We start from the raw sequence: 57,671 nt of genomic DNA on the forward strand, positions 1-57,671 counted from the left end.
GTCTCCGCCCCATTCGTGGTCCGATTTGCAGACTTATGTGACGATCTTGGAGGATGCTGCGGCGCCGTCCGATCGCCACGCCAAGGTCCAACTGATTAACGACCGTTAATTCGCCAGGCCGCCACGGGTCCCGTGCTCGCATGCTGAATCGCCATTTCTCGATCTATCTCGTGGCCTACATCCTGCCGGCGGCGGTGGGCTTCTTCGCGGTCACGGCCTACACGCGGCTGCTGACCCCTGCCGAATATGGCGTCTATGTCGTCGGCATCAGCGTTGCCGGGATTCTGGGCGCGATCTTCTTCGCCTGGATCAAGCTGTCGGTGTCGCGCTATCAGGCGATGTCGGCAGAGGTGGATTTTCGTGGCACGGCGATCGTTGCGTTCATCCTGACCGTCGCGGCCCTCTGTGCCGCGACCCCGCTGGTGTTCCTGTTCCGCAGCGACGTCAGCGTCGAACTGCTGCTCGTCAGCATGTTCGTCGCGATCATGGCGAATGCTGTCGATGTCGGCCAGGAGTTCGAGCGCGCGAAATTGCGCCCCTACCGGTTCGCGGCGATCTCGATCGTCCGCAGCGTGTCGAGCGTCGGGTTCGGCCTGCTCGGGATCTGGCTCGGCTGGGGCGGCATCGGGCTGCTCGCGGCGTTCGGCCTGGGATCGCTGACCGGCATCATCCTCAATCTCGCGGGTGACCGCACCAGGATCTCGCGCTTTCAGCGCGACCAGTTCATGCAATTGGCGCGCTACGGCCTGCCGCTGACGCTCGCAGGGCTCTCGGTGGCGTTGTACTCGACCTGCGACCGGCTGATCGTCGCCTGGCTGCTCGGCAAGGATGCTGCCGGCATTTTCGGCGTCGCCGCCGATCTGCCGCGCCAGTTCATGGTCATGATCGCCTCGAGCGTCGCTGCGGCGACCGTGCCGCTCGTGTTCCGCTCCCTGTCGGAAAAGAACAACGACACGACGCGGGAGCGCCTGACCGAAAGCCTTGAGCTCCTGCTCGTCGTCGTCGCCCCCGTTGCGATCTGGCTGGCGCTTGCTGCCGATCAGGTCGCGGGCACGCTGGTCGGCGTCGACTTCCGCGCCGGGGTCTCGGCGCTGCTGCCGACGCTGGTGCTCGCCCGCTTCTTCGGCATCGCCAATCAATTCTATGTGCAGATCAGCTTCCAGCTCGCCGAGCGGCCCTTCATGCTGGCGGCGCAGTCCTTCGTCACGCTGATCCTCAGCGTGGCGCTGATGTTTGCGCTGGTGTCCGGCTACGGCCTCTACGGCGCGGCGCTGGCGACGTTCGCGACCGAGGCGATCGGCTTCGTCGTGGCGGTTGTGCTGATGCACCGTGCACATCCCGTGCCGTTCGATTTCAACCGCCTCGCGGGCGTCGCCATCTCGGCCGCGGCGATGGCGGCCGCGATCCTCGTTGCGCGGTCCGCGGTCAGCGGCACCGGTCTCGTCCCGCTCGTCATCGTCAGCCTCGCGGGCGGCATGGCCTATGCGGTGGCGGCGTGGCTACTGAATGTCGCCAACATTCGGGTGCTGTCGTTGCGCGTCCTGCAGCGCTTCAACCGCAGCGCGCTGGGCGTGTAGCTCCGCGCGGCGCTATCCCGCCAGAAATCCACCATCCACTGCGACCACAGTTCCGGTCGCATATTGCGAGGCCGGCATGCAGAGAAATGCGACGGCGCCCGCGATGTCCTCCGGCTGCCCCCAGCGTTTGAACGCGGTGCGGTCGGCGACGCGCTGGTAGTGCGCCCGGTCGGTTCGGCCGGCCGCGTTGATCGCGGTTTCGATGTAGCCTGGCGCGACTGCGTTCACGCGGATGCCATCCTCCGCCCATTTCAGCGCGAGCGCCTTGGTCAGCATCACGACTCCGCCCTTGCTGGCGCAATAGGCCGGAATCCGCGGCAGTGCCAGCGTGGCATTCATCGAGGCGATGTTGACGATCGATCCCTTCGCTTCCGCGAGCAGCGGGCGGAAGGCCATGCAGGTGCGGAACGTGCCGGTGAGATTGACGTCGATGACCTTCATGAAGGTCTCGATCTCGAATTCCTTGTCGCGCGCCAGGATGCCGGCACAATTGACCAGCGCGTCGACACGCTGATGCTGCCGGGCGAACGAGGTGACTGCCGCGTCATCGGTGACGTCGAGCGCGGCGAGCGTGAGGCCGGCGCGCGGCTTGAGCAGGGTACGGGCCAGATCGGCCTCGTTGGCGCCGGTTGCGGTCACGGTTGCGCCGAGATCGCAGAACTGATTGCTGATCGCAGCGCCGATGTCACCGGCGCCCCCGATCACGACGGCATGGAAACCGGGGGCGAGAGAAAAGCTGGAGCTCATGGGAAGGGTCTCACTTCAGGGGTATTGGAGGGGCCGTCGATTCGCGGACGACCAGCGAAAAGTCGATCTCGCGATGCATGATGGTCTGTTCGCCGGCGAGGCTTCGTACCAGATATTCGCCGGCGCGCTGCCAGGTCTCTCCGGTCGGAACGTGGATCGTGGTGAGGCTCGGCCGCAAATGGCGGCTCCAGTCGAGGTCGTCGAAGCCGACCACGGACAGGTCGCGCGGCACTGAAAAGCCGCTGCGTTCGGCCTCGAGCAGCACGCCATAGGCGATGACGTCGTTGCCGCAGACCACAGCCGTCGGGCGGTCCTTCAGGCTCAACAGGTAACGGGCGGCCTCGCGCGCATCATCGAGCGTGTAGGGCACCTCGACATGCCATTGCGGAGGAAACTCAAGGCCGTTCTCGGAAAGCGCGCGACGAAAGCCGGCGACGCGCGCGCCGGCGCGATCGTTGTTGCGTTGAAGTGCGGAGACGATCCCGATGCGGCGGTGGCCGAGCTCGATGACGTGGGCGGCGGCGCGGTGCGCGGCAGCTTCATTGTCCGTTCCGACGCAGGGGTATGGCCGGTCCGGCTGGTAGATGCCGACATTGATGAAGGGGACCGCATTGTCCGCGAGCAATTTGCGCAATCCCTCGTGATGGCAATCGCCGCGAAGCACGAGGCCGTCGACGCCACGGCTGATCAAATTGCGCGCCTGCTGCAGCTCGACGTCCAGATCATAGCCGCTCGTCGTGAGGAACAGCATGTATCCGACCGACGAGAGATATTGCTGGAGCGAGGCGATGCCGCGCGCGAACATCGTGTTGTCGATCGTCGGCACGATGGCGCCGAGTGTCCGCGAACGCCGCGAGGACAGGATGCGTGCCGGCGCGTGCGGGATGTAGCCGAGCGCCTCGATGGCCTGTTCGATACGTGCGCGCAGCGACGGGCTGACCGCATCGGGATTGTTGAGAGCGCGCGAGACCGACGCGGTCGAGACGCCCGCGCGGGCCGCGACGGCGCGGATGCCCTGCTTGACCGACTTGGCGTTCGTCAACCTCATCAATGTAACGTTACATCTTGCGGCGCGGTCCGCTTGAGAGCGGGAATGTCACGAATCTGCCGTAGATTGCTCAGTTTGTCCATCGCTTGACACGGCCGAAGCCGGGCTTAGGATGTAACCGTTTTCAAACGTGCAAAGCACGTCGTGTTCAAAATGGCCCGCCAGCTCAAGGCGGCCAGCCGGGAGGAGAGTTCGATGAAGGCCAGGATGCTTGCAGCGCGTGTCGCGTTGCCGGTTCTCGCAATTGCCGCCGTCAGTGCGCAGGCGCACGCGGCCGACTTCGACTGGAAGAAGTTCCAAGGCAAGACCGTCACCTTTCTCGCCAACAACAACCCGGTGTCGCAGGCGCTGCTGACTTACAAGGCCGATTTCGAGAAGCTGACCGGCATGACCCTGAAGGTCGATGGCTATCAGGAACAGCAGATGCGTCAGCGGCTGGTCACGGTCATGAACGCGAACAGCGACGAGGTCGACGTGTTCATGACGCTGCCCTCGCGCGAGGGCGAACAGTTCGCCGCTGCCGGCTGGTATGCCGATCTCACGGCGATGGCCAAGAACGAAGTCGCCAAGGAATATGATCCGGCCGGCCTGAGCCAGGCGCTGCTCAAGGCTGCGAGCTTCGGCGGCAAGCTGACCAGCATGCCGATGAACATCGAAGGCCCGATCTTCTATTACCGCACCGACATCTTCAAGAAGTGCGGCATCGAGGCGCCGAAGACCATCAAGGACGTCGAGGCTGCCGCCGAGAAGATCAAGACCTGCGACAGTGCGGTGACGCCATTCGTGTCGCGCGGCCTCAAGCCCGCGATCGCCTACACCTTCAGCAACATGCTGCACAATGTCGGCGGCAGCTATATCGCCAGCGGCAAGTCGAACCTCTGCTCGGCCAAGGGCAAGGAAGCGCTCGACACCTACAGCCGGCTGCTGCGCGATTTCGGACCGCCCGGCGTCGTCAACTACAGCTTCCAGCAGATTTCGGCGCTCTACCGCAGTGGCCGCGCCGCGATGGCGTTCGAATCCTCCAACGAATTGCGGACCGTCATGGAGGGTGGCGCGCGCCTGAAGGACACCGGCCTGCTGCCGTTCCCGGCGGGCGAGGCAGGGCAGGTGCCGACCACGATCGGCTGGGGCATGGCCGTGTCCTCGCACAGCAAGCAGCCGGATGCGGCCTGGTACTTCGTGCAGTGGGCAACCAGCCCTGAGGTCCAGAAGAAGATGGCGCTCCAGGGCATCGCGCCGCCGCGGCCGTCCGTCGCCAAGGATCCCGAATATCGCAAGTGGATCGACGAAGAGCCGGTGCGCAAGGAATGGCAGGCCGCGCTCGACGTGCTCGCGACGAAGGGGTCCTCCGAGGTCGGCTATCCCATCATCGCCAATCCGGAATCCCGCGAGTTTATCGGCCAGGCGGTGCAGGATCTGATCCTGAAGCAGAAGAGCGTCGACCAGGCCTGTGCCGATGCCGACAAGGCGCTCGACGCGCTGATCGCGCAGAAATAACGGCCCGTTGCCGGCCGGCTCCACGCCGGCCGGCGTCTCACCCGATCAAGGAAACGGACGCATGTCGGACACGGCTGCGACATTGACGCAGGACCGGCAGAAGCTGGAAATGTCGGCGCTCTCAGCGCCGGCCGTGATCTTCACGGTCGCGATGATCGCGTTTCCGGTGGTCTACACGATCTGGCTCGGCTTCCAGAATTTTTCCTCGACCGGCAAGCAGTCGTTCGCCGGTCTGGCGAACTATTCCAAGCTGGTGTCCGACTATGAGTTCTGGCACGGGCTGTGGGTCACCATCGCACTCTATGTGCTCTCGCTGGTGCTGCAGCTCGTCTTCGGCGTCTGGCTTGCCCTCGTGCTGTTCCACGCCAAGCGTCTGCCGGGCATCGTGCGCTCGCTGTTCATATCGCCCTTCATGATGCCGCCCGTGGTGGCCGGCATGATGTGGCTCGTGATCCTCGATCCGTCGCTGGGCGCGGCCAACTACATCCTGCAGTCGTTCGGCCTGCCGCCGTCGGACTGGCTGGCCTCGCCGACATGGGTGATTCCGACGGTGGCACTGATCGACAGCTGGCAATGGACGCCTTACGTCGCCCTGATCGTGCTGGGCGGCCTGCAATCCCTGCCGCCGAGCGTCTACGAAGCCGCGCAGATCGACGGGGCGTCCCCGTTCAAGACCTTCCAGCGCATCACGCTGCCGCTGCTGTTGCCGACCATCGTCACCGCGGCCATCCTGCGCAGCGTCGACCTGCTGCGGTTCTTCGATATCATCTACATCACGACCCAGGGCGGCCCCGGCAACGCATCGAACACGCTCAACATCTACGGCTTCCGGGTCGGCTTCGAATTCTTCAACATCGGCTATGCCAGCGCTCTGATGCTGACGCTCACGGCGATCGTGTTCGGCGCCGTGCTTGCCTTCAACCGCCTCCGTGGCGCGGTGGCGTGGTGACGCGATGACGGACGCAGCCACCACCGACCGCTGGATACGCTGGCTCAACACGGTGCAACTCGTGCTGGCCGGCGTCATGATCATGGCGCCGACAGTCTGGATGGTGCTGTCCTCGTTCAAGCCGTCCTTCGAGGTGACGGCCTATCCGCCGACGCTGATCTTCACCCCGACGCTCGACAATTATGTCGAGCTGACGAGGACGACGCCGTTCCTGAGCTATGCGCTCAACAGCCTCATCGTCACCGTCGGCTCGACCGCGCTCGGATTGCTGTTCGGGATTCCCGCCGCCTTCGCCGTCTCCTGGACGCGCATTTCCTGGCCGGCGATCCTGACGCTCGCGGCGCGTATGGCACCCGGCACGCTGTTCCTGTTGCCCTGGTACGTCATGTTTCGGCAGGTCGGCATGATCGGCTCCTACACCGCGCTGATCCTCAGCCACGCCGTGATCACGCTGCCGATCGTGATCTGGGTCCTGCTGCCCTCGTTCGACGGCATCCCGCGCAGCGTGTTCGAGGCGGCGCAGGTCGACGGCTGCAGCGTCACGCGCATCCTCTGGCGCATCGCCTTGCCGCTGGTCGCCTCCGGCGTCGCCGTCTCGGCGATCCTCGCCTTCGTCTTCTCGTGGAACTACTTCCTGTTTGCGCTGGTGCTCTCCAATGGCGACACCAAGACGCTGATCGCGGCGGCCTTCAACTTCATCGGCGAAGGCTCGACGCAGTGGGGTGCCCTCATGGCCGCGGCGACGCTGATCGCGTTGCCGCCGCTGGTGCTGGCCGCTCTCGTTCAGCGCTGGCTGGTGTCCGGACTGACGCTCGGCGCGGTGAAAGGCTAGGCATCCGATGAATTCATCACCTCGTCCGAACGCGATCATGCAGGCCGCGGTTTTCCATGGGAATGACCGCATCACCATCGAGCGCGTCGCCATGCCGGATGTCGGGGCTGGCGAGGTTCTGGTGCGCGTCTCGCGCACCGCGCTGTGCGGTTCGGACTTCAAGCTGTGGCACAAGGGCGCCGAGTTCACCGCCGGTCACGAGATCTTCGGCGTCGTCGAGCAGCCCGGCCATCGTCTGCATGGCCGCCGCTGCGCCGTCTACATTCCCCTGCACTGCGGCCACTGCGCCGCCTGCAAGCGCGGTGATACCCAGATGTGCCTGGAAGTGTCGAGCCTGATCGGGTGGAACAGGCCCGGCGGTTACGCTGAATATGTGCCGGTGCCGGAAAACTGTCTGCTGCCGGTCCCTGACGACATCGAGGACAGCCTCGCGCCGCTGCTGCTCGATACTATCGGCACTTCCGGCCATGCAGTGCGCTTCGTCAGCCGTGTAGTGCCGGCGGGTGAGGCCGGTCCGGTGCTCGTGATGGGTGCGGGGCCCGTCGGTCTCGGCGTCGTGCTGGCGCTCCGCGCGCTCGGCTACGACGACATCCATGTCGCCGATCCCAACACGGCGCGCCTCAAGATCGCACAGTCGTTCGGCGCGAAGGCACATCCGGTCGGCGACACATCGAAGCGCTTCGCCCTCATCATGGAATGCTCCGGCGCCCATGCGGCGCGCAACCTCGGGATCGAACTGGTCCTGCCGCGCGGTGCACTGGTGCTGGTCGGCGAGAACGCCGCGCCCTGGACCATCGAGGAAGGCAAGGTGTTCCGCCGCAAGGACTTCTACATGATTCGGACCTTCTATTTCCCGGTCTCGGATTTCGAGCCGAACGTCGAGTTGCTGCGCAAGTACAAGGACGAATATCGCGTCCTGGTCGACGGCGAGTTCGGCCTGTCGGCTCTCCCAGAGAATTTCGCTCGCTTCGCCAAGGGCGAACTGATCAAGCCGGTACTGGCGCTGGATTAAGCGATCATGGCCTCGATCTCGATCCGCAATCTCGTCAAGCGTTACGGCAATCTGACCGTGATCCCCGATCTCAATCTGGAAATCGCCGATCACGAATTCGTCGTGTTCGTCGGCCCGTCCGGGTGCGGCAAGTCGACCCTGCTGAGGATCATCGCGGGGCTCGAGCCGATTACCTCCGGCGATATCTTCATCGGCGACAAGCGCGTCAACGGCGTGCAGGCCGCGCAGCGCGACATCGCGATGGTGTTTCAGGATTACGCGCTCTATCCGCACATGCGGGTCTACGACAACATGTCGTTTGCGCTGGAGTTGCGGGGAACGCCGAAGGCGGAGATCGACGCCCGCGTGAAGCGCGCGGCCGCGCTCCTGCACATCGAGCCCTATCTCGACCGCAAGCCGAAGGAGCTGTCCGGCGGGCAGCGTCAGCGCGTGGCGATGGGCCGTGCGATCGTGCGCAATCCCAAGGCATTCCTGTTCGACGAGCCGCTGTCCAATCTCGATGCGAAGCTGCGAGGGCAGGTGCGCGCCGAGATCAAGGCCCTGTCGCAGGAGCTGAAGACCACCATGGTCTTCGTGACCCACGACCAGATCGAGGCCATGACCATGGCCGACCGCATCGTGGTGCTCCAGAGCGGCACGATCCAGCAATACGACACGCCGGAAACGGTCTACGAGCGGCCGGCCAACCAGTTCGTGGCAGGCTTCATCGGCTCGCCCGCGATGAATTTCTTTCCGGTCGAATGGCGCGAGGAGCGTGCGGTGCTTTCGCAGGGTGGCGCGGCGGTGCCGCTGGATGGCGAGACGGCCGGCCGTCTGCGGAAGGCCGGCAGCGCCGTGCTCGGCATTCGTCCTGAGCATCTCGCCGTTGCCGGCGAGGCGGCCGAAGGCATCGCCGTTAGCGTCAAGCTGGTCGAACCGCTCGGCTCGGATACGCTGATCCACTTCGATCTTGCCGGTGTGTCCGCCATCGCGCGGATCGATCCGTCGCTGCGGCCGAAGGTCGGAGACCGCCTGGTGCTTCGTCCGCAACCGGGCAAGTCGCATCTGTTCGACGCGACCAACGGGCAGGTCCTGCGGTGAGTCGGGCGAGCGACATCAAGGATCTGTCGGCGCTGGCCGACGTGGCGACCGGGGCGAGGCCTGCCCATGTGATCTGCCTTGGACTATCCGCGCTCGACCAGGTCTGGCGCGTCGATCGTCTTTTCGCGGGCGGAAGCGAGAAGATCAGGGCTGCGGGCTACGGCACGCTCGGCGGTGGCATGGCGGCCAACGCCTCGGTCGCGGTGGCGCGGCTCGGTGCGTCGGTCGCGTTCTGGGGGCGGGCGGGGAATGATGCCGCCGGCCACGAGATGAAGTCGGCCTTCGTTGCCGAAGGCGTCGATGTCGAGAATTTCCGGCTGTTTGAGGAGGGCCGCTCATCGGTCTCCGGAATCATCGTCGACAGTTTAGGCGAACGTCAGATCGTCAATTTTCGAGGCGTTTATCCGGACGCTGCGGACTGGCTGCCGCTCGATGCGGTCGCCCGCGCGTCGTCCGTGCTCGCCGATCCGCGCTGGGTGGACGGCGCTGCGGCGCTGTTTCGGCAGGCTCGCGCGCACGGCGTTGCGACGGTGCTCGACGGCGACATGGCCGATGCCGAGGTGTTCGAGCGGCTGTTGCCGCTGACCGACCATGCCGTCTTCTCCGAACCCGCGCTCGCATCCTTTGCCGGCTCCGCCACGGGCGAATCTCTGGCCGCGCTTGCGCGCTTCGGCTGCCGCGTCATCGCCGTCACGCGCGGCGAGGCGGGCGTGAGCTGGTACGAGGACGGTCGGCTGCACCGGCAGGCCGCCTTCGCCGTCGATGTCGTCGATACCACTGGCGCGGGCGACGTCTTCCACGGCGCCTATGCGCTCGCGATCGGCGTCGGGCTCGATGTGCGCGACGCCATGGCGTTTTCGGCCGCGACGGCCGCGATGAAATGCGGCCACGCCGGTGGCCGCAACGGAATTCCCACCATCAACGAGTGTCTTGCATTCATGAGGACGAAGCCATGAGAACGATTGGAAAGAACCGCGGCCTGGCGCGCCTTGCTGACGCGGACGGCCACTTCCGCATGGTCGCGCTGGATCAGCGGCCGCCACTGTTCGACGCCATCGCGAAGGCAAAAGGCATCACGCGCGAGCAGGTCGAATATTCCGACGTCACGGCTGCGAAGCGCCTGCTCGTGGAGAACCTCGCGCCGCATTGCAGCTCGATGCTGTTCGATCCGAACTTCGCGGTCCCTGCGGCGATCGATCTGTTGCCGCCGCGCTGCGGCCTGATCATGACTCTCGAAGAGCATCGCGTCGAGGAAACCGCGGGCGGCCGTAAGTCGCGCGCGATCACCAATTGGAGCGTGGAGAAGATCCGCGCCATGGGCGGCGATGCCGTGAAGGTGCTGGCCTGGTACCGGCCGGACGCCGATGCCGGGGTGAACGAGCACCAGAAGCGCTTCGTGCGCGAGATCGGCGAAGACTGCGCGCGCCACGACATTCCCTACGTTCTCGAACTGCTGGTCTATCCGTTCCTCGGCAGCGCCAACCACACCGCCGACTATGTCGAGTCTCCGGGCAAGCTGCCGGGTCTCGTCATCGACAGCGTGCGCGAATTTGCCAAGCCCGAATACGGCGTCGATCTGCTCAAGCTGGAGAGCCCGCTCGCGGCCAGCGGCCTGCCGATGCGCGACGGCAGCGCCGAGGCGAAGACCGCCCAGAAGGAGTTCGACGCGATCGGCGACATCTGCCGCGAGCGGAGCATCCCTTGGGTGCTGCTGTCGGGCGGCGCCGCGCCGGAGAAGTTCGAGCGGGTGCTCGAATTCGCCTATGCGGCCGGTGCGGGCGGATTCCTCGCGGGCCGCACGATCTGGCTCGATGCCGTGCTGAAGAATTTCCCCGACCGCGCGGCGGTTGCCGAAAGCCTCCGCAAGGACGGTCTTGGCGTGCTGGAGCGGCTCAACGAACTGACCACGGCGAAGGGAACGCCGTGGAAGGCGCGCTTCCCCGTGTTTACTGATATCAGGCAGGAGGGAGACTTCGCGCGCGCCTATTGAGCCGGCGACACTTCCGCATGGCGCGATCCTGATCGCGGAGTCCGCAACATGACGCCTGACAGCTTCACCATCCGCTCGGTCGAAGCGTTCTGCTATCGCTATCCATTGGCGACGCCGGTGGTGACGTCGTTCGGCAGGATGCTCAACCGTCCGGCGGTTTTCATCCGTGCCGTCGACGAGGACGGTGTCGAGGGCTGGGGCGAGGTCTGGTCGAACTTTCCCGCGCCCGGCGCGGAGCATCGCGGCCGGCTCGTCAACGAGGTGCTCGCGCCCGGCCTCGTCGGGCGCAGGTTCGATGGCCCTGCCGCGGCGTTCGAAGCCCTGACGAAAGGCACCGAGGTCCTGGCGCTTCAATGCGGTGAGCCCGGTCCGTTCGCGCAGGCGATCGCCGGCATCGATCTCGCGCTATGGGATCTCGCCGCGCGACGTCGGCGTCTGCCGCTCTGGCGGTGTCTCGGCGGCAACTCCAGCACGATCAAGGTCTATGCCAGTGGCATCAATCCCGGTGGAGCCGCGCAGACGGCCGAGGCCGCACTCGGGCGAGGCTATCGCGCGCTGAAGCTGAAGGTCGGCTTCGACGCCGAAACCGATCTCGCCAATCTCGCCGCACTGCGCGCGATTGCCGGCAAGGACATGCTGGCGGCCGACGCCAATCAGGGCTGGTCCCTCGCGCAGGCGATCGAGATGCTGCCGCGGCTCGGTGAGTTCGGTCTGCGCTGGCTCGAGGAGCCCATCCGGGCCGATCTCCCGCGCGAGGCGTGGCGCCGGCTGCGTGCCGTCGCAGCGATGCCGATCGCAGCGGGTGAGAATATTTCCAGTGTCGAAGGATTCCAGCAGGTCCTGGCCGAGGACGTTCTGGACGTGGTCCAGCCGGACATCGCGAAATGGGGCGGGCTCACCGTCTGTGGCGGACTGGCCCGCGACATTCTGAATTCAGGCAAAACGTTTTGTCCGCATTATCTCGGAGGCGGCATCGGATTGCTTGCCTCTGCGCATCTGCTCGCCGGAGCCGGAGGAGACGGCTGGCTCGAAGTCGACGCCAACGACAATCCACTGCGCGATCTGTTTTGCGGCCCCGTCGCAAGCGTCACCGACGGGATGATCGTCCTGACCGAGGAGCCTGGTCTCGGGGTGACGCCGGATCTTTCCGTGATCGCAGGCTACCGTAGCCTGTAGCAGGTACGGCTGGATCGGCGGACGCCGAGTTCCAATTCACGTCCTATTTCTCATCGCGGAAATTTCTGCAGAAGAGTTAGGCATTCGCGCGGATTTTTTCCTGGCGATCGACGAAGTCATGCTCGCCGAAGGCTTGTCACAGGTGCATCGTTCGCGCAGTATGACCTTGAAATTGCGCTACAATACGCGCATGCATCCATCGACTAAAGTCGAAAGTCAGCGAGGAAACGTCATAATGCGTAAGTTAACTTTGGCCATTGCCGTGATCGCCCCCATGCTGGGTCATGCAGCCTCGGCCGAGGACACCCTGAAGATCGGCTACATCGATCCGCTTTCCGGCGGCGGCGCCAGCGTCGGCGAAGGCGGCCTGAAGACGTTCCAGTATCTGGCCGATGAGCTCAACGCCAAGGGCGGCATTCTCGGTCACAAGGTCGAGATCGTCCCGCTGGACAACAAGACCAATCCGCAAGAGAGCCTGGTGCAGGCCCAGAAGGCGATCGACGCCGGGGTGCACTACATCACGCAGGGCAACGGCTCGTCCGTCGGCGCGGCGCTCTCGGACTTCGTCACCAAGAACAACACGCGCAATCCCGGCAAGGAAGTCCTGTACTTCAACTATGCCGCCGTCGATCCGAGCATGACCAACGAGAAGTGCAGCTATTGGCATTTCCGCTGGGACGCGAGCTCCGACATCAAGATGGAAGCGCTCACGAACTACATGAAGGACACCCCGTCGATCAAAAAGGTGTACCTGATCAACCAGGACTATTCGTTCGGTCAATCGGTGCGCACCGATGCGCGCAAGATGCTGGGCGCGAAGCGGCCTGACATCCAGATCGTCGGCGACGAACTGCATCCGTTGCTGAAGGTCACCGACTTCTCGCCCTACATCGCCAAGATCAAGGCATCGGGCGCCGACAGCGTCGTCACCGGCAACTGGGGCCAGGACATCGCGCTGCTGCTCAAGGCCGCGGCGGACGCCGGCCTGAAGGTCAACTGGTACACCTATTATGCCGGCGGCGCCGGCGGCCCGACCGCGATCAAGCAGACCGGTCTCGACCATCAGGTCTTCCAGATCACCGAAGGCTTCGCGAACTCTGGCAACCAGGCCGCGATGGACTTCGAGAAGGCCTTCCGCGCCAAGGTCAACATGTCGTTGTGGTATCCGCGCGCGGTCAACGAGATGCGCATGTTCAAGGCTGCGGCCGAGAAGGCCAACTCGATCGATCCCGTGAAGGTCGCGGCGGCGCTCGAGGACCTCAAGTTCGAGGTGCTCGACGGCGGCCAGGGCTTCATGCGCAAGGACGACCACCAGTTCTTCCAGCCGATCTACATCTCCTCGTTCGGCAAGCTCGCCGCCAACGAGCCGTTCGACGAGGAGAGCACCGGTTGGGGCTGGCATCTGGTCTCCAAGGTCGACACGCCGCAGGCCATGGTCTCCACGACCTGCAAGATGGCGCGGCCGTAATCACGACGCGCGTCGGCTTCCCGCGAGCCGCCATGGCTTGCGGGAAGACGGCGTCTGGAATGCTCCGATCGGTTGGACGATGTTCACCAGGGCCGCGTGGCCCTGGCCATAGACGAGTGCGCTGTGCTTGAACTCATTGTCATTTCGACCTTGAACGGCGTGCTGTTCGGCATGCTGCTCTTCCTGCTGTCGAGCGGGCTCACCGTCATCTTCAGCATGATGGGCGTCCTCAACTTCGCCCATGCCAGCTTCTACATGCTCGGCGCCTTCTTCGGCTTCCAGCTCACGAAATGGATCGGCTTCTGGCCGGCGCTGGTCCTTGCGCCGCTGCTGGTGGGCTCGATCGGCATGGCGGTGGAACGCTACGGCCTGCGCAACACCCACAAGCACGGCCATGTCGCGGAACTGCTGCTGACGTTCGGCCTGGCGTTTGCGATCGAGGAGATCGTGTCGATGATCTGGGGCAAGAGCCCCGTCGATTATCGCGTGCCGACTCTGCTGGACTTTCCGGCCTTCACCGTGTTCTCGACCAACTATCCCGCCTACAAGATCTTCATGCTGGCCGTGTCGGTCGTGATCTTCGTCGCGCTGCTGGTCGTGCTCAAGCGCACCCGCGTCGGCCTCATCGTTCAGGCGGCGCTGACCCATCCCCACATGGTCGGACATCTCGGCCATAATGTCGGGCGCGTGTTCATGGTCGTGTTCGGTGTCGGCAGCGCGCTCGCAGGGCTTGCCGGGGTCATCGCCGGGCCCGCGCTCGTAACGCAATCGGACATGGCCGCCTCGCTCGGGCCCATCCTGTTCGTCGTCATCGTCTTCGGCGGCCTCGGCTCGCTGCCGGGTGCCTTCATCGCATCGCTGGTCATCGGGCTTGTCCAGACCTTCGCGGTGGCGCTGAACGGTTCGCTCTCCAGCGCTTTCGGCCCGCTCGATCCGTCGGCGGGACCCTCGGTCCTCACGGACATCTGGAACATCACGATCGCGCAGGTCGCGCCGATCGTTCCCTATCTTCTGCTGGTGGTCATTCTGATCGTACGCCCCATGGGCCTGATGGGGACGCGCGAATCATGACGACAGCGACTTCGACATCCAAGGTGGCGGCAAACCCTGCCGGCGGGGGCCTGCGCTTCTATGGCGTCTGGCTGGTCGGCATCATCCTGCTGGTCGTCCTGCCGCTGATCTTCTCGTCGGGCGGCTCGCTGACCTCGTTCAGCCTGATCGGCATCGCGATCGTGTTCGCGCTGTCCTACAACATCCTGCTCGGCCAGACCGGCCTGCTGTCGTTCGGGCATGCCGTCCACTACGGCCTCGGCGGCTTCGCGGCCTGCCACATGATGAATGCGGTGGTCTCGCATGGCTGGCCGATCCCGCTTCCGTTCATTCCGCTGTTCGGCGGGATCGGTGGTCTCCTCTTCGCGATGATCATCGGCTGGGTCATGACGAAGCGCGCCGGCACCGTGTTCGCGATGATCTCGCTCGGCATCGGCGAATTGGTGGCGTCCTCGTCGCTGATCCTGCGCTCGGTGTTCGGCGGCGAAGCCGGCATCACCACGGATCGCACGGCGCTGCCGAAGTTGTTCGGCTGGTCGTTCGGGCCGCAGCTCCAGGTCTATTATCTCATCGCGTTCTGGCTGGTGCTGTCGGCCATCGCGATGTACGCGCTGACGCGGACGCCGCTCGGGCGCATCAGCAACGCGGTTCGCGACAATCCCGAACGCGTGCAGTTCATCGGCTACGATCCCCACGTCGTTCGCTATCTCGCCTTCTGCTTCGCCGGGTTCTTCGCGGGCATCGCCGGAGGTCTCGCCGCGATCAACTTCGAGATCGCCAACTCCGCCTATCTCGGCGCGATCCAGTCCGGCCTCGTGCTGTTCTCCACCTTCATCGGCGGCACCGCCTATTTCTTCGGGCCGATGCTTGGCGCGATCCTGGTGACGTATCTCCAGCTCGGGCTGACCAACGTCACGAGCGTCTGGCAGCTCTATTTCGGCATCATCTTCATCGGCATCGTGATGTTCTCGCCCGGCGGTATCGCCGGCCTCCTGATGATGCACCGGCCGCTGGTCCGTGCCGGCACGCTGTGGACGGTGATCCCGTCCTATCTCGTCGCGATCGTGCCGACCGTGGCGCTGGCCTGCGGTGTGATCCTGACCATCGAGACGGTCGCGCGCTATTCCGGCGGAGACCCCATCAACCTGTTCGGCATTCCGTTCCAGGCGACGTCGCCGTCGACCTGGGTCGCGGCCGCGGTCCTCCTCGTCGGAGGATTCTTCGTCGCGCGACTGACCTGGCGTCGCATCGCGGACGCGTGGGACCGGGCGGCCACGGTCGCCCGTGACCGGGGGTATCTGGCATGAGCGCAGCCATCGAAGTCCGCGCCGTCGAAAAGCGCTTCGGCAATGTCGGCATCATCCGCGACCTCAATCTCAGCGTCGCGAAGGGTGAACGTCATGCCATCATCGGTCCGAACGGCGCCGGCAAGTCCACGACGTTCAACCTGATCAGCGGCCATATCAAGCCGACCTCGGGCGAGGTGAGGCTGAACGGTGATTTGATCTCCGGCCTGCGGCCGTTCGAGATCAACCGGCGCGGCCTGTCGCGTTCGTTCCAGGTGACCAACGTGTTCGCCCGCATGTCGGTCTGGGAGAATGTCCGCTGCGCCGTGCTGTGGGCCACGGGTCATCGCTACGCGTTCTGGAAGAACGTCGACAGCCTGCCCGAGGTGCGGGAGCGGACGGCCCAGATCCTCGACGACATCCATCTCACGCACCGGCGCGACGTTCCGGCGGGTCTGCTGACCTACGCCGAACAGCGCGAGCTCGAGATCGGCATCACAATCGCCAGCGGCGCCACGGTCGTCATGCTCGACGAGCCGACCGCCGGCATGAGCAACGCCGAGACCGAGCGCGCGGTGGCGTTGATCCGGCGTTTGACCGAGGGCAAGACCCTGGTGATCGTCGAGCACGATATGAGCGTGGTGTTCGGTCTCGCCGACCGCATTTCAGTGCTGGTCTACGGCCACATCATCGCCTCGGGCACGCCGGAAGAGATCCGGCGCGATCCGAAGGTCAAGGAAGCCTATCTCGGCGAGGAAGCGCACTGATGCTCGAGGTCAGGGATCTCCACGCCTATTACGGCAAGAGCCACATTCTGCAGGGCGTCGATCTCGATGTCGGCGCCGGCGAGGTCGTGAGCCTGCTCGGCCGCAACGGCGTCGGCCGCTCCACCACGGTCAAGGCGATCATGGGCGAGGTCGTCCCGCAAGGCACGATCCGCTTCAAGGGCAAGGACATCGCCGGCCTGCCGTCCTACAAGATCGCGCGCCTCGGCCTCGGCTATGTGCCCGAGCACCGCGACATCTTCCCGAGCCTGACGGTTCGGCAGAATCTCGTGCTCGGCATCAAGGACACGCGCCGCCCCGGCAAATGGCGGATGCAGGACATGCTCGACATGTTCCCCAACCTCGCCGCACGGGCCGACACGCCGGCGGGGGTCCTCTCCGGTGGCGAGAAGCAGATGCTGACCACCTGCCGCACGCTGATGGGCGATCCCGATCTCATCATGATCGACGAGCCCACCGAGGGCCTTGCCCCACTGATCGTGCAGCAGGTCGGCGATCTCATCGCCCGCATCGCGGAAGCCGGCGTCGCCATTCTCCTGGTCGAGCAGAAATTGTCGATCGCGATGCGCATCTCGAAGCGCGTCTACATCATGGGACACGGCCGCGTCGTGTTCGAGGGTACGCCGGACGAGCTCAAGGCGAATGCCGCCGTGCGGCAGGAATGGCTCGAAGTCTGACGCTTCACATTGTCGTGTGAAGGGCGCAGCCTCGGCCGAATGGCTGCGGAGCGCGCATACGCATCTGAATTCTCCGCTACATCTCTCGCTTCATAATCGCGGTATCGTCCGCTCGACTGCATCGTGGTCGATGCGGCTGACGATAACCAAGAAGAAAGTGGAGGACGCCGACGGTGGCCTGCGAGCCCGGGCGTCGCACCCTGCCTGAAGGAGATGCCGAGCATGCCGGGAAAACAATCGCGACTGGTTCGTGGAGCTGTCGCTCTGTTCGCAGTCCTTGGATCTGCTTCGGCTGCGCTGGCGGGAAACTACGATACGGGCGCAACTGATACGTCCATCAAGCTCGGGCAGACCATGCCGTACTCGGGGCCGGCTTCCGCCTATGCCGCGATCGGCCGTGCCGAGACCGCCTACTTCAAGATGCTCAACGACAAGGGTGGTATCAACGGCCGCAAGGTCGAACTCCTCAGCATGGACGACGCCTATTCGCCGGCGAAGACGGTGGAGCAGGTGCGGCGCCTCGTCGAGAGTGACGAAGTCTTCGCGATGTTCTCGATGCTCGGCACCGGCCCGAACATCGCCGCGCAGAAATATCTCAACGCCAAGAAGATCCCGCAGCTGTTTCCGTCGAGTGGTGCCAGCCGCTGGAACGATCCGCAGCATTTCCCCTGGACCACCGGCTCGCAGCCGACCTACAGGACCGAGGGGAAGATCTACGCCAAGTGGATTCTGGCGAACAAGCCGGACGCCAAGATCGCCGTCATCACGCCGAATGAAGATCCGGGGCGCGACTATCTCGCCGGCTTCAAGGAGGGACTCGGCGAGCACGTCAACCAGATCGTGTCGGAGGCGGTCTACGAGACGTCCGATCCGACCGTCGACTCACAGATCGTCAAGTTCAAGGCTGCCGGCGCAGACGTCGTTTTCAACGAGTGCACGCCGAAATTCGCGGCGCAGGCGATCAAGAAGATCGCCGAGCTCGGCTGGAAGCCGCAGATCATCCTGCCCGCCGTCTCCAATTCCGTCGGATCCGTGCTGGCTCCCGCCGGGCTCGACAATGCCGTCGGCATCGTCACCGGCGCGTTCCTGAAGGACCCCGGCGACCCGCGTTGGGAGAACGACGCCGGCGTCAAGGCCTGGCGCGAATGGATGAAGACCTACAATTCCGGCGCCGATCCCGCCGATATCTTCAACGTCACGGGCTACACCATGGCGCAGATGATGGAGATGGTATTGCAGCGCGCCGGCAACGACCTCACGCGGGCCAATCTGATGAAGCAGGCGCAGTCGTTCAAGGACGTGGAGCTGCCGATGCTGCTCCCTGGCATCAAGCTGAACACCTCGGCCGAGCAGGTCACGCCGATCCGGCAATTGCAGATGGCGCGCTTCAACGGAAAATCCTGGGAGCTGTTCGGCGACGTTCTCGGCGAATAGGATCCACCCATCGTGGCCGGCGGGGAGGGCGGCAGCCTTCTCCTCGTCCTCGCCCATCTCGATCAGCCCTCCAGCCCCGGTGAAGAGACGATGACAGCGACAGGTCCCCTCAGCGGCATCCGCGTTCTCGATCTGACGAGCGTGCTGTTCGGCCCCTATGCCGCGCAGATGCTCGGCGACTGGGGCGCCGATGTCATCAAGGTGGAGCCGCTGACGGGAGATACGTGGCGTTATGCGGGCCTGTTCCGGAACCGTGGCATGAGCGGGCAGTTCATGGCGGTCAACCGCAACAAGCGCAGCCTGGCGCTCGATCTGAAGCACCCGGACGGCAAGGCGGTGCTGGCGAGGTTGATCCCGACGGTCGATGCGCTGGTGACCAATGTCCGGCCGGCCGCGATGGCGCGGCTCGGCTTCGGCTACGACGCCTGCGCGCAGCTCAATCCGAAGCTAATCTACGCCGCCGCCACCGGCTTCGGCCAGGACGGTCCGTGGGCGGCCCGCCCCGCCTTCGACGAGATCATCCAGGCGGCCTCGGGGCTGGCATCCTCGATCGGATCGGACGAGGAGCCGGAGTTCATCCCGAGCCTTGTCGGTGACAAGATCTGCGCCATGGCGATGGTCGGCGCGGTGTCCGCGGCCCTGTTCCGGCGCGAACGGAGCGGGCAGGGCCAGCTGGTCGAAGTGCCCATGCTGGAAACGATCGCAGGCTTCAACAGCATCGAGATGCTGGGCGGACATGCGTTCGATCCGCCGATCGGCCCGACCGGCTACAAGCGGATGAAGGAGCGGCGCCCGGTCCGGACCAAGGACGGCTGGCTGACCATGCTGCCCTATTCCGGGGACAATTGGTGCGCCTTCTTCGAGGCCGTCGGCCGCCCCGAACTGACCGAGGAACTCGCCGTACGCGATCCCGTGCTGCGAGCCCAGAACATCGACAAGATCTACGACCGCATGAGCGAGATCGGACCGACCCGCACCACGGCGGAGTGGGAGGAACTCCTGCTGCGGCTGGACGTGCCGCATACGGCCTTCGCCCGGCTCACCGAGATCACCCAACAGCCGCATCTTGCCGCTGTCGGGTTGTTCGCCGATATCGACCATCCGACCGAAGGGCACATTCGCCAGGCGCGTCCTGCGACGAAGTTCTCCGAGAGCCCCGCGGGCATCCACCGCATGCCGCCTCACCTCGGCGAGCACTCGCGCGAGGTGCTGCGCGAGGCCGGCCTGAGCGATGCGGAGATCGATGCCTTCGTCGAAAGCAAGGCGGTCGGCGTTGGGCCGTAGGGCCGGGCGCGTCGCGTCCAGCCCCTGCGTGCGGCGTCAGCGCTTGCCGGCCGCCGCCGTGATCGTCGGCGCTGCCTCGAAGCTCTGCTGCCAGTAGAGTTCGACCTGCTCGATCAGGGCAGCCGGCAGAGGAACGTAGTTGAGGGTTTCCGCCTGCGGCTTCCCGTTTTCCAGCGACCAGCGGATGAAGTCGATCGCGGTGGCCGCCCTGTCCAGGGATAGCGGCTGCTTGGGCATCAGCACGAATGTCGTGGCGGTGATGGGATAGGCATCCACTCCCGGCGCGTTGGTCAGCACGAGGTGGAAATCCTTCTCCGCCTTCCAGTCCGCGCTCGAGGCCGCCGCCTGGAATGATGCGGCGTCCGGAACGACGAAATTGCCGGCACTGTTCTGCACCACGCCGAAGGAGATCTTGTCGAGCCGTTGCAGCGCGTAGGCATATTCGAGATAGCCGATCGCACCCGGAACGAGGCTGACGAGCGAGGCGACGCCGTCATTGCCCTTTCCGCCGACGCCGAGCGGCCATTCGACGGAGGTGCCAGATCCAACACTCGCTTTCCATTGCGAGCTGACCTTTGACAAATAGTCCGACCAGTTGAACGTCGTTCCCGATCCGTCGATGCGATGAACGACGGTGATCGGTGCGTTCGGCAGCTTCAGATCGGGATTGATCGCCTGAACGGCCGGATCGCTCCAGGATTTGACCTTGCCGAGATAGATGTCCGCGAGCACTTGCCCGGTGAAACGAATCTGCCCCGGCTTGACGCCCGCGATGTTGACGACAGGAACGACTCCCCCGATGACGACGGGGAACTGGATCATGCCGAGTTTATCCAGCTCTTTCGGGTCGAGCGGCATGTCGGTCGCGCCGAAGTCGACGGCGGCCTTCTTGATCAGGCCGACGCCAATGCTCGATCCCACCGGTTGATAGCTGACGATGTTGCCGGTCTTCGCCTTGTAGCCGTCGATCCATCTCGCCATCACTGGCGAGACGAAGGTTGAGCCTGCTCCCTTGGTTTCGCCAGCGAAGCTTTGCGTCGCTGCGACCAGAGCAGAGAGGATGATCGGTAGCCTGAGATGCTTCATCATGCGCGCGAAGGTAGCAGCATGAGGAGGAAGCCTCTGTGGCCTATGTCACAAAAATGTAACGTAAGCCGAGCCTCTCCGATCGGCCGGTGGCCTCATATTCGTCTTGCGAATCGCGGTGTCTGCCTTCCGGCCTTGTGCTCGTCTCATTCGCATTGTTCGGTCGCTCCGGCGGGACGACGACGCGGCCGGCGGTGGAAGCCGCTGGCACGGCTCCGCTCCGCACGTGGAGGGCTGGAACTCCTGCGTTCGCCGGGGCGTAGACATCTTGCCGCAGCGGCTGGCTCGGCCTCGGGGCGGTCCCGATCGCGGGCGACCCTTCCTCCTGCGCGGGCCGTCGTATATGAGAGATTTGCCGCGGGAACTCGCTGAATTTCCTCGGGAACGACACGGACAGCGGCTGCGATTTCTTAATCCAAAGATCGCAATCTGAGATGTGATCGACACAGGCACGGCTGGCATTGAACCGGGGAATGGCATGAAAAACCGATTGACGATGGCGCAATCCACCGTGGCGATGCGGCGTCGGAGATCTCCCGGAAGCGTCGCGCTTGCGACGGCGGCTGCCCTGGTGGCGCTGACCGTGGGAGCTGCGGCCAAGCAGGCGCGCCAGACGGTCGAGGCGGTGGCGCCGCGCGCGGCGGGCGAGCCGATCATGGCGATCGTGTCGATCAAGAGCCAGCAGGTCACCTTCTACGATGCCGACGGCTGGATCCTGCGCGCACCGGTGTCGACCGGCACCACCGGCCGCGAGACGCCGGCGGGTGTCTTCGCCGTGGTCGAGAAGGACAAGGACCATCACTCGACCATGTACGACGATGCCTGGATGCCGAACATGCAGCGCATCACCTGGAACGGCATCGCGCTGCACGGCGGACCGCTGCCGGGCTATGCGGCCTCGCATGGCTGCGTGCGGATGCCCTTCGGCTTTGCCGAGAACCTGTTCGACAAGACCCAGATCGGGATGCGGGTGATCATCTCGCCGCTCGACGCGGCTCCGGTCGATTTCTCTCATCCCTCGCTGTTCGTGCCGAGCAAGGCCGCGATCGCGGCGGTTCCGTCTCGCGCCGACAAGCTTTCCGCCGAGGCCGAGGAGGCCGCCCGCGCCGCCGACGAGGCCAAGAAGGCCGCTTCGGCGGCGGCGAAGGAGGCCGCCTCGCTTCCGGCGTCGCTGCGCAAGCTCGAGCAGCAGAAGAGCAGAGCCGATGCCGAACTCGCGTTTGCCGACAAGAAGCTGGCGGGGGCGAAGACCGACCAGGCCCGGGCACAGGCCGATGAGCTGAAGCAGAAGGCCGCCACCAAGGCTGCGGACGCAGCGACGCAACTCGACGCGGCCAAGGCCGCCGCGCAGCCGAAGCGCGATGCCGTGGCGGCGACCAAGGAGGCCTCCAAGGCGGCGGCGGCGAAGAAGGCCGACGCGGTGAAGGCTTCGACCGACGCCAAGCTCGCGCTCGAGCCCGTCTCGGTCTACATCAGCCGCGCGACGCAGAAGCTCTACGTGCGCCGCAACACGCACAAGCCGGCACCGGACGGCGGCGGCGAGGTGTTCGACACCAGCATCGAGGTTCCCGTCTCGATCCGCAATCCCGACCAACCGCTCGGAACGCACATCTTCACGGCGATGGCGCGGAACGATGCGGGCCTGCGCTGGAGCGTGGTCACGATCGACAATGGCGACGACGCCAAGGACGCGCTCGACCGCATCACCATCCCGCAGGAGATCATCGATCGCATCGGGCCGACCGCATTGCCGCGTTCCTCGATCATCGTCTCGGACGAGCCGCTGAGCGCCGAGACCAACTATCGCACCGAGTTCGTCGCCGTGCTGAGCAACCACCCCCAGGGCGGCTTCATCACGCGCAAGCCGACCGCACCGCCGATGGCCATTGCGAGCGATGACGGCTGGGACAATGGCGGCAACGGCTTCGGCTTCTTCTTCCAGCAGCGCGAACCGACCCCGCAGCCGGTCAATCCGCGCCGGCGCAGCCAGTATCAATATTACCAACCGGCGCAGCCGGTGCAGCGGGGCTTCTGGTAGGGCCGCGCGCCTGCGGAACGCGTCCTGGCCGGGCGCATTCTCCGCGGATTCCCGCTTGGGGTGAGCGAAATATCCGATCTATTTTGGATTGTGCCGGTGAGCCGGCCATTTTCCGCCGGGAGAACCGTGCCTTACGGGCGACTTGGCGGTTGACAGTGCCGGCTTTCTTCGGTGAAAAAACCGAAAAGCGGGGCTCGTCGTGGATATCAAGACATTCAGAATCAAGCCATCGACCGTGCACGACACGTTCGGCGACGAGACGGTGATCGTGAATCTGGATACCGGGAGCTATTACAGCGCTCAGGGCTCCGCGAGCGCCGTGTGGCGCCTCGTCGGCGAGGGCGTTCCGGACCGGACGATCGTCGATCACTACACGGCCGCTCACCCGAGTGACGCATCCGACGTCGCCCGCGCCCTGGCCGATTTCTTCGCGCAGCTCGTCGCGGAGTCGCTCGTCGAAGTCGACGCTTCCGCCGGCGGCGAGCCCGGACCAGCGCCGATCGCCGCCGCGAAGCCCGATCAATCCTTCGTGCCGCCCGTCCTGCAGAAGTACACCGACATGGAAGAGATGCTCCTGCTCGACCCCGTCCACGAGGTCGACGAGCAGGGCTGGCCGACGACCCGAAAGCAGCTCGACTAGCACCTTCGATTGCCATCGAGATATTGATGCCTCCCGGACATTCGAACGCGCAGCGCCCGGCGGACTATTTCGAGGCCACATTTCGAAAATTCCAGGATGTCGCGTCATCCCGCCCGATCGTGTCGCGTGACATCCTTCTCGGGGAGCGGACCGTCAGGCTTCGCGTGAGCGCGGGCGCGATGGCGCAGGCGATCCTGCCCGCATTCGCGCATCTGGTGACCGAGCCGGTCACGGAGCCCGACCTCACCGTGTGCGCGTGGGACAGCGAGAGCACCGGCTCCGCGCCGGTCTCGCCGGGCTGGACCATCCAGGACTATCGGCGCGAAGGCTTCATTTCCGGCTTCAACGACGACCGGTTTCACACCGCCTTGCAGTTCGATCCGTTGATCCTCCGGATGCTGGATATGGAGCGCCGGCACGCGCTGTATTGGACACGGTCGGCCGCCGAAATGCCGCACTGGGAAATCGGTGCGCCGATGCGGCCGCTGCTCCACGAATGGCTCCAGCGCGTGGGCTATGTCGCGGTTCATGGCGGTGCAATAGGGCATCCCGACGGAGGCCTCTTCTTGGCCGGCGCGGGAGGGCGCGGCAAATCCAATGTCGCGCTCAGCTGCCTCCGTTCGGGCCTGCGTTATGCGAGCGACGACTTCTGTTTCCTGTCCGCGGCGCCATGGGTCGTGCACAGCCTCTACAGCACCGGGAAGCTCTCAGGCGGAGACCTCGCGCGGCATCCGCTTCTGGACGGGCTGGCATCGAATCCCGACCGGCTGGATCGTGAGAAGGCGATCTTCTTCCTGCACGACCGCTTCCGCGAACGCCTCGTGCGCTCGATGCCTCTTCGCGGTGTCGTACTGCCGTGGGTCGTCGCGCATGGTCCGTCCGCGATCTCCCGGATATCGCCCGAGGTCGCGCAACGCGAAACGGCGTTGAGCACGATCGAACTGTCGCGCTGGACGGGACAGCATACCCTGGTCAAGGTCCAGGAGATGCTGCGCGACCTGCCGTGCTTCGAACTGCAGATCGGTTCGTCGATCGACGAGATCCCGCCGTTGCTGACCCGGCTGCTCAGCGACCTCCGGGCGTAGCGCCGTCCTTGCGCGCCGCGAGAATGCGCTGCCGGGCGTTGTTCAGAACCGCGCTCCGCCACCAGGTTCCCGCCCAGTGATGAACGACATAGGAGGCGTCTCCGCTCGCGGCCTCGCTCGTGTTCTGAAGGAAATGATCGACCGGATAGAACACGTTCGATGGCAGGACCGTGATGCCGCTCTGCGCGGGATAGGATTCATAGGCTCGCGTCAGGACGAACGGGCCTGTCGCCTCCAGCACATTCGGTTCGTCGCGGGCGGCCTCCATCAGCGGCAGAAGGTGCTCCCAGAATGGATGGTTCGGGATCGCGGCGAAGATGGCGTTGCAAACGATCCGGCTCAGGCCGCGAGATGCGACGGCCGGCTTCTCGACATGCGCCTTTGGCTCGAAGCCGAAAATCAGCTCCCGGCCGGTCAACAGATCGTCGAGCGGGCGTAGGCACTCGCAGTCGAGATCGGCGTAGATTCCGCCATGATGCGCCACCACAAGACATCGCGCCAGGTCGGCCCTGTTCACGGGATGCCGATAGCCATCATAGGTCGGAAGCAGGCGAGGATAGAACTGCTCGACGAAGCGCCTGTTGTCGTCGTCCGTCCAGAAGCGATACTCGTAGTCGGGGTGCTTGTCCCGCCAGGTTTTCTGGTAAGGCAGCCAGCGCTCCGGGACGTTCTCATCCTTCCACGATTGATGAATAATTCGTGGTATCATCGTTGGATTGCTAGCCTCCGGATTTTCTGTGCGCATACTGTACCAATGTAACGGCTTCCTGTTAAGCATGATCGGTGGAGCGGAGGTTCTCTCGTTCCATCTCACCCGGGAATACATTCGGCGCGGGCACGACGTCCTCGTCGTTGCGGCCTGCGAGGCGTCAGATCGCGCGGGTCGCCAGACCTATGCCGGCATCGATATCGTGCGTCTTGAATTCGGCGCGGCTCTCGCAAGACGCGACCTGTCTGCGATCCGTGGGATCAACGACCAGTTGGCCGGCTTGCTGGATGACTTCCGCCCCGATGTCCTGCACCTCAACGATGCCCTCTTGAGCTCGTTCTTCTTTCAGCGCGGCGGTTCGACCGGAGACTTGCCGCGGATACTGACGCTGCATTCGACGATCAGAAGCGACAAGGGAACGCTTCAGGATCGCCTCATCGCGGATGCCGACCGCGTCGTCGCGGTTTCGCAGGCCCAGGCGGACGCGATCGCGGCGGCCGTGCCGGCGGCCTCCGCCAAGCTTTCGGTGATCCGCAATGCGCTGCCGATGCCTTCCATGATGCCGACCGAAGTCCCGAAGGGCTCGGCCAGGCTGCTGTGCCTCGGCCGGTTGCTGTCGGACAAGGGATTCGATGTTGCCATTCGCGCGATGGCGCTGCTGCGATCGAGGGGCGTTGCTGCGACCCTGACGATCGCGGGCGACGGACCGGAGCACGGCAGCCTCGTGTCGCTGGCAACCGAGCTCGGCCTCGCCTCACAGGTCGAGTTCGTCGGCTGGGTGATGCCGGATGACGTGCCCGGGCTCATCGACGGCTCTGCCATCGTCGTGGTGCCGTCGCGCTGGGCCGAGCCGTTCGGGCTGGTCGCATTGCAGGCGGCGCAGATGGCGAGGCCCGCGATCGTGTCCAATGTCGGCGGTCTTCCTGAGATTGTCGAGCACGGCAGATCGGGGCTCGTTGTCGAGGCGGAAGAGGCGGATCAACTCGCCGGCGCGATCATGCAGCTCCTGGGCGATCCCCCTGCCGCGCGGAGTTTCGGCGCGGCCGCGAGGCAGCGGGCATGCGATCGATTTGACTTCTCGCGGCTTGTGAGTGACTACGAAAATGTCCTGCGGGAAGCGACGTTGCTTCGCCGGGGACCGCAATCAGGATAGCGCCGATGCGGAACGACGTGACGGTGATCATTCCCGTCTACAATGGTGCCCTCTATCTGGCCGAATGTGTCGCCAGCGTGCTGGACCAGACGCTGGCGGCCAGCGAGGTCATCATCGTCGATGATGGATCGGAAGACGCGACCCCCGACGTTGCCGCCGCGTTGGGGGGACGCGTCCGCTATCATCGCATTCCGCATGGCGGCCTGCCATATGCCCGCAATGCCGGCATCGCGCTCGTGCAGACGGAGTTGATCGCTTTCGTCGACAGCGACGATCTCTGGCTGCCGCGAAAGCTCGAATTGCAGGTGGCGGCGCTGGCGCAAGCGAAGCCTCCCGCCATCATCTTCGGGCACCTGCAGCAATTCGTCAGTCCCGACCTCGCGCCGGAGGAGGCGGCGTTGCTCAGGGCGAGCGATGCGGCGATACCCGGCTGGCTCGGCTCGACGCTGCTCATGCGCAAGCGTGACTTCGAACTCGCAGGCCGTTTCGACGAGTCGCTCGCGCTGGGCGAATTCATCGAATGGAGTTCACGCGCCAGAGATGCCGGTATCGAGCAGATCATGATTCCCGAGACGGTGTGTCGGCGTCGCCTTCACCGCGCGAACATGAGCCGAGGGATGTCCAGCAAGCAGATGCAGTACGCCCAGATGCTCAAGAAGGTGCTCGACCGCCGCCGCGGATCGACCTGACGGCGCGCCCCGAACTATTCATACTGCGACAAGGCGCGGGCAATGTCGGCGCGCAGCCGGGCCTTGTAGGCGCGCCACCACGTGGACAGGTCCGCCTGGAGACGGTCGAGCGCCGCCGGGCGGGACATGAGATCCCCGGCGAATGCGGCCGCGTCAGCCCAATCGAAGAAGGTCGGAATCGGGTGCGGTCCGAGCAGGCGGTCGTGGTAACCCCTGTGATAGGGTGACTCCGCATAATCCCGGATCAAGGGAATGCAGCCCCATTCGAGCGCATCGTAGAGGCGGTTGCACTCCGGGCTCCAATTGCCTTTCGGATTGGGCACGAACACCGTGTTCTTGTAGATCGCGACCGACGTCGCGTTGAAACGCTGCGTCGAGGCGGCGAATGAGCCTGTCTTCCTGACATAGTGCTGGCCCGGCAAGGTCGTCATCGCGGGCAGCATTTGGGTCGATCGCTCGTGCTTCATGCTCCCCATGAAGGAGAACGAGATCTTCCGGCTGCCGGCATCCGGGAATTGCTCCGACATGTTCCGGAAGCCCGACGCATAGCCCAATGGAATCTGCATCAGCCTCGGATGGCGTTCGTCGAAGATGGCTGATCCGTTTCGGATGATGAGATCGCAGTGCTCGTGAAAGGCCTGGCCGACCTCGATGAACTCGTCGCTCATGTGATAGACGACGAGCGGGCGGGGTAGGCGTCGCAGATACGCGACGAGATCGTCCTGGCTGGTCTGGTTCGGGCTGGAAATGCACGCGATGGAGCGCGGCAGAACGCATGCGAGGCGTGGCGCCCCGGCATAGTCGACAACCTTGGTGTCGACGGGAATATCGGCCGTGATCTCGGCGAACCAGTCGCGCTCGATGCAGGACGTCAGATCGTCAGGGTCGACTTGCCAGATGATATTCCAGGCCATGCGACGGCGACTGTCCTTGATCCGACTTCACGGGGAAGGCGCATGTGCGGGCGCGGCAGGTTGTTTTCGCGTATCCGTTGTCATAGGCTTGACCAGCTCTCCCCCTCGCGCCCTGTTCCTGCGGAATTTATGATCGAGCGCAACATTCTTCAAACCTGGAAATCCAAGGTCTCCCTGCCCGAGAACTTCGATTATTGGAGAGGCACAGTAAAGCGGCTCAATCCGCAGTTCTCCCATTATTTTTGGGACGACGCGGACAACCGGGAATTTGTCAAAAACCATTATCCCTGGTTTCTGGCAACCTACGACGGCTATCCGGCCGAGATCTACCGTGTCGATGCGGTTCGTTACTTCTGGCTGTACCATTTCGGCGGCGTCTATATCGACCTCGACAGCGAGTGCCTTCGTCCGCTCGACGATCTCTGCCGAGCTCATGACGGGGTCGTCCTCGGCCGGATGGGAAACGATCCGGAGTTCGTTCACTCCATCCCCAACGCCGTGATGATGTCGGCGCGCCGGCAGCAGTTCTGGCTCTATGTCATGCACCTCCTGATGGTGCCGACGTCCACGCGCACGAACCCGGAGGACCTGACGGGGCCCATCATCCTGAAGGCGGCCGTCGATGCCTACACCGCGCGCGATCGCGATCCGCGCGTGACCGAAGCGATCGCCACGGTCCAGGCCTTGATGCCGAAGCAGCTTTGGCCCGAGGGCGGAGTGACGTCCGTCCAGATATTGCCTTCCCACTATTTCTATCCGATCGACTGGTCGAATCCGGTTCATCAGGCCTATTTCAGGAAGAGGATCATCACGAACGGTCGCCGGTTGTCTTCGGCGCAGGCCACCCAGCTCTTCCCAGAATCCTACCTGGCGACCTATTGGGCGCACTCCTGGGACTATCCTCAGAGTTGAACGACATTGATGAAATGATTCACGAATGAGCGCTCCTGCAGCAGATGTCCGCTTTGTCATCATCACGAAGAACGGCGCGGGATGGCTGAATCCGATTCTGGATGGCTACCGACGGCTGCACATCGAGCCGTTCGTCATTCTCGATGAGTCCTCGTCCGACGGGACCGAGGACATCCTCAAGCGGCGCAGCATCGGCTATGCGAAAGCACGCGCGGAGCATCCGCGTGTCGAGGCGCTGATCAAGTTCGTGCCGGAACTCGTGCCTTCGAAATGGGTCGTTCGCCTCGACGACGACGAGTTGCCGAACCGGTCGCTCTGCGAATGGGTTCTGGCCGGTGCGCAAACGCTGCCGTACAAGGCTGTCGGCTTCCAGCGCCGGACCATCCGCATCGCACCTTCCGGACGTTGCGAATACTCCCGTCATCCGACCATCGTCTCGCGACTCGGCGTTCTCGACGCGCAGTGGCGCATGTTCCAGCCCGATGCCGTCAGCTACATGTCCGACATCCACACCCCCGGCTTCCGGGTGCCCGCGGGCAGTCCGATCGCGCCGCGACGGGCTTTCATCGCGCATTTCACGTGGCTGGTTCGCGGCCTTGCCGACCGCCGCGAGCAGGTTGCCCGATACGATCTGCAGGCGCCCGATGCGGGCTCGCGGTTTCGGGACGTCTCCCTGTGGGAAGAGAGCGATATCGAGGCGCATCGATTTGCGCCGATGGAGACCGACGAATTCGATGCCGCCGTCGCGGCGCTGCGTCGTTCAGGCGACGACGACCCGGACGCCTGAGAGCAAGATGCCGAGACGGCGCCAATCGGGCGCGCCGCCGGAATGCCGTCCCGGTTGCAGGGGGTTGTCGATTTCGAGTGTGACCAGCAACGTGCTGGTCGGTTCGGGAAGTTCGGGACCGACGCAGAGCATTTCGGTTTGCCCGTCGCGGCCAAACACCAATCGTCGTGTTGCGGTCAGGCGATCGTTGAAGAAGACCGACAAGTTGAACTCGGTGTGCTTGTCCGTCAGCGCGGGAACGAAGGTCAACGACAGCGCCGGCAGCTTTGTGGTGGGGTGGTCCAGGCGTATGCCCAGAATTGCCTGGTAGCCGTCGCTCCATCGTCCGGAGACTTCAGCGATCGACCATCCATGCACGAACATGCCCTCCGTGACCGCGCTGCCGATATCGCGAAGGTCCGACAGACCCGGGAGTTGCTCCGGTCTGGGCAGTGCGACTTGCCCATCGTAGATCAGGTAGTCTCGCCACTTTGCAGGCTGGCCGAGGCGGCGATAGAGGACGCGGCGCAATGCCTGCGGCAGGTTGTTGGTGCCGGTCTCCTCGACCAGTCGGGCGGCCGCGACCCTCATTGCCGACGCATTGAAAAGATCGGCCCGGCCTCGTCGAAACTCCTGCAGTTTGATGAAAGAGCCGGAGAGCCCCTGTCGCCAGCGATCCGGCGGCCGTTTGAGGATTCGAAGCTCGGTGCGTTCGCGCCGCGTGGATTGCCGTCGAAGGTCGTGAACGGCACCGGCCGGGATCGGCAGATCCAGCAGGGTTTTCAGCAGATCGACCGCATTGGCCATGACGGCGGAAACGCGGTGCTGGAGCGCGCGCGCGGTCACGATCTGCCAGTCGATCTTGCCTGCATGCTGCAGCACCAGGGCGGCATCGACGATCGAGCGGAGCGAGGTCGGCTCCGAATCTCTTGCCCCGTGTGCGCAGACGTTGATCAACTGGTCCTCGGGCGCGAGGATGCGTGTGGATATCCCTTCGAATTGCACCGGCCGGGTGTTTCGCCACAGTTCCCTGTCGCTGTCCGGCCGGCGGTCGAAATGCATCGCGTTCCAGTGAATGTCGACCTCTTGCTGCGCGGCATTCATGAACGGCCAGCCGGACAGCGCGCGATCGGGAAGCAGCTTTCCGGACAGGCTTGCCCCGGTCGTGAACCGCGGATGTATGCCGAGGTCCGCCAGGACCGCGATGGCTTGATCGACCTGATCGTCTCGGATCAGCATGTCGATATCGTTCATCGGCCGGGTGCTGCGGTCCGCGATGCCGCTGGCCAGGAGCGAGGTTCCCTTCAGGGGCACGACGTCGATGCCGACGCGTTCGAATTCCCTGAGGACGCTGGCGGCCAGGCTGATGAGCTTGAGGTTCTTGGCCCAGATGTATCGGCGCAAGCCCTTGATACGTTCGGCGAGCGGATCGTCCTCGCTGCGCTGCACCAGCCTTGCGTGCAGCAACGGCAACAGCCTGTGCCAGCGATCGGGCAGCGTCTGCCAGTCCAGATGCTGGCGCCAGCGCCGGTATGCAGCAGCGGCCCTGTCCCCTTCACCGAGCGCGGCGACCAGCAATTCGAAATCGGCGCTTGAAAGGCTCGGCGCGAGCTGAAAAACACGTTGATCGAACAAATTCGGATTCTCGGATATGTCTTTCGAGGCAGAACGCCAAAATCCGGTCATTGATAGCTTGAGGTCCGATCCGATGGCAACCCGCGAGTGCCCGGTGTTGTACCGCTGGATGCTGAGCGGCGCGGCTATTTCGAGCGGTCTTCCATCCGCCATTGCCGCGGCGTCATGCCGAACCAGCGCCTGAATGCATGGGTCAGCGTGCTGACCTCCTGATAGCCCAGGAGCCAGGCAACCTGCGAAACCGACAGATTGCTGTGAGCGAGGTAGGCCTTGGCCAATTCGCCTCTGTAGTCGTCCATGATCTGCGAGAAGCTTTCTCCGTCTGCCGCCAGCTCGCGGGCGAGCGTCCGGGCGCTCATGCCGAGCTGCTGCGCGACCGTCGATACGTTCGCCCTGCCGTGAGGGAGCAGCGGAGCGATGACGGCCTCGACCCTGGACCGCAGATTGGTGCGCGGCGCGGTGCGGCGGGCGAGAAGCTCCTCCGCATATTTCACCAGCAGCTGATGCAAGTGACGATCACTGCCGACGATGGGCAGGCTCTTGGTCTGGTTCGGAAGGACGATCTCGTCCTTGCTTGCGCCGAAAGCGACATCGCAACCGAAAAGCGCGCGGAACTCGGGCGGCGTGCCGTCGCGGAAATGCTGCAGCTTCAGTTCCAGCGGCGCGATCCGGGTCTCGGTCATCTGCCTGCACATGCGGATCATTGCGACCAGCCAGAACTCGATCTGGTGGCGATCGGATGTGCGCTCGACGCCGACATAGTCGAGCGTGATGGTCATGGACAGGCCGGTCCGGTAACCCAGTCGCACGCCGTCGTTGACGATGGTGGTGTAGCGCTGCGCGCTGACCAGGGCATCGCTGAAGCTGTTCGACGAAGCGAGGACATAATAGAGCAGCCCGACCTCGCGCAGGTCGAAGTCACGCGCAAGATGGAAGCCGAGAAGATTGTCGTCGAGCGCTTCCGCCGCGACCTGCACCAGCTTGATCTGGCGCCGGACCTCGATCGACTCGCGGTCGATCTGCTCGATGCTCAGTCCCGCCTTTCGCAGCAACGGTTCGAGCGGCAGTCCCGCGTTGCGCAGCTTCGCACAGGCGAGCCGGGCGATCGTCCCGGCGGCACTCGGGACCGAACGAAGCGGAAATTGTCCGGGTGCATCCATGGCCGTACCCCGACTGGCTGGACCATTTGGCCCATGGTGCCGACAATAGCAAAATATTGGCGGGAGAGCACGGGCGAGCACGCGCGTTGGTTCGTCAGAGCGGGAGCGGCCTCGACCGGACCTGCATCGAGCGCGGAGCCGAGGATGTCGAGGTTTCCGGCGGCAGCGTCAATGCGTGCGGCCTTCGTCGAAACCGTTGGCAAAATCGGCCGATACCGCGCATGATGCGCGCGGATGCCCGCGCAGGCCTTTCCCGGACGATCCCACGACATGAAAACCACGCTGCTGAAATCCGACGACTACACCCGCTCGCCCTGGAAGAATGGCGGCGGCGTGTTTACCGACATCGCGGATGCCCATCGTGCCGATGTGCCGGTGAAGGATTGGGACAGTCTGCTTTGGCGCTTCGCGTCCACGCCGATCGTGGCGCCGGGGCCGTTTTCCCATATGCCCGGCATCGATCGCCTGCAGATGGTCGTTGACGGGCGCGGGCTCGTGCTGAGGGCGCCCACGCGGGAGTTCGACGAGCGTGAGCCCTTCACGACGGTGCGCTTCACCGGGGAGCTCGAGATCGTCACCGAGCTCGAAGCTGGACCGGTCGAAGTCGTGAACCTGATGGCGCGGCGTGGTGCTGCGGAGATCGAACTCCTGGCGCTTCGGGAGCCCGGCGATCGGCCGCTCGCGGCGGGCACGCACCTCGTCTACGCGGCTCGCGGCGATTGTCGAGTCCGCCTCGACCGAGAAGACGTGGCCATCCCGGATCGCGGCACGCTGAAGGTCGAACTGACCGGGACCTCGAAGCTGACGCTGGTTTCGGGGCTGGCTGTTCTGGGGTCGATCCGCCTCGTCGGTTAGGCGCGGGCTGCCCCGGCACGGAAGTGCGCACAATCCGGGCATTCGGTCAGGTTGACGTCGTGGCGCAGGAACACGATATCTGCGGTGATGCAAGACCCCGCCCAGAGGCAGGATATGGACGCGCCGTCAATCGACAAGGTTCCCACCACGCAGGCCGATAGTGTCGTCGACTGGCTGACCAACGGCACGCGCGACGAGCGCTTCATCGACAACATCTTCGCCGGCATGTGCATCCGCCTGCAGCAGGCCGGTATTCCCGTCAAGCGGGGAACGCTTCACGTCCTGATTCATCATCCGCAATGGCTCGGCGCCCGGTTCATGTGGGCTGACGGCATGCATGACGCGAAGATCGAGCGGGTCGACTACGACGTGCGCGAGCGGTCCGAATTCATCGGCAGTCCGGCCAATGAATTGCAGGACGGAGCGACCGAGGTGCGCGAGAATCTCGAGCGCGATCCGGCGCTCGGCCGCAAGCATGCACTCTATGACGAGATGCGGGCAATGGGCCTGACCGACTACGTGGCGTGGCCGCTCTACCACACGCTCGGCAAGCGGCACCTCGTGACGTTTGCGACCAGCCGTCCCGGCGGGTTCGACGATTCGCACATCGCTGCTCTCAAGAAGTTGCTGCCGGTGCTGGCGCTCGTGAGCGAAATCCGCATCAAGAACCGGCTGGCCCGCACCCTGCTTGAAACCTATGTCGGATCTCATGCCGGCGAGCTCATCCTGGCGGGCGCCACGCGGCGCGGCAGCGGGACGACGGTGCGCGCCGCGATCATGATCTGCGACCTGCGCGATTTCACCCGCATCTCGGACAACTGGCCGCGCGACGACGTCATCGATCTCCTCAACGACTATTTCGACGCCATGTCGGAGCCGATCGTGCGGCACGGCGGAGAGATCCTCAAATTCATCGGCGATGGCCTGCTCGCCATCTTTCCGCTCAATGATCCCCTCGCTTGCGCGAACCTGCTGCGCGCGGTGACCGAGGCCCGGCAGGGCATGGCCGCCCTGAACGACAGAAACAACGGGACAGGCCGCGCGCCGCTAAATTACGGCATCGGCGTCCACGTCGGGGACGTGATGTACGGCAATATAGGATCGAGCACGCGGCTCGACTTCACGGTCATCGGTCCCGCCGTCAACATGGCCTCGCGCCTCGAAACGCTCACCAAGCAATTGGGGCGGCCCGTGCTGCTGTCGCGGGCGTTCGCCGATTTCGTCAGGGACGAGTTCGATCTCGAGCGCGTCGGCGAGCATCCGGTGCGGGGCTTCAGCGAGCCGATCGAGCTGTTCGCCTATCACGGCTGAAGCACGATCCAGGGGGCGTGCCGCTGCAGCGGCCGTCGCCGGCGGCACGCGTGCGCCGCCTCGCATCAGGCCACTGGGCCTGCCGGACCGATCGACCGTCACCGCCGGTCGCCGCGCTCATTCCCGCCGCGCGCGAAAGCGGCTTGTCACTCCGTTCGAAGCCGCACCCGAGATCCAGAATGGCCCGGCTCTTGCTTTCCAAAGTATGATAGTTCTAAGTAAACGTCATACTCGGTGGCGGGTTGGATGGGGCAGTCGGCAAGATCGTCGTTTGGGAAGGCGCGGTTCGTCTCGCGCGGCCGGCGCTATGGCGCGCTGACGGCGCTCTCGGCCTTGTTCTTCATGGCCGATGGCGCCGACGGGTTCGCGCAGGATGCGGGTTCTCCGCACGAACTGCCCCCGGTCCGGGTGACAGGCGGCGAGGCGCGGCGCCAGAAGAAGCCGCCGGCGCAGCGACGAGCGGGCAGCCCCGCTGTAACGCAGGGCCGTGCCACGGCGCAGCCGGCCGCAGCGCCGGCATCCAGCGCGGCCGGCATTGCATCCGGCGCGAAGGGGCCGCCGAGCATGGCGAGCGAGATGACGTTCACCGGCGACGAGCTCAACGCGCGCCCGGTGACGCGCCCGGGAGAAGCGCTCGAGGCCGTGCCGGGCCTGATCGTGACGCAGCATTCCGGCGAAGGCAAAGCCAACCAGTATTTCCTGCGCGGCTACAATCTCGATCACGGCACCGATCTCGCGATCTATGTCGACGATGTTCCGGTCAACATGCGCACCCACGCGCACGGTCAGGGCTATGCCGATCTGAACTGGCTGATCCCGGAAACCATCGGCACGATGGACGTGCGCAAGGGACCCTATTTCGCCGACGAGGGCGATTTCGCCTCGGTCGGCTCCGTGCGCATCGGCCTGATCGACCGCACCGAGAAGGGGCTGGCGCAACTGACCGCCGGCAGCTTCGGCTATCGCCGCCTGCTCGGCATGGATTCGGCGAAGGTCGGCGACGGCTCGCTGCTCGTCGCCGGCGAGGTCGGGACCTATAACGGTCCCTGGGACAATCCGGACGATGTCCGCAAGCTCAACGGGCTCGTGCGCTACAGCCAGGGCACCGCGACCGACGGCGTCTCCGTCACCGGCATGGCCTATGCCAACCGATGGAATTCCACCGACCAGGTGCCGCAGCGCGCGATCACCGGCGGCCTCATTGACCGGTACGGTTCGGAGGATCCGACCGACGGCGGCAACACCAACCGTTTCGCGCTGTCGGGGCGCATCGCGCAGAGCGATGATCTCGGCTCGTGGAGGGCCAATGCCTATGTCGTGAAGAGCCAGCTCGATCTCTTCAACAACTTCACCTACTATCTCGGCGATCCCGTGCTCGGCGACCAGTTCCACCAGCATGACGACCGGCTGATGGCCGGTGCCAACATCTCGCGGACGCTGAACGGCTCCTTCGCCGGCCTGCCGATGCAGACCACCTTCGGCCTGCAGTCGCGTTATGACGCGATCGACCTGGCGCTCACCAACACCTTCCAGCGCGGCTTCCTCTCGAACATCCGCAGCGACAAGGTCGGCGAGGGCAGCGTCGGCGTTTATGCCGAGAACACCGTCCGCTGGACCGACTGGCTCAGGACCACGATCGGTTGGCGCGGCGACTATTATGGCGCCGACGTCACCTCGCTGTACGATTCGAACAATTCGGGCCGGGTGAACGCCGCGCTCGGCAGCCCGAAATTCAGGATGGTCATCGGTCCCTTCAACCGGACCGAATTCTTCCTCGGCGCCGGCTACGGCATGCATTCGAACGATGCACGCGGGGCGACGACGACCGAAGACCCCGGCGATCCCGCCACGAAGCTCTCGCCGTCGCCGCTGCTGGTCCGCACCCGGGGCGCGGAAGTCGGGGTTCGCACCGGGATCATTCCCGGTCTCGACAGTTCCCTCAGCCTGTTCATCCTCGACCAGGATTCGGAGATCCTGTTCTCGGGCGATGCCGGCAACACCGAGGCGACCCGCGCCAGCCGCCGCTACGGTTTCGAGTGGACCAATCACTATCGGCCGCGGTCATGGATCGACATCGACGCCGACCTCGCCATGACGCACGCCCGCTTTCGGGGTTTCGACAACGAGCAGGCGGAGCTCTACGCCTCGCTCGCCGGCTATCCCGCGGCGCAGATCGGCAATGCGCCCGGCAATTACATTCCGAATGCGCCGCCGATGGTGGCGTCCGCGGGCATCACCCTCGGCGAGAAGACCGGCTGGTTCGGCGGCCTGCGCTGGCGCTATCTCGCGTCGAGCCCACTGACCGAAGACAATGCGTTCCGCTCCTCGCCGACCAGCATCTTCAACGGCCGTGTGGGCTATCGCATCGACAACGGCTGGCGCATCCAGCTCGACGTCCTCAATCTCTTCAACACCAAGGCGAACCAGATCACCTACGCCTATGGTTCGCTGCTCAAGACCGACACGCTCTACAACCTCTGCACGGCGGGCACCGCGCCCACCGCGGTCTGCCAGAACGGCGTGATGGACTATGTGCTGCACCCGGTCGAGCCGCTGACGTTCCGGGTCACCATGGCCGGCACGTTCTAGGCACTCGGGCGCTCACCACGGAACATCCTGAGCGCCGAGCAGATGGAGGCCTCGCCCGCAGCGTTTCAATTGGCGCCGGCGCGACGCTCGCCCGGCAGTAGGCGATCCCGGAAGCGACCCGGCGACAAGCCGACATTGCGGGAGAAGAACCGGTTGAAATAGGCCGGGTCGGCATAGCCCAGCGCAGTGCCGATCTCGTTCACGCTCATGTCGGAATAGAGCAGGTTGCGCTTGGCCTCGGTGAGCAGGCGGTCGTTGATCAGCGCCAGCGACGGCTTGCCCGTCGTGATCCGGCAACAGGCATTGAGGCGGGCCGCGGTCACGCCGAGCTCGCGCGCGTAGAAATCGAGCGGCGGGTGCGTGCGATAGTGCCGTTCGACCAGCTCGCGAAAGCGCATCACGGTGTCCGCGTCGCGTGCGCTCGACACCGGGCGGTCGCGCTCCTGTCCGAGCAGCCGGCGCACGGTCACCGCGAGCAGTTGCAGATAGGCCTTGATGGCGGAGCGGCGTCCCGGGGCCGACCAGACGAATTCGTGTTCGAGCGAGGCGAACAGGCCGACGAGGTCGATGTCGCTGCCGATCTGCTCCGGGAGAAAGCGGACCGGCATGCGGAAGCCCTCGACGAGATCGGCGTCGTGGTCGAGCGCCGATTGCAAAAATGGCGGCGCGACATTGATGACATAGCCGTCGGTGTCGGGCTTGAAGCGGATGGCGTGGATCGTGAGCGCGGGGATGATCACCAGCGACGGCGGCGGCACGTCCCAGCTCACGCCTTCGGCCTCGATGGCGCCGCCGCCCTTGCTGATCACCAGGATCTGGTGGTGGTCGGGGTGCGTATGCGTCCGGATTGTCCAATCGTGACGGCCGCTGCGCACCGGGATCGGTTCGATATGGAGGAACGACGGTTCGACCTTGGGCGCGGCTTCCTCGTACAAGAAGTAATGCGGGATCATGTCGCAGCTCTCCCGGCGGCGTCTGCAGGCAATCCGCCGGTCGCTGCGCCGCACCTATGAAAAGTACAATACAAAGCGAGTTTCGTCCATTGGCGGCGGCCGTGTCCGCTCCTATCCAGAGGCCCACGCATGTCCCGACGCAGCAACGGGACGGCGCAACAGGCCACACGGGAGGAGACGCCGATGCCGGGACCGCAGCGCGATCTGTCGTGCGACGTGCTGGTCGTGGGCTCCGGCGCGGGCGGATTGTCCACCGCGATCACGGCGCGGAAGTCCGGCCTCGACGTCATCGTCATCGAAAAGGACCGCTATTTCGGCGGCACCACCGCCTTCTCCGGCGGCGTGCTCTGGATTCCCGGCAACCGGCATGCCCGCGATGCCGGCGTCGCGGATAGCCGCGAGGCGGCGCGCACCTATCTTCAGCGTGAGACCGGCAACCATTTCGATGACGCGGCGATCGACACCTTTCTGGACGCCGGCCCGCGCATGCTCGATTTCTTCGAGCGGGAGACCGAAGCGAAATTCGTCCTGTCCGCCTATCCCGATTATCATCCGGACGTCGAGGGCGGCGCGAAGCTGGGCCGCTCGGTCACGGCGGCGGCCTATGACGCCCGGGCGCTGGGCGAGGAGATCCGCAGGCTGCGGCCTCCGCTCGAAACCATCACCTTCATCGGGATGATGTTCAATTCGTCCAACGACGAACTGAAGCACTTCTTCCGCGTGACCAGCTCGCTCACCTCGGCGATCTATGTCGCCAAGCGGCTGGCGAGCCACATCAAGGATCTCGCGCTGTACCGCCGCGGCGTCAAGATCACCAGCGGCAACGCATTGGCGGCGCGTCTCGCCAAGACCGTGTTCGACCTCGGCATTCCCCTGCTCACGGCAACGCCGGCGAAGCGGCTGCTCAGCGAGAACGGCGCCATCACCGGCGCGCTCGTCGGCGATGATAAGGGTGAGTACCGGATCACGGCGCGCCGCGCCGTGGTGCTGGCGAGCGGCGGTTTCCCGCACGATCAGGCGCGCATCGCCGCCGCCTATCCGCATCTTGTCCGCGGCGGGGAGCATCTGTCGCCGACGCCCGAAGGCAATACCGGTGACGGCATCCGCATGGCGGAGGAGGTGGGCGGCAATTGCGATATCCGCTTTGCGAATGCTGCTGCCTGGATGCCGGTATCGCGTGTGCCGCTCGGCGATCGGACCGGCGCGTTTCCGCATCTGGTCGACCGCTACAAGCCCGGCGTGATCGCGGTGAACCGCAGGGGACGCCGCTTCACCAACGAGTCGAACTCCTATCACGACGTCGGCGCCGCGATGATTGAAGACGGCGCCGGCGGCGAGGAGACCGCGGCCTGGCTGATCTGCGATCACGCCACCATCCGGAAGTACGGCCTCGGCTATGCCAAGCCGGCGCCGGTGCCGGTCGGCATCTTCGTGCGCAACGGCTATCTCAGCCGTGGTGCGACGCTGCGCGAGCTCGCCGCGCATGCGGGGATCGACGCCGACGGGCTGGAAGCAACGGTCCGCGACTACAATCTGGGCGCGGGGCAGGGCGTCGACACCGCGTTCAAGCGCGGCAGCACGGCCTTCAATCGCTACCTCGGCGATGCCGAGCACAAGCCGAACCCGAATGTCGCTCCCATCGGCGCCGGGCCCTATTACGCGCTGAAGATCATCATGGGCGATCTCGGCACCTTCGACGGACTGACCACCGACGTGGTCGGCCGCGTCGTCCGCCGCGACGGCACCGCGATCGGCGGACTTTACGCCGTCGGCAACGACCGCGCTTCGATCATGGGCGGCAATTATCCCGGCGCGGGCATCACGCTCGGGCCGATCATGACCTTCGGCTACATCACCGGCCGGCATCTGGCCGGACAAGACGCCTGAACTTCATCGTCAATCAGATCAACAATGGCCCGGGCCGGAACGGCGGGCAGTGAGGGAGAAACGACATGAGCATCACCCGACGCGGTCTTGTCGGTGCCGGCATCGCGGCAACGCTGGCGCCGCGCCTGGCGCGGGCGCAGGCGGACAACACCATCCGCATCGGCGTCATTACCGATATGTCCGGCATCTATCGCGACGTGTCGGGACCCACCACGGTCGCATGCGCGCAGCAGGCCGCGGCCGAATTCATGGCGTCGAATCCGTCGATTAAGGTCGAGATCCTGGTCGCCGACCATCAGAACAAGGCGGATGTCGGTCTTTCGATCATCCGCAAATGGTTCGACCAGGACGGCGTCGACGTCATCGAGAACGTCGGCAACAGTTCGATCGCGCTCGGCGCGAAATACCTGATCGAGGACAAGAACAAGGTCGCGCTCGTCACCACCGCCGGCTCGTCCGACCTGACCGGGAAGAACTGCAGCGCCAATCTCGTGCACTGGTCGTGGGACTCCTGGTGCCTCGCCCACTCCACCGCGACCTCGCTGGTGCGCACCGGCGGCTCGAAATGGTTCTTCGTCACCGCGGACTACGCGTTCGGCCACGCGGCGGAAGCGGACGCGGCCAAGTTCGTCAAGGCCGCCGGCGGCACCGTGATCGGCTCGGTGCGCTATCCCTTCGGCGCAACCTCGGACTTCTCGTCCTTCCTGCTGCAGGCGCAGTCGAGCGGCGCCAACGTGATCGCCTTCGCCAATTCCGGCAACGAGCTGATCAACTGCCTGAAGCAGGCGCAGGAGTTCGGGCTGGATCACGGCGGCACGCGCATGGCGGCCCTGGTCGGCTACGTCACCGACGTCATCGGCATGGGCCTGTCGACGGCCAAGGGCCTGTCGCTGACGGAGACCTTCTATTGGGACCTGAACGACCGTACCCGCGCCTTCATGAACCGGGTGAAGCCGCGCCTCGCCGCCAACACCTATCCCAACATGAGCCAGGCCGGCGACTACGCTTCCGTGCTGCACTATCTCAAGGCGGTGAAGGAGCTGGGCGTCGAGCAGGCCAAGCGCAGCGGTCGTGACGTCGTCGACCTCATGAAGAAGATGCCCACTGACGACGATTGTTTCGGCCCGGGCTCGATCCGCGCCGACGGACGCAAGATCCATCCGGCCTATCTGTTCGAGGTGAAGAAACCCGCCGACAGCAAATCGACCGGAGACGTCTATAATCTGGTCTCGACGCTCGATGCGGCCGAAGCATTCCGGCCCATCGCGGAAGGCAACTGCGCGCTGGTGCGGAGTTGATCGCGTCGCGGGAGGACAACAGATGATCGAGCATGCCATCGTCGATTTGCGCGTCTACACCATCGCCCTGCGCAAGATGCCTGAGTTCATCGATGTGTTCGACCGGCTCGCCATGCCGGTCCAGCTCAAATATCTGGGGCGGCCGATCGGCATGTTCACGAGCGCGGTCGGGCCGCTGAACCAGATCACGCATCTCTGGGGCTTCCCGGACATGGGCGAGTTCGAGCGCCGGCACGGGGCGCGCGACAAGGATCCGGACTGGCCGGCCTATCTCAAGGCGTCCGGGCCTCTCATCGTCGCCCAGGAGAACCGCCTGATCCGCCGGGTCGATCTGCCGTCGCTGGCCGGCTCGTCCTCCTGACGCACGGAGTGCTGCATGACATGGATCGATCTGTCGTCTGACGTGGCCGTGGTGACGGGCGGCGGGGCCGGCATCGGACGCGGCATCGCCCTTGGCCTTGCCGCCGTCGGCGCTCATGTGGTCGTGCTCGATCGGGATGAGACCGGCTCCGCCGTCGCGGCGGAGATCCGCGGCAGCGGCGGCCGTGCCGAGTTCTTCACCTGCGATGTCACGAGTGACGACAGCGTCGCGCGTGTCGCCGGCGAGATCACGGCAAAGGTCGGTCGCGCCGCGATCCTCGTCAACAATGCCGGCACCATGTTGCCTGGCGGTCTCGATGCCGTCAGCCTCGCCGACTGGGAGCGCATTCTGTCGCTCAACCTGACGGGCTATCTGCGCTGCGCGCGGGTGTTTGGCGAGCCGATGCTGGCGCAGGGAAGCGGTGCCATCGTCCATGTCGCGTCGATTTCGGCATCCTTCCCCCAGAGCTACAGCGGCGCCTACAGCGCGAGCAAGGCCGGCGTCGTCATGCTGTCCCGCCAGTTGGCCGTGGAGTGGGGCCCGCAGGGCGTGCGCAGCAATGTGGTCAGTCCCGGCATGATCCGCACGCCGATGACCGAGGCGATCTATCAGTCGCCGGGCGTGCATGACGCGCGGCGGGCACTGGTGCCGGCCCGCCGCATCGGCACGCCGGCCGACATCGCCGATGCGGTCGTGTTTCTCGCCAGCGCGCGTGCAAGCTACATCACCGGTGAGGAGATCGTCGTTGACGGCGGCTTCACCCGGACGATCATGGGTGTGATCCCGCGGCCGGGCTTCGAGAAGAATTGAAGGCCGGCGGGCAACCGGCCGGGCAGGAGGGACCATTGCTGCTGAAGGACAAGGTCGCGATCGTCACCGGCGCCGGCTCCGGAATCGGAGCCGCGATCTCCCGCCTGTTCGCGGCCGAGGGCGCCAAAGTCGTGCTCGGTGATCTCGCCGAGAGTGGTGCTGCGCTCGCAGCCGAACTCGCAGCTGGCGGTTTCGAAACCCTGTTTCATCGAGCCGACGTCACCGATGAGAGCAGCGTTACCGCCCTCGTGCAGGCGGCGGTGACGCAATTCGGCCGGCTCGACATTCTCGTCGCCAATGCCGGAATTCCCGAGCGCAAGGCGCCGATCCATGAACTGGATCTCGCCGACTGGCGGCGTGTGATCGACGTCGATCTCACCGGCGTTGCGATCTGCAACAAGTTCGCGGCCGGCGCGATGCTGGCGACCGGCGGCGGCGCCATCGTCAACATGGCATCGATCCTCGGTCATGTCGGCCAGGAAAACAGCAATGCCTATTCGGCGGCGAAGGCGGCGGTGGTCAATCTGACCCGCTCGGTTGCCTTGACCTATGCCAGGCGCGGCATCCGCGCCAATTGCGTCTCGCCCGGCTATGTCGAGACGCCGCTGCTGGCGAAGCTTCCCGAGGCGACGCGTCAGGTGATGCTGGCGCGTCAGCCCACGGGGCGTTTGGCACAGCCCGCAGAGATCGCCGAGGTCGTGGCGTTCCTCGCCAGCGACAAGGCTTCGGTCATCACCGGCGCATGCATCAACGCCGACGGCGGTTATACGGCGATCTGACCTCGCCCGGCATCGCGCCGGACCGTGAGGCCGGTTGGCCGCGCCGCGTTCGGAACACGCTTCTTCAACTGCAGAAACAGCCTCCGCCGTCCCCGCGATCACGGAATTCTCCATCGGATGGTCTTCATGCTCCGCAGCGCTGCCCAGCGCCGGCGCCGGGGCCTCGGGCGTCTTAGCATTTGCAGCAAGATGTAGGCGATGCTACATAATGACGTGTAGACATCAGGATGGATCGTTGAAAGGGCTGAATTCGATGCAATTCCGTACACTTGCGCGCCGTCGTTCGGGTTCGGCAGGCTGGACCGCGAATGCCGCCGCCGGCCGTCCGGCCCTCGCCGTGATTGGCCTGATAGCCGCGATCGGGCCTGCGCTCGCGCAGCAGGGGGGCGAGAGTGCGGTGGTCGCGGCCGTCACGCTTCCTCGCGACCTCAGCCCCTGGGGCATGTTCATGCAGGCCGATATCGTCGTGAAGGCGGTCATGGTCGGGCTTGCCTTCGCCACGCTGGTCACCTGTACGGTCTTCCTGTCCAAGACGATCGAGCTGATCAACGCGCGCCGCAGCGTTGGCCGGGCCCTGCGCGAACTCGCGGCGGTGCGGAGCCTCAAGGAAGCCGTCCGGACCGTGCGCGAAGGCCCGGTGGTGCGTCTGCTCGAGGGCGCGGCCGCCGAGCTCGACCTGAGTACGGATCGAATGGACCGCGAGGGTATCAAGGGGCGGATCGTCTCCCGCCTGCAGCAGATCGAGGCGGCCGCGAGCCGGCGCATCGCGTTCGGCACCGGCGTTCTGGCGACGATCGGGGCAACCGGTCCCTTCGTGGGCCTGTTCGGTACGGTCTGGGGCATCATGAACAGCTTCATCGGCATCTCGCGATCCCAGACCACCAACCTGGCGGTGGTTGCGCCCGGCATCGCCGAGGCGCTGCTGGCGACGGCGCTCGGGCTGGTCGCCGCGATTCCGGCGGTCGTGATCTACAATTTGTTCACGCGCCAGATCGGCGCCTATCGCGCGCTGCTCGGCGACAGTTCGCTGGAGATCGCGCGCCTCGCGAGCCGTGACCTCGACGGCGGCGCGATTCTCGCGCGGCGGCCGAAGCTGGCGGCTGCGGAGTGATCCGATGGCGGTCAACATCAATCAGCCCAGCGGCGATCTGGCCGAACTGAACGACATCAACGTGACGCCGTTCATCGACGTCATCCTCGTGCTCCTCATCATCTTCATGGTGGCGGCGCCGCTGGCCACGGTCGACATCTCCGTCGATCTGCCGGCCTCGAATGCGCAGCCGCATCCGCGTCCGGACAAGCCGGTCTATCTCACGGTCAAGCCGGACCTCTCGCTATCCCTTGGCGAGGAGACGGTGAGCCGGGCGACGCTCTCCGGCATGCTGGATGCCGCCACCAATGGGCAGAAGGACACGCGGATTTTTCTTCGCGGCGACAAGATGGTTCCCTACGGCGAGATCATGAAGGTCATGAATGGTCTGCGAGCCGCCGGCTATCTGAAGGTGGCCCTGGTCGGGCTGGAGCAGACGGCCGAACCATGACGCGGCTCGCCGTGGAAGACGCGTCGGACCTGAAGCGCTGGACCTTCAGCGGTCTCGCGGTCCTGACCCTGTACAGCGCCCTTGCGGCGTCGCTGCTGACGTGGCACCGGCCCGACGATGTCGATCCGGCCGAGCCATCCGGCGCGTTGGTCGTCGATCTCGCGCCGCTGCCTGCCGCGCCGGCGGCGACACCGACGGATATCCCGCCCGGGCCGGAGCAGGTCATGTCGGAGGCCCGCCCGGAGGCGGCGCAGGAGACCGCGCAGCCGGACGATGCACTCGAGCTTCCGCAGGCCGTCAATCCGGAGGCCGTCGTCGATGCGCGCACGAAGGCGCAGCCCGACGCCGCGCCTGAGCAGCAGGCCGCGGCGGCCACGTCTGCGCCACCGGCGATGTCGGAGCGCATCGCGCCGGCGGCTGCGGCGCCGACCCAGGGACAGCCGGATCAGAAGCAGTCGCAGGCGGTCGCGACCTGGCGTTCGCAGATCGTGGCCGTGGTCGAGCGCAACAAGCGCTACCCGGAGGCGGCGAGATCGCGGCGCGTGCAGGGCATCACGCAGGTCCGCTTCACGCTGGACCGCAACGGCATCGTCGGAGACGCCCAGGTGATTCAAAGCTCGGGCTCGGACGCGCTCGACGGCGAGGCGATCGCGTTGCTGAAGCGGGCGCAGCCGTTCCCCGCGCCGCCCGACATGTTCGGCGGCACCATCGTCGTCAGGCTGCAGATCCGCTTCACCGTCAAGTAGGGCCGGCGCTTCCGGCGTCAGTCCTGCACGTTCGCCGCGCCGAACTTGTAGTTCAGGCCGATGCGGACCGCGTCGATCCGGATCTGCGCGTCGGCGTCGAAGGACGTCGCCACGCCGGCGGCCGGGCCCGGCGTGGCGCGGAACGAGCCGAGGTCGGAGTGCAGATACTCGATCCTCCCGGTCCAGTTGGCGAACAGGCGGCTTTCCAGTCCGGCGCCCACGGCCCATCCGAAGCGGAACGTGTCGATGTTGAAGGGCGTCGTCGTTGCGGCGCCGGTCGTGGTGAAGCCCGACACGGTGCCTGACGAGCTTACGGTGCCGAAGGGAACGCCGGCCGTGACATAGGCGAGGGTGGCCGGCGTCACGGCGACGCCGACGCGGCCGCGGAGCGAGGCCATCCAGTCGAGCCGGTAGTTCATGCTCGCCGTGGTCATGGCGTCCACGGGAAGCAGCGCGGCGTTGCAGGCCGCTCCCGGGCATGTTGTCGAGGACTGGCCGTGCTGGTTGAGGTAAGCGAGATCGCCTTCGATGCCTGCCACCATCCGGCCCATGGTCCAGTTGTAGCCGCCCTGCACGCCGAGGCCGGCATGGTCGAGCGTCGCACGCGGACGTTCGCCGAAGAGCGGCGTCTCGCTCGCGGTGTCGATGAAGCCCGCATAGGTCCGCGCCGCCCCCCAGGCATATCCGGCGTTGCCGCCCGCGTAGAAGCCGCTCCAGTCCCACGCTGCGGTGGCGGGAGCCCGGTGGAAGATCGACGGCGCGTCGCGATCGCGGGCGGTGCCGATCCGTGTCGTCGCGGGTGCGTCGGCGCCATACTTGACGTTGAGGAACAGCTTGACCGTCCGGCCCGGCTGCAGGATCTCGTCCTTGTGGAACTGCACGGAGTTACGGATGTCGGCGTTGAGGAGGTTGTCGCCGATGAGGCCGGTCGTGAGGTCCACGGCGCCCCAGGGCGAGTCCGTCCACCGCTGCCGATGCTCGATCTGGAATTTGAGCAGATTATAGCCGTCGGTCGGCGTGTCGAATTGCGCGAAGTCGTTCTGCCGGAAGGCGTGCAGCAGGTTCAGCCGCGCGTACCAGTCGTCGCTGCGCCAATAAACGCCGCCGCCGAGCCGCATCGGCGGGATGCGTGGCACATTGGTGCCGTCGGTGAAGGTCGCGCGCACCATGTCGAACTGACCCTCGAGCCCGAAGATGCCGCCGGAGAGCGGGGAGACATCCGACTGCCATGACAATTCGCCGCCGCGGAAGATGGCGTCGCGCTGGGAATAGGCGACCTGGATGTAATCGCCGCTGCCGCCCGCCACGCAGCTCGCAAACGTCGCGCCGCAGAAATTGCCGGTCGCCTGGCCGAAGATGAACTTGTCGTACTTCGTGTAATAGAGGTTCGCATCGAACCTGACGTCGCCGCGGGTCCGCTTCAGTCCGACCTCGACCGTGTTGGCGGTCTCCAGCGTCAGCTCGGGATTGCCGATCTTGAAGGTCTTCTCCGAATCGTCCGGTCCGCTCGCGAACAGTTCGAGCGCGCGCGGCGCGCGCTGGATCCGCTGCAGCGTCAGGCTCGCCTGCAGGTAGGACGGAAGGTCCTTGATCAGGCCGGCGCTGAGGCTCGTCGGCAGGAAGGTCGACCGCGACGGCGCGCTCGCCGGGTCGTTCGGCGGGGGCAGGTAGTTCGACGGAAACCCGAACGAGGTGCCGGCGACGTCGACGGACTCGATGCGCGCGGCGAACTGGCTGCGCAGTGTGTCGGTGTGCCGCATTTCCTCGAAGACGTAGCCGGCGGCGGTCGTGGTCTGTGCCGGCAGCAGGATCGCCTGGCCCAGCGTGTCGAGGCGCTGATAAGCGCCCTGGACGCCGATGATGCCGGTGAGCGCGCCGAGCGGCGTCGCCACGGGCCGGCTCTCGACTTCCACCTTGCCCTCGGTTTGGCGGTTCTTGAACGTCGCGCCGATGGTCTGGAAGGTCCCGAACGCGGTCTGGTTGAGATCGATCTCGTCGTGGCGGTAGTCCGAATAGCCGAGCCAATAGCGGACGGCGGCAAGCGCGGCCGCGTCGGGGCGATACTCGCCCTTGCTCATGATCTTGGTCTGTTCGAGATCGTTGTGCTGCTGGCTGTCGGCCGACGCGATGCCGGGGACATGGTAGTCGCTGGTGAAGCGGGAGATCGACAGGCCGCCATATCCGCCATCGAACAGGTAGGAGCCGCCGATTGCCGCGCCCGCGCTCTGCGTCGCCGAATTCGGCTGGCGTCCGTTGAAGGAAGGTGCCGGGCTCGGCGGCACCAGATAGGGATAGCTGGGGATACGGTAATCCTGCGCGCCGCGGCCGTAGACATCGGCGTGCACGGCGGCGTTGCCGGCGCCCGCATCGAGCAGCAGCCCGCTTTCCCAGCCGCTGTCGACCGACGTGATCGCCGATCTCAGCTCCGCAGCCATTCCGCCGGCGGGTGCCGCGGTGGGAATCCGGTTGTTGGTGACATCGACGATGCCGCCGACCGCCTGCGAGCCGAAACGCAGCGCGCCCGGCCCGCGAAACACCTCGGTCTTCTGCAGCGCCAGCGGATCGAGGGGAACGCCGTGATCCTGCGCGATGTCGGAGACATCCACGCTGCCGATGCCGTTCTCCTGAATCCTCACCTTGGCATCGGACAGGCCGCGCAGCACGGGGCGGGACGACTGGGTCGACAGACCCGCCGACGTCGCTCCGGGCGCGGTGAAGAACAGGTTTCCGAAGCTCGGGCTCGTGCTGGACTGGATCTGGTTTCCGCTCAGCGCGGACGGCGTGAACGGGGAAGCATCGGATGCGACAGCAGGCGGCGAGGGTGCGGCCGCCGGTGCGGATGCCGTTCGCCGGGCCGGTATGTCGCGGGTCGCGCGGCGAGTGGCCTTCGGCTGGCGTCCTTCGACCGTCACCTGGGGGATGTCGATCTCAGCGGGCGCGCCTGCCTGCGGGGTCGGCGGTTGCGCCGGCGGCGCTGAAGCATCGGATGGCGCGGGAGCGGCCGGCGGCACCGGGGCGGCGGGGGCTGCGACCGCGCCGTCGGTCGGGGCAGGAGCGGCCTGCTGGGCGCTTGCGATCCCGTGCAGGCAGATCAAGGCGACCGACGTCGTGCCCAGCAGGGCCCGGCGAACAACGCGAACACGCATCCCAACCTCCGAGGCGCCCTCCGTGGTTTAGCAAGGGCGTCAACATGTAGCTAAGGCTACAAATGGGACGATGGCGGCCACGGTGTCAAGATGCAATTGCGAAGCTGTTGCAACAGGCGGGCGGCCGGGCGGCTGGCTTGCAATGTCCTGCCGCGGGGCTCATGGTTCGCGGGCGATGAGCACGGATTCTCCAACGCGCCGAAAGGCTTCTCCACCCCGCAAGCCGCCGCCGCACGCCCTCCCGACGGAGCAGGCGCAGGCGCGCCGCTTCGGGAAGGCCCGCACGGCGCGCTCGACCGCGATCCTGGAGGACTATGTCGAGCTGATCGCGGACCTGATCGAATCGACCGGCGAGGCGCGCGCCACCGACATCGCGCGACGGCTCGGGGTGTCGCATCCCACCGCCATCAATACGATCGCGCGGCTGAAGCGCGAGAATCTGGCGACGGCGCGTCCTTATCGCGGCATCTTCCTGACCGAGAAGGGGGAAGCGCTCGCCACCCGCGTCCGCGCGCGCCATCGCCTCGTGCTCGAGATGCTGCTCGCGCTCGGCGTGCCGAAGGAGGCCGCGGAAGCCGATGCCGAAGGCATCGAGCACCATGTGTCGGAGGCGACCCTGCGCGCGTTTTCCGACTTCCTCAGGGGATCGCGGGTCAAGAAGGCGAGTTGAGCAAGCGCCGGCGGGCGCCGTTCGCCCGTCACCGAAAGCCGATCCGGACCGGGCGGCTTATTTTTCCTTGATGATCAACTCGCGGATGCGGGCGGCCAGCGTGTCGACCGCGAACGGCTTGGTGAGCACGGCCATGCCGGGCTCCAGCTGGCCGTTGTTGAGCAGAGCGTTCTCGGCGAACCCCGTGATGAAGAGCACGTTGAGATTGGGGCGCTTCTCGCGGCCGGCATCGGCAAGCTGTCGGCCGTTCATGCCGCCCGGCAGCCCGACGTCGGTGACGAGAAGGTCAATTCGCGCGTCCGATTGCAGGACCCTGAGGCCGCCGACGCTGTCCGCAGCCTCGATCGCGGTATAGCCGAGATCTTCCAGCACGTCGGTGACGAGCATGCGCACGGTGGGTTCGTCGTCGACGATGAGAACGGTCTCGCCGGTTTCGGCGAACGGAATGATGGTCGCATCGGGGCCCGCTTGGTCTTCCTCGGCCGGCCCGCGATGGCGCGGCAGGTAGATGCAGACCATCGTGCCCTGGCCAACCTCCGAATAGATGCGGACCTGCCCGCCGGACTGCTGCGCGAAACCGTAGATCATGGAAAGCCCGAGCCCGGTGCCCTGGCCGATCGGCTTGGTCGTGAAGAACGGATCGAACGCCTTGGCGATCACGTCCGCCGCCATGCCGGTGCCGGTGTCGGACACGCATAGCGACAGGTATTGCCCTTCCGGGACGTTGTGGATCTTCGACTGCATGCGGTCGATCCAGCGGTTGCCGGTCTCGATCGTGATCTTGCCGCCGTTCGGCATCGCGTCGCGCGAGTTGATGCAGAGGTTGAGGAGCGCGCTTTCCAGTTGCGGCACGTCCACCAGAACAGTCCAAAGCCCGGTCGCGCCGACCTGCTGCACTTCGATTCCCGGACCGACGGTGCGCTGGATCAGATCGAGCATTCCGCCGACGAGGGTGTTGACGTTGGTGGCCTTCGGCGTGAGCGTCTGGCGGCGCGCGAATGCGAGCAGGCGATGCGTGAGCGAGGCCGCGCGTTTCACGGCTCCTTGCGCGGCCAGGATGTACTTCTCCACGTCATGGAGCCGGCCCTGCTTGATGCGCACGTTCATCAATTCCAGGCTGCCCGACATGCCGGCCAGAAGGTTGTTGAAGTCGTGGGCCAACCCGCCCGTCAACTGGCCGACGGCTTCCATCTTCTGCGACTGCCGCAGCAGCTCTTCGGATCGCAGCAGCTCGGCCTTGCCGTCGGCAATGCGCTGCTCCAGGGTTTCGTTGAGCGCGCGCAAGGCCGCAATGGCGCGGTCGCGCTCCTCGATCAGCGCGCGACGGTTCTCGACGTCGATCAGCACGCCGGGAAAGCTCAACGGCACGCCGTTGGGTCCATGGTCGACGCGGCCGTTGGCTTCCAGCCAGTAGTAGTTGCCGTCCGCGCGCCGCACCCGATATTGGTGCATGTAGGGGCCACCGCGCTTGATCGCCTTGGCGATCGCCTCGGCCAGGCCCGCCTGATCGTCGGGATGAACCGTTTCGACCACCTGGGCGAGGCTCAGGCCCTCGCGGCCCAGCATGGGGTCGAGGCCGAACGAGCTCGCGAAGGCCTCGTCCACGGTGAAGCGGTCGTTGGGAAGATCCCAGAGCCAGGTCCCGATGATCGCGCCTGCCGCGAGCGCGAGCTGCACGCGCTGGATGTTTTCGCGCGCGACCGCTTCGCTGGCGCGCAGCGCTGTCTCGGCCTTCTTGCGCGCGGAGATGTCGCGGAACAACACCGAGACCTGACGGCGGCTCGCCGGCTCGATGCGGGACGCCGAGATCTCGATCGTGCGCCCCGCCAGCACGAACTCGCGCTCGAAGTGAAGCGGCTGCCCGGTCCGGAGCGCTTCGCGATAGAGCTCGACCCAGGCGTCGGCTTCGTCCGGAACGAGATCGCGCACCGTCCTGCCGACGATGTTGCGGATGCCGGTGTGCCGCTCGTAGCCGGTGTTGGCCTCCACATGGATATAGTCGCTCAACGGACCGTGCGGACCGTCGAAGAATTCGATGATGCAGAAGCCGTCATCGACCGCCTCGAACAGGGCGCGATAGCGCGCCTCGCTCTGGCTGATGGCATCGTGGACAGTTCGCTGCTCGGTGATCTCCTGCAAGAGCTGCGTGTTGGCCGCCGCGAGCTCCTTGCCGGCCTGCATCGGCTCGGTGTTCTCGATGCAGCCCCCGAGAAAGCCGCCGACACTGCCGTCCTCGACCCGGATCGGGGTGTAAAAATACGTGAACCAGGTATCCTCGGGATAGCCCTTGCGCTGCATGCGCAGCGGCAGGTTCTGCTGCGACAGGGCTTCGCCCTGATAGGCGCGGTTCACCAGCGGTTCGAGATCCGGCCAGATCTCCGGCCATACCTCGCGGAAGGGACGCCCGAGCGCGCCGGGGTGCCGGCCCGACAACAGCTCCACATAGGCATCGTTGTAGAGCAGGATCTGCTTCGGTCCCCAGACGATAAAGGACGGTATGGCGGTCGCGAGCATCGTCGCTGCGTTCGCCTGCAGCGCCGTGGGCCACTTGTCGATGATGCCGAGGGGAGACGAGGCCCAATCGCGCCCGTGCACGGTCGCACTCATCGCGGTGCCGCCAGCCCGGATCATATCGTCATCAAATACGCCTGAATTCAAAACGCTCGCCAGTCCCTGAAATTCGCCACCCTGATCCCCGGCCGCGATTAGCCAGGAGTCACGGGCACTATTAGCCGGAAAACGAGCGGCGGTGCAAAGATTTGGCGCGCATTTCCTCCCCGGGCGTCAATGCATTCGCGGCGTCTGCGTACACGGTTGCTTCATCCGGCCGAGGGAACCGGACAGGGCGTTGCCCGGGTTCCCTTGTCCGGGCAGGGGCAGTGGGGTGAAGATTCCCGCAACGACCGTTTCGGGATCGAAGCGGCTTGATCGCGACGTGCGGCTCCGACCATCCAGCCCGCCTTAGTAAAGGCTCACCGGTCACCTTCGACCGAGGACCGCGTGAGCATGGTGGCTGATCGTGGGGCGGATCGAAACGAGCTGCGAAGCGCGCGCTATCGCCTCTTGCTGTTCTGATGTTTGCTCGCTGCCCCACAAGAAGATCACCCATATCGATGTCGGTGGCGTTGCTGATGCAGCAACTCTCGACACGCTTCGATCGGGAGCCCTGTTGCCAACGCGGGAATGTCCACTACCCTTTGGACACGTTCAAACGGTCTTTTCATCGGCCGCATTTTCATGCCCAAATTCCTGCGCATCGGAGTTCATCAGTCGAACGTGTCCGGATACACGTCGAAGGCTTGGTGCGTTCGGCGGGTCGGCTCGGCGATTTTCCTGAAGTGGGGTGCCGTGGAGGTTCACGGTGCCGGGGACGGGCGCAAGGTCTACTGGACGCGCCTGCCGCAGGAGAAGACGGTCCGTTGCGGCACGGTGCAACGCGCCCAGGACTACGCCAAGGCCGCGATCGCGCGGCGCCGCAATCACCGCTATGAGCCGCTGGCCGGCGCCATCGCCAACCAGCGCCGAACCGCCGAGCGTGGTGCCGAGATCAAGCAGGCGCTCGCCACGATCCTGATCGTCGACATCGTCGGCTCCACCGCAAAGGCGGCGAAGCTCGGCGATGCCCGTTGGACCAAGGTCATGGGCCACTATTATGCCGCCGTCCGCAAGGAGCTGAAGACGTCGCGCGGGAAGGAAGTCGTGACGACCGGCGACGGCGTGCTGGCGACGTTCAAGGCGCCGGTCGCCGGCATCACTTGCGCGACCGCGATCCAGAAGGCCGTGCGCACGCTCGGCCTCGAGATCAGGGTCGGCCTGCATGCGGGCGAGTACAAGATGAGCGGCACCGAAATGGTCGGTCTCGCCTTCCACATCGGCACCCGCGTCGCCGCCAAGGCGCGTGCCGGCGAAGTCCTGGTCTCGAGCGCGGTGAAGGACTTGATGAAGACGCCGTCCCAGATCCGCTTCAGGGATCACGGCATGCATCAGCTCAAGGGCGTGCCGGAGCGGTGGCGGCTGTGGCGGGTGGAGATTTAGGGCGCCTTGCAGGGGCGGGGATTTGTTCGTCGCCAAGTCCGCTGCGACTCGTTGCGTTCGGCTATGACTTGGGAGGGCTGTTCCCGACAGTGCCGGTCACCGCAATCGCAACTTTCCTGATCGCCGGCGGCCCCTGTTGTGAAGGCACCGAGGTCAGTGATCAGCCGTCAGCCTACCCGTCGATCGGACCCCGTCCGAACAGAGACAGTACTTCGTACGAGCGATCGCCTTCATTCGGCCTGCTGAGAGTCATGGCGTAGGTTCCCTCGAACAGGGCGGGATCGAACGGGCGCTGGTAGATCCAATCCCGGACGACGCCACGATAGGCGATCTTCCAGACACCATTCCGGCATTCGTAGCGGTTGAAGGTCCGGCATGCGGCCACCGTCTCGATCTGATCGGGATGCCGGACCCGGTGGTGAGAGATGCGATGCGTCTCTCCCTCGGCGAAATCGCCGTTCACCTTGTACCACTCATTCAGGACATAGTGGGTGGTGAGCTCATACTTGCCGATGAAGTCGCTGAACACCCAGTCGACGAACGCCATCGCGCTGCCGCGGTACATCTCGCCGTGTTCCTCGATCGCGTCCTCGAAGAAAATCGATCTCAGGAGATCGGGATCGCGACGGTCGACGCCGCGGCAATAAGCCATTTCGAGTTCGTGCAATCGCTCCTTCACCAGGAGCGTTCGCAGCGTCGATTGATCGATCTCGGTCGTGCTCATGGCCGGGCTCCGTCTTGTCTAGTGGGGTGCCGAAACTGCATCGACTTCGACGTCCTGCGGGACGGAAGCGCTCGCGGAACGGCTGCTGCGTGTCGCGACGAGGACGAGGAGCGCCGCGATGGCCATCACGGCCGCGCTGGCAAACAGCCCCGCGTCGAAGCTGCCTGTCGTCTCGCGCAGATATCCGATGGTGTAGGGCCCTAAGAAGCCCGCGAAGTTACCAACGGAGTTGATCGCCGCGATCGCGATCGCCGACGCCGTTCCCGAAAGAAGCGAGGTGGGCAAGGTCCAGAAGCCCGGGGCGTATCCGAGTGCGCCAAAGCTCGCCACGCAGAGCGATGCGATCATGAGGACCGGATTGCCCGACGCTGCTGCGCCGATAAAGCCGATGGTACCGACGACAAAGGGAAGGAAGACTCCCATCCGCGCGCGTCCGGCGGCTGAGTACCAGCCCCAGAAGAGCATGCCGACGGCCCCGAGAATGTAAGGCAATGCGGAGACGAGGCTCGCATCGAAATTGCTGAAGCCGGATGCCTTGACGATCTGCGGCAGGAAAAAGCCGAGGCCGTAGATCGCGAGATTGCCGCAGAAGTGGATGGTGGCGAAGCAGATAACGCGCACATCGAGCAGGTTGACCCAATTCCCGACCTTCGCGCGTCCCTTGCGCTGGCGCTCGTCCTGGGCAAGCTGATCCAGCAGCCATTTGCGCTGCTCGTCCGAAAGCCATGTCGCTTCGCCGGGGTGATCGGTGAGGTAGTAGTAGGCAACGATCGCCACAATGAGCGTAGGCAATGCTTCGATCAGAAAAAGCCACTGCCATCCCTTCAGGCCCCAGATGCCATCGAGCGCAAGGAAAATTCCCGACACCGGAAAACCAATGATTCCCGCCAGGGGCACGGCTGCAAGGAAATATGCGAAGACCTTGGCGCGCGCGCGTTCCGGAAACCAGCAGCTCAGGTAGAACAAGATCGCCGGAAAGAAACCAGCTTCGGCCGCGCCGAGCAGCAGGCGAACCGCGTAGAAGCTGGTCGTGCCCTGCACGAACGCCGTTGCGCCCGAGACGATCCCCCAACTGATCATGATGCGTGCGATCCATCGGCGGGCGCCGACTTTCTGCATCAGGATGTTGGAAGGGACTTCCAGGAAGAAATACGAAACGAAGAACAGTCCGGCACCGAAACCAAACACGGCTGGCGACAGGCCAAGGTCTCGGTTCATCGTCAGGGCGGCGATGCCGACATTGATGCGGTCAACGAAGGCGAGAAAATAGCAAAGAACGAGAAATGGAATGATGCGCCACGTGACCTTGCGCAGGGTTGTTGTCTCTAGCGTCACGGGCATCCCTCCCTGGTTTTTTCGTCGAGTCGCTTGGCACGACGCTTTAATATGTAGGTATACATATCTAGATTCTAGGAAATTAGCAATAATTTCTGGCCTTGTCGTTGACGCAGGCTATTTTATATGTAGGTATACGGACAAATGAGATAGGGAGGCCAGCGTGCGGCTTTGCCGATTTGACTCAGATCAGCTGGGCCTGGTGGAAGGCGACGTCGTGTACGACGTGTCGAGTGCCCTCGATCGCCTGCCCTCATACCGATGGCCGTTTCCCCCCGGTGACGCACTCATCCGCCGCCTCGACTCGGTTCGCGAGGCCGTCGGCGAGGTGAGGGCCAAAGCGAAAGCCTATCGCCTCGATCAGGTCCGGCTCTTGAGCCCCGTCGCCAATCCCAGCAAGGTCATGGCGGCACCGGCGAACTATCGGCTTCATGTCGAGATCGACGCCGCGGATCCCGCCGTCCACCACAATCTGCACAACAAGCAGTTGGAGGGCGTCGAGCGTCCGGTCGAGAAGCTCGGTCTGTTCCTGAAGGCCAATTCCTCGATATCGGGCCCGCACAGCGGCGTCCGGTTGAACTGGCTTGATCGCCGCAACGACTTCGAAGCCGAGCTTTGCGTCGTCATCGGCAAGACGTGCCGCAGGGTATCCGCCGATCGGGCATTCGACTACGTGGCAGGCTACTGCGTCGGTCTCGACATGACCGTTCGTGGTGCTGAAGACCGAAGCTTTCGCAAGTCGGCCGATACCTATTGCGTGCTGGGACCCTGGCTCACGACCGCGGACGACGTGCGCGATCCCGCAAATCTCGATCTCTGGCTCAAGCTGAATGGGGACTACAAGCAGAAATCGTCCACCGGGGCGATGACGGTTGGGATCGCGCGCCTGATCGAGTTGGCTTCCGACACCTATACCCTGCATCCGGGCGATGTCATTATGACGGGAACCCCCGAGGGCGTCGGCTCAGTCAAGCCGGGCGATATCATTTCCGCAGGTTGCGACGGACTCGGGGCGATGACAGTTCCAGTGCACGGCGATTGAACGGGCCATCGCTGAACAGCCGAAGAGTTCGCCAATGCCATCCGACAGCAGAACATCAGTGTCAAAATCGAAGCGCGGCGGCGTCGACCGACGTGACGACGGCGCGACGGAGGTCGAGCACGAGGCGGCGAGACGACTGGCGGACGATTTCGTCCTTCATCGTGCTCCCGGCTATTTGCTGAGGCAGCTCGATAGCAGAGCGGCGGCTCTCTACGAAGCTCACACAGGGCAGGGCGATCTGACCCCTCGCCAGTTCGGAGTGCTGCTGACTCTTTTTCAGATGGGTCCGCTGTCGCAAACCGAGCTCGGAAACCAGCTCCATCTCGACCGGAGCACGTCCGGCGAGATGCTGCAACGCATGCTCGAACGGAAGCTGGTCAGCCGTCAGCCGCGCAAGGAGGACAGGAGGGCGATCGAGATCGTCTTGACGCCCCAGGGGCGCAGCGCGTTGTTGAAGACAGTGGAGCGCGCCTCTGCTGCCCAACAAGCCCTCCTCTCGCCTCTGCCCGACTACCTGCGCCCGGTATTCGTGAAATGCCTCCAGATCCTCGCCGAGGCGGACGTGACGGCCGCAAGTGCGCAACAGAACCCGAACGAAAATCAGGCAACTATCGTGGGAGAGCTACCATGGGTCAGGCCGCGCCAAAGACCGCAGTGAAGACGCTCGATGATCTCTACGTTGAAGCCGAACGCCTGGATGTAACCCCGGGCTGGGTGTCGCGTGAACAACCATTGTTCTGGAAGGAGCCTCGGTCCAGCTACCGAGCTCATCACTGGGCCTATCAGGATGTCAGGAATGCGCTGGCTGCCGCCGGCGACCTCATCGACGTCGCATATGCGGAACGCCGTAATCTGATCCTACGGAATCCGTTTCCGGGAAACAATTTCGCGACGACGAAGACACTCGTCT

The 57,671-nt window shown here is 65.0% G+C and carries 51 protein-coding genes (1 of these 51 running past the window's edge); 39 read left to right on the forward strand and 12 right to left on the reverse strand.

The features are described 5' to 3' along the window. Positions 1–140: 140 nt before the first annotated feature. Positions 141–1,577 (forward strand): lipopolysaccharide biosynthesis protein, encoded by a 1,437-nt coding sequence (locus QM712_RS02240; protein WP_415021400.1) that lies wholly within the window; start codon positions 141–143, stop codon positions 1,575–1,577. A gap of 12 nt (positions 1,578–1,589) precedes the next feature. Here the strand turns inward: QM712_RS02240 and QM712_RS02245 are convergent, their stop codons facing one another. Then, on the reverse strand, positions 1,590–2,324 hold the full coding sequence (locus QM712_RS02245; RefSeq protein ID WP_415021401.1) for an SDR family NAD(P)-dependent oxidoreductase: 735 nt from the start codon (positions 2,322–2,324) through the stop codon (positions 1,590–1,592). Between the two features lie 10 nt (positions 2,325–2,334). Further along, positions 2,335–3,372 carry a LacI family DNA-binding transcriptional regulator gene (locus tag QM712_RS02250; protein ID WP_415021402.1) on the reverse strand — a complete coding sequence of 346 codons (1,038 nt, stop codon included), beginning with the start codon at positions 3,370–3,372 and terminating at the stop codon, positions 2,335–2,337. Between the two features lie 195 nt (positions 3,373–3,567). On the opposite strand from QM712_RS02250, the gene QM712_RS02255 reads away from it, so the two are divergent. From QM712_RS02255 to QM712_RS02325, 15 genes are all read left to right on the forward strand, one after another. Next, positions 3,568–4,869, forward strand: coding sequence for an extracellular solute-binding protein (locus QM712_RS02255; RefSeq protein WP_415021403.1), 1,302 nt, complete (start codon positions 3,568–3,570; stop codon positions 4,867–4,869). 61 nt (positions 4,870–4,930) lie between these two features. Next, the gene (locus QM712_RS02260) at positions 4,931–5,818 is read left to right on the forward strand and encodes a carbohydrate ABC transporter permease (RefSeq protein WP_415021404.1); all 888 of its coding nucleotides are present in this window, start codon (positions 4,931–4,933) and stop codon (positions 5,816–5,818) included. Positions 5,819–5,822: 4 nt separating this feature from the next. Then, the gene (locus tag QM712_RS02265) at positions 5,823–6,650 is read left to right on the forward strand and encodes a carbohydrate ABC transporter permease (protein WP_415021405.1); all 828 of its coding nucleotides are present in this window, start codon (positions 5,823–5,825) and stop codon (positions 6,648–6,650) included. Positions 6,651–6,657: 7 nt separating this feature from the next. Beyond that, positions 6,658–7,662, forward strand: a complete 1,005-nt coding sequence (locus tag QM712_RS02270) for a zinc-dependent alcohol dehydrogenase family protein (protein WP_415021406.1) — start codon at positions 6,658–6,660, stop codon at positions 7,660–7,662. 6 nt (positions 7,663–7,668) lie between these two features. Further along, positions 7,669–8,742 carry an ABC transporter ATP-binding protein gene (locus QM712_RS02275; RefSeq protein ID WP_415021407.1) on the forward strand — a complete coding sequence of 358 codons (1,074 nt, stop codon included), beginning with the start codon at positions 7,669–7,671 and terminating at the stop codon, positions 8,740–8,742. Beyond that, positions 8,739–9,698 carry a sugar kinase gene (locus QM712_RS02280; RefSeq protein WP_415021408.1) on the forward strand — a complete coding sequence of 320 codons (960 nt, stop codon included), beginning with the start codon at positions 8,739–8,741 and terminating at the stop codon, positions 9,696–9,698. Before QM712_RS02275 ends, QM712_RS02280 begins: the two co-directional genes overlap by 4 nt. After that, positions 9,695–10,732: a tagatose 1,6-diphosphate aldolase gene (locus tag QM712_RS02285; RefSeq protein WP_415021409.1), complete on the forward strand. Its 1,038-nt coding sequence runs from the start codon at positions 9,695–9,697 to the stop codon at positions 10,730–10,732. The genes QM712_RS02280 and QM712_RS02285 overlap by 4 nt, the downstream gene beginning before the upstream one ends. 48 nt (positions 10,733–10,780) lie before the next feature. Continuing rightward, complete coding sequence (locus QM712_RS02290) at positions 10,781–11,908, forward strand: mandelate racemase/muconate lactonizing enzyme family protein (RefSeq protein ID WP_415021410.1); 1,128 nt, start codon at positions 10,781–10,783, stop codon at positions 11,906–11,908. A gap of 235 nt (positions 11,909–12,143) precedes the next feature. Continuing rightward, entirely contained in the window at positions 12,144–13,376 is a 1,233-nt protein-coding gene (locus tag QM712_RS02295; RefSeq protein WP_415021411.1) for a branched-chain amino acid ABC transporter substrate-binding protein, read from the forward strand. 123 nt (positions 13,377–13,499) lie between these two features. Then, positions 13,500–14,447, forward strand: coding sequence for a branched-chain amino acid ABC transporter permease (locus QM712_RS02300; RefSeq protein WP_415021412.1), 948 nt, complete (start codon positions 13,500–13,502; stop codon positions 14,445–14,447). Beyond that, the gene (locus tag QM712_RS02305; protein WP_415021413.1) at positions 14,444–15,733 is read left to right on the forward strand and encodes a branched-chain amino acid ABC transporter permease; all 1,290 of its coding nucleotides are present in this window, start codon (positions 14,444–14,446) and stop codon (positions 15,731–15,733) included. The genes QM712_RS02300 and QM712_RS02305 overlap by 4 nt, the downstream gene beginning before the upstream one ends. Continuing rightward, positions 15,730–16,479, forward strand: a complete 750-nt coding sequence (locus QM712_RS02310; protein ID WP_415021414.1) for an ABC transporter ATP-binding protein — start codon at positions 15,730–15,732, stop codon at positions 16,477–16,479. Before QM712_RS02305 ends, QM712_RS02310 begins: the two co-directional genes overlap by 4 nt. Then, a complete protein-coding gene (locus QM712_RS02315) occupies positions 16,479–17,174 on the forward strand; it encodes an ABC transporter ATP-binding protein (protein ID WP_415021415.1) in 696 nt (231 codons plus the stop codon). The genes QM712_RS02310 and QM712_RS02315 overlap by 1 nt, the downstream gene beginning before the upstream one ends. 222 nt (positions 17,175–17,396) lie before the next feature. Next, positions 17,397–18,608, forward strand: a complete 1,212-nt coding sequence (locus QM712_RS02320) for an ABC transporter substrate-binding protein (protein WP_415021416.1) — start codon at positions 17,397–17,399, stop codon at positions 18,606–18,608. A gap of 90 nt (positions 18,609–18,698) precedes the next feature. Then, complete coding sequence (locus QM712_RS02325; protein WP_415021417.1) at positions 18,699–19,892, forward strand: CaiB/BaiF CoA transferase family protein; 1,194 nt, start codon at positions 18,699–18,701, stop codon at positions 19,890–19,892. 36 nt (positions 19,893–19,928) lie between these two features. Here the strand turns inward: QM712_RS02325 and pstS are convergent, their stop codons facing one another. Beyond that, on the reverse strand, positions 19,929–20,981 hold the full coding sequence (gene pstS, locus QM712_RS02330; RefSeq protein WP_415021418.1) for a phosphate ABC transporter substrate-binding protein PstS: 1,053 nt from the start codon (positions 20,979–20,981) through the stop codon (positions 19,929–19,931). Positions 20,982–21,456: 475 nt separating this feature from the next. On the opposite strand from pstS, the gene QM712_RS02335 reads away from it, so the two are divergent. The 3 genes from QM712_RS02335 (at position 21,457) to QM712_RS02345 (ending at position 24,741) form a co-directional block, all read left to right on the forward strand. Further along, on the forward strand, positions 21,457–23,016 hold the full coding sequence (locus tag QM712_RS02335; protein ID WP_415021419.1) for a L,D-transpeptidase: 1,560 nt from the start codon (positions 21,457–21,459) through the stop codon (positions 23,014–23,016). A gap of 199 nt (positions 23,017–23,215) precedes the next feature. Beyond that, positions 23,216–23,656, forward strand: a complete 441-nt coding sequence (locus tag QM712_RS02340; protein ID WP_415021420.1) for a PqqD family protein — start codon at positions 23,216–23,218, stop codon at positions 23,654–23,656. A gap of 26 nt (positions 23,657–23,682) precedes the next feature. After that, a complete protein-coding gene (locus QM712_RS02345) occupies positions 23,683–24,741 on the forward strand; it encodes a hypothetical protein (RefSeq protein WP_415021421.1) in 1,059 nt (352 codons plus the stop codon). On the opposite strand, the gene QM712_RS02350 is transcribed toward QM712_RS02345, so the two are convergent. Further along, a complete protein-coding gene (locus QM712_RS02350; RefSeq protein WP_415021422.1) occupies positions 24,722–25,450 on the reverse strand; it encodes a glycosyltransferase in 729 nt (242 codons plus the stop codon). The two genes, QM712_RS02345 and QM712_RS02350, sit on opposite strands and share 20 nt — an antisense overlap. Positions 25,451–25,517: 67 nt before the next feature. Between QM712_RS02350 and QM712_RS02355 the strand changes: the two genes are divergently transcribed. Together QM712_RS02355 and QM712_RS02360 are read left to right on the forward strand one after the other, a co-directional pair. Continuing rightward, a complete protein-coding gene (locus QM712_RS02355) occupies positions 25,518–26,603 on the forward strand; it encodes a glycosyltransferase family 4 protein (RefSeq protein ID WP_415021423.1) in 1,086 nt (361 codons plus the stop codon). 5 nt (positions 26,604–26,608) lie between these two features. Further along, positions 26,609–27,292: a glycosyltransferase family 2 protein gene (locus tag QM712_RS02360; RefSeq protein ID WP_415021424.1), complete on the forward strand. Its 684-nt coding sequence runs from the start codon at positions 26,609–26,611 to the stop codon at positions 27,290–27,292. 14 nt (positions 27,293–27,306) lie between these two features. On the opposite strand, the gene QM712_RS02365 is transcribed toward QM712_RS02360, so the two are convergent. Then, on the reverse strand, positions 27,307–28,206 hold the full coding sequence (locus QM712_RS02365; RefSeq protein WP_415021425.1) for a hypothetical protein: 900 nt from the start codon (positions 28,204–28,206) through the stop codon (positions 27,307–27,309). A 129-nt stretch (positions 28,207–28,335) separates the two neighbouring features. Between QM712_RS02365 and QM712_RS02370 the strand changes: the two genes are divergently transcribed. Both QM712_RS02370 and QM712_RS02375 read left to right on the forward strand, forming a co-directional pair. Then, complete coding sequence (locus QM712_RS02370; protein WP_415021426.1) at positions 28,336–29,118, forward strand: glycosyltransferase family 32 protein; 783 nt, start codon at positions 28,336–28,338, stop codon at positions 29,116–29,118. A 25-nt stretch (positions 29,119–29,143) separates the two neighbouring features. Continuing rightward, positions 29,144–29,905, forward strand: coding sequence for a hypothetical protein (locus QM712_RS02375; RefSeq protein WP_415021427.1), 762 nt, complete (start codon positions 29,144–29,146; stop codon positions 29,903–29,905). Here the strand turns inward: QM712_RS02375 and QM712_RS02380 are convergent. Together QM712_RS02380 and QM712_RS02385 are read right to left on the reverse strand one after the other, a co-directional pair. Beyond that, a complete protein-coding gene (locus QM712_RS02380; protein ID WP_415021428.1) occupies positions 29,879–31,462 on the reverse strand; it encodes a nucleotidyltransferase family protein in 1,584 nt (527 codons plus the stop codon). The two genes, QM712_RS02375 and QM712_RS02380, sit on opposite strands and share 27 nt — an antisense overlap. A gap of 182 nt (positions 31,463–31,644) precedes the next feature. Further along, positions 31,645–32,679 carry an AraC family transcriptional regulator ligand-binding domain-containing protein gene (locus QM712_RS02385; RefSeq protein ID WP_415021429.1) on the reverse strand — a complete coding sequence of 345 codons (1,035 nt, stop codon included), beginning with the start codon at positions 32,677–32,679 and terminating at the stop codon, positions 31,645–31,647. Between the two features lie 270 nt (positions 32,680–32,949). Between QM712_RS02385 and QM712_RS02390 the strand changes: the two genes are divergently transcribed. The 3 genes from QM712_RS02390 (at position 32,950) to QM712_RS02400 (ending at position 37,434) form a co-directional block, all read left to right on the forward strand. Continuing rightward, complete coding sequence (locus QM712_RS02390; RefSeq protein WP_415021430.1) at positions 32,950–33,534, forward strand: HutD family protein; 585 nt, start codon at positions 32,950–32,952, stop codon at positions 33,532–33,534. A gap of 114 nt (positions 33,535–33,648) precedes the next feature. Further along, the gene (locus tag QM712_RS02395; RefSeq protein ID WP_415021431.1) at positions 33,649–34,845 is read left to right on the forward strand and encodes an adenylate/guanylate cyclase domain-containing protein; all 1,197 of its coding nucleotides are present in this window, start codon (positions 33,649–33,651) and stop codon (positions 34,843–34,845) included. A gap of 342 nt (positions 34,846–35,187) precedes the next feature. Then, complete coding sequence (locus QM712_RS02400; protein ID WP_415021689.1) at positions 35,188–37,434, forward strand: TonB-dependent receptor; 2,247 nt, start codon at positions 35,188–35,190, stop codon at positions 37,432–37,434. A gap of 65 nt (positions 37,435–37,499) precedes the next feature. On the opposite strand, the gene QM712_RS02405 is transcribed toward QM712_RS02400, so the two are convergent. Continuing rightward, a complete protein-coding gene (locus tag QM712_RS02405) occupies positions 37,500–38,387 on the reverse strand; it encodes a helix-turn-helix domain-containing protein (RefSeq protein ID WP_415021432.1) in 888 nt (295 codons plus the stop codon). A gap of 183 nt (positions 38,388–38,570) precedes the next feature. Between QM712_RS02405 and QM712_RS02410 the strand changes: the two genes are divergently transcribed. The 8 genes from QM712_RS02410 (at position 38,571) to QM712_RS02445 (ending at position 45,809) form a co-directional block, all read left to right on the forward strand. Continuing rightward, the gene (locus QM712_RS02410) at positions 38,571–40,274 is read left to right on the forward strand and encodes an FAD-dependent oxidoreductase (protein WP_415021433.1); all 1,704 of its coding nucleotides are present in this window, start codon (positions 38,571–38,573) and stop codon (positions 40,272–40,274) included. A gap of 65 nt (positions 40,275–40,339) precedes the next feature. Continuing rightward, the gene (locus tag QM712_RS02415) at positions 40,340–41,572 is read left to right on the forward strand and encodes an ABC transporter substrate-binding protein (protein WP_415021434.1); all 1,233 of its coding nucleotides are present in this window, start codon (positions 40,340–40,342) and stop codon (positions 41,570–41,572) included. A 22-nt stretch (positions 41,573–41,594) separates the two neighbouring features. Continuing rightward, positions 41,595–41,933, forward strand: a complete 339-nt coding sequence (locus QM712_RS02420; RefSeq protein ID WP_415021435.1) for an NIPSNAP family protein — start codon at positions 41,595–41,597, stop codon at positions 41,931–41,933. Between the two features lie 15 nt (positions 41,934–41,948). Next, positions 41,949–42,743 (forward strand): SDR family NAD(P)-dependent oxidoreductase, encoded by a 795-nt coding sequence (locus tag QM712_RS02425; RefSeq protein ID WP_415021436.1) that lies wholly within the window; start codon positions 41,949–41,951, stop codon positions 42,741–42,743. 35 nt (positions 42,744–42,778) lie between these two features. Continuing rightward, complete coding sequence (locus QM712_RS02430) at positions 42,779–43,522, forward strand: SDR family NAD(P)-dependent oxidoreductase (protein WP_415021437.1); 744 nt, start codon at positions 42,779–42,781, stop codon at positions 43,520–43,522. Positions 43,523–43,775: 253 nt separating this feature from the next. Next, positions 43,776–44,633 carry a tonB-system energizer ExbB gene (gene exbB / locus QM712_RS02435; protein ID WP_415021438.1) on the forward strand — a complete coding sequence of 286 codons (858 nt, stop codon included), beginning with the start codon at positions 43,776–43,778 and terminating at the stop codon, positions 44,631–44,633. Positions 44,634–44,637: 4 nt separating this feature from the next. Next, a complete protein-coding gene (gene exbD, locus QM712_RS02440) occupies positions 44,638–45,063 on the forward strand; it encodes a TonB system transport protein ExbD (protein WP_415021439.1) in 426 nt (141 codons plus the stop codon). Beyond that, positions 45,060–45,809, forward strand: coding sequence for a TonB family protein (locus QM712_RS02445; RefSeq protein WP_415021440.1), 750 nt, complete (start codon positions 45,060–45,062; stop codon positions 45,807–45,809). The genes exbD and QM712_RS02445 overlap by 4 nt, the downstream gene beginning before the upstream one ends. Positions 45,810–45,826: 17 nt before the next feature. Here QM712_RS02445 and QM712_RS02450 read toward each other — a convergent pair whose 3' ends face one another. Next, positions 45,827–48,955, reverse strand: a complete 3,129-nt coding sequence (locus QM712_RS02450) for a TonB-dependent receptor domain-containing protein (RefSeq protein ID WP_415021441.1) — start codon at positions 48,953–48,955, stop codon at positions 45,827–45,829. A 175-nt stretch (positions 48,956–49,130) separates the two neighbouring features. On the opposite strand from QM712_RS02450, the gene mntR reads away from it, so the two are divergent. After that, positions 49,131–49,625: a manganese-binding transcriptional regulator MntR gene (mntR, locus tag QM712_RS02455; protein WP_415021442.1), complete on the forward strand. Its 495-nt coding sequence runs from the start codon at positions 49,131–49,133 to the stop codon at positions 49,623–49,625. 57 nt (positions 49,626–49,682) lie between these two features. On the opposite strand, the gene QM712_RS02460 is transcribed toward mntR, so the two are convergent. After that, positions 49,683–52,256 (reverse strand): ATP-binding protein, encoded by a 2,574-nt coding sequence (locus QM712_RS02460; protein WP_415021443.1) that lies wholly within the window; start codon positions 52,254–52,256, stop codon positions 49,683–49,685. Positions 52,257–52,862: 606 nt separating this feature from the next. Here QM712_RS02460 and QM712_RS02465 point away from each other — a divergent pair. Next, positions 52,863–53,660 (forward strand): adenylate/guanylate cyclase domain-containing protein, encoded by a 798-nt coding sequence (locus QM712_RS02465; protein ID WP_415021444.1) that lies wholly within the window; start codon positions 52,863–52,865, stop codon positions 53,658–53,660. A 172-nt stretch (positions 53,661–53,832) separates the two neighbouring features. Here the strand turns inward: QM712_RS02465 and QM712_RS02470 are convergent, their stop codons facing one another. Both QM712_RS02470 and QM712_RS02475 read right to left on the reverse strand, forming a co-directional pair. Continuing rightward, on the reverse strand, positions 53,833–54,384 hold the full coding sequence (locus tag QM712_RS02470; RefSeq protein WP_415021445.1) for a nuclear transport factor 2 family protein: 552 nt from the start codon (positions 54,382–54,384) through the stop codon (positions 53,833–53,835). A gap of 18 nt (positions 54,385–54,402) precedes the next feature. Further along, positions 54,403–55,725, reverse strand: coding sequence for an MFS transporter (locus tag QM712_RS02475; protein ID WP_415021446.1), 1,323 nt, complete (start codon positions 55,723–55,725; stop codon positions 54,403–54,405). Positions 55,726–55,936: 211 nt separating this feature from the next. On the opposite strand from QM712_RS02475, the gene QM712_RS02480 reads away from it, so the two are divergent. The 3 genes in view from QM712_RS02480 to QM712_RS02490 are tightly spaced (at most 58 nt apart) and all read left to right on the forward strand, a layout consistent with a single transcriptional unit that may run on beyond the window. Further along, positions 55,937–56,761 carry a fumarylacetoacetate hydrolase family protein gene (locus tag QM712_RS02480; RefSeq protein ID WP_415021447.1) on the forward strand — a complete coding sequence of 275 codons (825 nt, stop codon included), beginning with the start codon at positions 55,937–55,939 and terminating at the stop codon, positions 56,759–56,761. A 58-nt stretch (positions 56,762–56,819) separates the two neighbouring features. After that, positions 56,820–57,419: a MarR family winged helix-turn-helix transcriptional regulator gene (locus QM712_RS02485; RefSeq protein WP_415021448.1), complete on the forward strand. Its 600-nt coding sequence runs from the start codon at positions 56,820–56,822 to the stop codon at positions 57,417–57,419. After that, positions 57,389–57,671: the beginning of a cupin domain-containing protein gene (locus QM712_RS02490; protein WP_415021449.1), read on the forward strand. 680 nt of this gene lie beyond the right edge of the window; only the first 283 of its 963 coding nucleotides appear in the window; its start codon is at positions 57,389–57,391; its stop codon lies beyond the right edge, outside the window. The genes QM712_RS02485 and QM712_RS02490 overlap by 31 nt, the downstream gene beginning before the upstream one ends.

The organism is Bradyrhizobium sp., from assembly GCF_047605465.1.
Lineage (GTDB): Bacteria > Pseudomonadota > Alphaproteobacteria > Rhizobiales > Xanthobacteraceae > Bradyrhizobium.

Coding starts and splice junctions, on each gene's coding strand:
- QM712_RS02245 (WP_415021401.1), bottom strand. CDS start 2,324: ATGAGCTCCAGCTTTTCTCTCGCCCCCGGTTTCCATGCCGTCGTGATC.
- QM712_RS02275 (WP_415021407.1), top strand. CDS start 7,669: ATGGCCTCGATCTCGATCCGCAATCTCGTCAAGCGTTACGGCAATCTG.
- QM712_RS02470 (WP_415021445.1), bottom strand. CDS start 54,384: ATGAGCACGACCGAGATCGATCAATCGACGCTGCGAACGCTCCTGGTG.
- QM712_RS02375 (WP_415021427.1), top strand. CDS start 29,144: ATGAGCGCTCCTGCAGCAGATGTCCGCTTTGTCATCATCACGAAGAAC.
- QM712_RS02390 (WP_415021430.1), top strand. CDS start 32,950: ATGAAAACCACGCTGCTGAAATCCGACGACTACACCCGCTCGCCCTGG.
- QM712_RS02450 (WP_415021441.1), bottom strand. CDS start 48,955: ATGCGTGTTCGCGTTGTTCGCCGGGCCCTGCTGGGCACGACGTCGGTC.
- QM712_RS02240 (WP_415021400.1), top strand. CDS start 141: ATGCTGAATCGCCATTTCTCGATCTATCTCGTGGCCTACATCCTGCCG.
- QM712_RS02425 (WP_415021436.1), top strand. CDS start 41,949: ATGACATGGATCGATCTGTCGTCTGACGTGGCCGTGGTGACGGGCGGC.
- QM712_RS02320 (WP_415021416.1), top strand. CDS start 17,397: ATGCCGGGAAAACAATCGCGACTGGTTCGTGGAGCTGTCGCTCTGTTC.
- QM712_RS02370 (WP_415021426.1), top strand. CDS start 28,336: ATGATCGAGCGCAACATTCTTCAAACCTGGAAATCCAAGGTCTCCCTG.
- QM712_RS02445 (WP_415021440.1), top strand. CDS start 45,060: ATGACGCGGCTCGCCGTGGAAGACGCGTCGGACCTGAAGCGCTGGACC.
- QM712_RS02360 (WP_415021424.1), top strand. CDS start 26,609: ATGCGGAACGACGTGACGGTGATCATTCCCGTCTACAATGGTGCCCTC.
- QM712_RS02255 (WP_415021403.1), top strand. CDS start 3,568: ATGAAGGCCAGGATGCTTGCAGCGCGTGTCGCGTTGCCGGTTCTCGCA.
- QM712_RS02395 (WP_415021431.1), top strand. CDS start 33,649: ATGGACGCGCCGTCAATCGACAAGGTTCCCACCACGCAGGCCGATAGT.
- mntR (WP_415021442.1), top strand. CDS start 49,131: ATGAGCACGGATTCTCCAACGCGCCGAAAGGCTTCTCCACCCCGCAAG.
- QM712_RS02355 (WP_415021423.1), top strand. CDS start 25,518: ATGATCGGTGGAGCGGAGGTTCTCTCGTTCCATCTCACCCGGGAATAC.
- exbB (WP_415021438.1), top strand. CDS start 43,776: ATGCAATTCCGTACACTTGCGCGCCGTCGTTCGGGTTCGGCAGGCTGG.
- QM712_RS02315 (WP_415021415.1), top strand. CDS start 16,479: ATGCTCGAGGTCAGGGATCTCCACGCCTATTACGGCAAGAGCCACATT.
- QM712_RS02335 (WP_415021419.1), top strand. CDS start 21,457: ATGAAAAACCGATTGACGATGGCGCAATCCACCGTGGCGATGCGGCGT.
- QM712_RS02385 (WP_415021429.1), bottom strand. CDS start 32,679: ATGGATGCACCCGGACAATTTCCGCTTCGTTCGGTCCCGAGTGCCGCC.
- QM712_RS02290 (WP_415021410.1), top strand. CDS start 10,781: ATGACGCCTGACAGCTTCACCATCCGCTCGGTCGAAGCGTTCTGCTAT.
- QM712_RS02345 (WP_415021421.1), top strand. CDS start 23,683: ATGCCTCCCGGACATTCGAACGCGCAGCGCCCGGCGGACTATTTCGAG.
- QM712_RS02265 (WP_415021405.1), top strand. CDS start 5,823: ATGACGGACGCAGCCACCACCGACCGCTGGATACGCTGGCTCAACACG.
- QM712_RS02465 (WP_415021444.1), top strand. CDS start 52,863: ATGCCCAAATTCCTGCGCATCGGAGTTCATCAGTCGAACGTGTCCGGA.
- QM712_RS02475 (WP_415021446.1), bottom strand. CDS start 55,725: ATGCCCGTGACGCTAGAGACAACAACCCTGCGCAAGGTCACGTGGCGC.
- QM712_RS02410 (WP_415021433.1), top strand. CDS start 38,571: ATGCCGGGACCGCAGCGCGATCTGTCGTGCGACGTGCTGGTCGTGGGC.
- QM712_RS02285 (WP_415021409.1), top strand. CDS start 9,695: ATGAGAACGATTGGAAAGAACCGCGGCCTGGCGCGCCTTGCTGACGCG.
- QM712_RS02365 (WP_415021425.1), bottom strand. CDS start 28,206: ATGGCCTGGAATATCATCTGGCAAGTCGACCCTGACGATCTGACGTCC.
- pstS (WP_415021418.1), bottom strand. CDS start 20,981: ATGATGAAGCATCTCAGGCTACCGATCATCCTCTCTGCTCTGGTCGCA.
- QM712_RS02460 (WP_415021443.1), bottom strand. CDS start 52,256: ATGATCCGGGCTGGCGGCACCGCGATGAGTGCGACCGTGCACGGGCGC.
- QM712_RS02325 (WP_415021417.1), top strand. CDS start 18,699: ATGACAGCGACAGGTCCCCTCAGCGGCATCCGCGTTCTCGATCTGACG.
- QM712_RS02420 (WP_415021435.1), top strand. CDS start 41,595: ATGATCGAGCATGCCATCGTCGATTTGCGCGTCTACACCATCGCCCTG.
- QM712_RS02310 (WP_415021414.1), top strand. CDS start 15,730: ATGAGCGCAGCCATCGAAGTCCGCGCCGTCGAAAAGCGCTTCGGCAAT.
- QM712_RS02400 (WP_415021689.1), top strand. CDS start 35,188: ATGGCCGATGGCGCCGACGGGTTCGCGCAGGATGCGGGTTCTCCGCAC.
- exbD (WP_415021439.1), top strand. CDS start 44,638: ATGGCGGTCAACATCAATCAGCCCAGCGGCGATCTGGCCGAACTGAAC.
- QM712_RS02415 (WP_415021434.1), top strand. CDS start 40,340: ATGAGCATCACCCGACGCGGTCTTGTCGGTGCCGGCATCGCGGCAACG.
- QM712_RS02260 (WP_415021404.1), top strand. CDS start 4,931: ATGTCGGACACGGCTGCGACATTGACGCAGGACCGGCAGAAGCTGGAA.
- QM712_RS02405 (WP_415021432.1), bottom strand. CDS start 38,387: ATGATCCCGCATTACTTCTTGTACGAGGAAGCCGCGCCCAAGGTCGAA.
- QM712_RS02250 (WP_415021402.1), bottom strand. CDS start 3,372: ATGAGGTTGACGAACGCCAAGTCGGTCAAGCAGGGCATCCGCGCCGTC.
- QM712_RS02295 (WP_415021411.1), top strand. CDS start 12,144: ATGCGTAAGTTAACTTTGGCCATTGCCGTGATCGCCCCCATGCTGGGT.
- QM712_RS02270 (WP_415021406.1), top strand. CDS start 6,658: ATGAATTCATCACCTCGTCCGAACGCGATCATGCAGGCCGCGGTTTTC.
- QM712_RS02350 (WP_415021422.1), bottom strand. CDS start 25,450: ATGATACCACGAATTATTCATCAATCGTGGAAGGATGAGAACGTCCCG.
- QM712_RS02305 (WP_415021413.1), top strand. CDS start 14,444: ATGACGACAGCGACTTCGACATCCAAGGTGGCGGCAAACCCTGCCGGC.